This is a genomic window from Meiothermus sp. (genome assembly GCF_025060375.1).
GTDB lineage: Bacteria > Deinococcota > Deinococci > Deinococcales > Thermaceae > Meiothermus.
In genome coordinates this window covers 1-52,733 of sequence record NZ_JANXCG010000004.1, presented here as the reverse complement: position 1 = coordinate 52,733, position 52,733 = coordinate 1, and the positions used below count along the sequence as shown (strand labels likewise).

Genomic DNA, 52,733 nt, shown 5'->3' with positions numbered 1-52,733 from the left:
GTAGCCTGGAGGGGCCATGTACAAAAAAATCTTGATGCCGACCGATGGAAGTGCGGCCAGCCAAAAGGCCATTGGCGAGGGGCTCGAGCTGGCCAGGCTCAGCGGGGCCCAGGTGACCTTTTTGTACGTGCTGGAGAATATTAGCTACAGCCTCTGGATCAGCCCGGAGAGCCTTCCGTACGGGTTGGAGCTAATGGAGGATCTCAAGCGGGTGGGTCAGGAGGCCCTCAAAAAGGCCGCCGAACTGGCCCAAGCGGCGGGGGTGCCCTACGAAACCAAGCTTGTGGAGGGCCGCCCGGTGGAGTCCATCCTGGCTGAGGCCAAGCACCACGACCTGATTGTGATGGGGACCCACGGGCGCAGCGGCCTAGACCGGTTCATGCTCGGTTCTGTGACCGAAGCAGTGTTGCATCGTTCGGAGAAGCCCGTGCTGGTACTTCGGAGTAGATAGGGAAAGCCCTCAGCCCAGTCGCAGAAGCGGACGCCACCAGGGGATGGCCAGAAGCACCAGGGCCAGGCTTAGGCCGTACCACAGAAGGGCTCGGCGCTGCTTCAATTCTTCGCTGCTGGCCCTCTTTACCTGCGCGCCGCCCAGGTGGGCCAGGGCCACCGCCAGGAGCATCATCACCCAGTGTTCGGCCAGGAAGAACCGGCTCGAGGCGGCCTTCATCGCCGCGCCTGGATTTGCGTAGAGGCCAACCATAAATGGGCTGAAGACCATCAACAAGGCACCGACCAGGAGCTGAAGGTCCATCAAGGCGGTGTAGACCAGCCCCGCGCGTCGGTCAGCAGGGGTGTAGCTGCGGTTGCGCAAGCCTGTCCAGGCGCGGTAGAGCAGGTGGGCTGCGGCCAGCAAAACCAGCCAGCGGGCTAGGTTGTGAAGGGTAAGCAGAAGCTCGTACATGCACTTAGGTTACTACCCGGAGGGCCTGGTGTCCCTGTTGCAGCAGAGCCGGGCTTTGCCCTACACTTTGCCAAAACCGGGCTGCGTCCGAGCAGCGCTTTTGGGTGGAGGCTGTCAAAGGTCTCTGCCCTTTGTTATCTTGTGTAAGGCTTTTTTTCCGGAGTTGCGTATGGTTACTTCTGTGCTGGTTGCCTTCGCCGGGGCTTTGGGTGCTCCCTGGGTCTACCGCGGCTTGGGGAATCGGGCGGGCTGGGTGCTGGCCCTTCTGCCCCTAGGTCTTACCCTCTACTTCAGCAGTCTTCTGCCTGCGGTGCTCGCTGGTCAGACCCTGCGCCACGGGGTTGCCTGGGTACCCAGCCTTGGGGTGGGTCTGTCCTTTTACCTGGACGGGCTCTCCCTCCTGTTTGCCCTGCTCATCACGGGCATCGGCACCTTCATCGTGATCTACTCAGGGGGCTACCTAAAGGGCCACCCGGACCTGGGCCGCTTCTACCTGGTCATCCTCCTCTTTATGGCCTCCATGCTGGGGCTGGTGTTGGCCGACAACATCGTAACGCTGTTTGTAATGTGGGAGCTGACCAGCCTCACCTCCTATCTGCTGATTGGGTTCAACCACACCGAGTTCCGCTCCCGTCGGGCAGCCACCCAGGCCCTCTTCGTCACTGCAGGGGGTGGTCTGGCGCTTCTGGCCGGGCTCATCCTGCTGGCGGGGATGGGGGGTTCGTGGGAGATTTCCGAGCTGCTCACGAAGGGCGAGGTGCTGCGGGCGCATCCGTGGTACCTGGGGGCGCTTGTGCTGGTGCTGGTGGGGGCTTTTACCAAATCGGCCCAGTTTCCCTTCCACTTCTGGCTGCCCAACGCCATGGAGGCGCCTACTCCAGTCTCGGCCTACCTGCACTCGGCCACCATGGTCAAGGCCGGGGTGTACCTGCTGGCCCGGCTCCAGCCCGCCTTAGGCGGCACCGAGGTCTGGAGCAGTACCCTGATGGCCTTCGGGCTGGCCACCCTGCTCACCGGGGCCACCCTCACCTTCCGCCAAACCGACCTCAAGCGGCTTCTGGCCTACTCCACAGTGGCCGCGCTGGGGGCCTTGGTCTTTGCCATTGGGGCAGTGCCCCTCACCAGCTACTACGGGGCGGTAGGGTTTGCTGCCTTCCTGCTGGCCCACTCACTCTACAAGGGGGGCCTCTTCATGGCGGCGGGGGCGGTGGACCACGAGGTTGGGACCCGTGATGTCAGCCAGCTTTCGGGTCTCTTTCGGGCCATGCCCATCACGGGGGTAGCGGTGGGGCTCTCGGCCCTGTCGCTGGCTGGGTTGCCACCGGTGTTGGGGTTCATCGGCAAGGAGGCCCTCTATGCCGCTTTCCTAGAGGCGGCACCGGCCTGGATGACCGGGCTGGCGGTGCTGGGCTTTGCGGTGGGGGTGACCCTGGCCCTGATCCTCACGGTGCCCTTTTTCCGCGGCCAGCCCCCCGAAGGGGTGCATGAGGGGTCCCCAAGCCTCTGGCTGGGGCCTGTGGTGCTGGCGGGGCTGGGCCTTTTGGTGGGGTTGTTTCCGGGGCTTTACAACCCTCTGGCCGATGCTGTGGCCAGCGCGGTGAAAGGGGCGCCGGTTGCGTATCATCTGAAGCTCTGGCATGGCCTCAACCTGCCGCTGTTGCTGAGCCTGGTTACGGTGCTCTTGGGGGTGGGGCTCTACTTCCTCTACCCCCGGCTCCTGGCCTGGATGGCCCGGGAGCCGATCCCTGGTCCGGAAAGCGCCTATGTGGGCCTCATGCGGGGATTGATGCGGTTTTCGGGTAAGCTCGAGCGCCTCTTGCAAAGCGGTTCCCTCAGGGCCTACTTGGTCTGGACGTTTATGGGGCTAGTAGCCCTGGTGGGCCTGGCTTTGTTACGGGGGGATGGTCTCCTTTGGCCCCAGCTTCAAGGGCTGCACCCTGGCCAGGCGGTTTTGCTGGCGCTCATGTTGCTCTCTGCACTGGCCGCGCTCCGCTTGCGTTCTCACCTGGCGACGGTGGTGGTGGTGGGCATCGTGGGGGCTGGTGTGGCGATTGTTTTCCTGTTGCAGAACGCCCCCGACCTAGCCATCACGCAGTTTTTGGTGGAGACCCTGACCGCTGTGCTGATTGCGTTGGTGCTGTTGCAGATTCGCCGCATTGGGGCGGTGCCCCGGGGGCGCTTTCTGGACAAGCTGGTGGCGCTAAGCTTTGGTGGGATTTTGACCCTTCTGATGCTCGCCATGCTGGCCCAGCCCATGAGCCCCCACCTTGCTCAGTTTTTCGCTGAGAAAAGCCTGCCGGAAGGTTTCGGGCGCAACATCGTGAACGTTATCCTGGTGGACTTCCGCGGCCTTGATACCTTTGGGGAGATTACCGTGGTGGGGCTGGCTGGCTTAGGAGTCTATGCCCTGTTAAAGGGCCTTAGAAAGGAGGGAAAGCCGTGAATACCCTAATCCTGAGGACGACTTCGAGCTTCCTCTTCACCCTTCTGCTCCTGCTTTCCGTGTTCTTGCTGTTCCGGGGCCACAACGAGCCCGGCGGAGGTTTTATCGGGGCGCTGGTGGCGGTAGGGGCCTATGCGCTCTATGCCTTGGCCCACGGGCTCAAAGCGGCCCGCAAGCTGCTGCCCCTGCATCCCCTACGGCTGGTGGGGTGGGGCCTTCTGGTGGCCCTGTTGAGTGCTCTGGTGGCCCTCTTCCTGAACAAACCGCTCATGACCGGGGTTTGGTTCAGCCTGTTTGGGGTGAAGGTGGGTACCCCGGTCATCTTTGACATTGGGGTATATCTAACCGTGTTTGGGGCGCTCCTGTCGGCCTTGTTTGGGCTCGAGGAGACCGCCAGGACCGGCGGCCAGGAGGGAGGCTGATGGAGGTTCTGCTCGCTTTCCTGGTGGGGGGGCTTGCGGCGGTGGGGGTTTATCTGATGCTTAGGCCTCACCTGATCCAGTTTTTAGTGGGCTTTTTGGTCCTGGGCAACGCTGCCAACCTCCTTATCTTTACCGCAGGCCGCTTGGGAAGCCAGTTTCCTCCCCTTGTGCAGAGGGATGGCGGGTTGTTGGAGCCCATCGCCAACCCACTGCCACAAGCCCTAATCCTCACGGCCATCGTAATTGGCTTTGGTCTGGCCGCTTTCGGTATCGTGCTTTTCTACAGGGCTGAACAGGGCCTAGGTACGCTCAGCGCCGAGGCCATGCCCGAGGTGTTCGAACCGGCCCCTGCACCCTCCCCGGTGGACCAGGTGGAGGCCCCAAGGTCCGAGAAGGAGCGTGTACCGGCATGAGCGTTCTCGTTCTGCCCCTATTGGTCCCCCTCTCCACGGCTGTGCTCTGCTTGGTGGTGGCCCAGCCTAGGGTCCAGCGCACCTTGGGCTTGCTGGGGGCCTTGGCCCTGCTGGCCTCGGCGCTGGCCCTCCTCCTTGAGGTGCACCGGCGGGGCATCCAGGCCGTGCAAATTGGGAACTGGCCAGCCCCTTTCGGCATCACCTTTGTGGCCGACCACCTCTCGGCCCTGATGGTTTTCGCGAGCAGCGTGGTGGCCTTAGCGGTGGCCCTTTATGCTCTGGCTGAGCCCGATCCCCCCCGTGAACGGTTGGGCTACCACCCCCTCAGTTACTTCCTGCTCTTTGGGGTCAACGGGGCCTTCCTCACCGGCGATATTTTCAACATGTACGTCTGGTTTGAGGTTCTCCTGCTCTCCTCTTTCGTGCTGATGGTGCTGGGCAACGGCAGAGCCCAGCTCGCCGGGGGGGTCAAGTATTTTGCTGTCTCCCTCTTCTCCTCGGTCCTCTTCTTGGTGGCGGTGGGGCTCTTGTACGGTTCTACCGGGGCGTTGAACCTGGCGGATTTGGCTACCCGGGTGGGCGAGCTGCCCCTAGGCCTTCAAAACGCCTTGGCCATGCTCTTTTTGACCGCCTTTGGGCTCAAGGCAGCGGTTTTTCCCTTCTTCTTCTGGCTGCCCGCTTCCTATCCAGCCCCTCCAGTTGCCATATCCGCCCTGTTTGCCGGCCTTCTTACCAAGGTGGGGGTCTACGCTCTGCTAAGGGTTTTTACCTTGCTCTTTACTCAAGACCCGGCTTTCACCCATGGGGTGATCCTCTGGGTGGCTGGGCTTACCCTCCTCCTGGGGGTGCTTTTGGCCCTAGCCCAAGGGGAGCTGCGCCGTCTTCTGTCCTTCCAGCTTGTGAGCCACATCGGGTATATGCTCATGGGGCTGGGCCTCCTGACCCCGCTGGCCCTGGCCGGCTCGGTTTTCTACGCGCTCAACCACATGCTGGTCATCTCGGCCCTTTTCCTTCTGGCGGGCCTGCTTGACCGCCTGCAGGGTACCTCGGTGCTGGTGAGGATGGGTGGCCTCTACCGCAGCCATCCCGGGCTGGCCCTGCTTTTCCTGCTCCCAGCCTTTTCCCTGGCCGGCCTGCCGCCCTTTTCGGGGTTTTGGGCCAAGTTCACCCTGGCCGCTGCGGGGCTAGAGGCCGGGGCCTACGCGATTGTGGGGGTGGCGCTCTTGGTGGGCCTCCTGACCCTTCTCTCCATGGCGATGGTCTTTGCCGAGGTCTTTTGGAAGGCTTCCCCTGAGGGGAGGTCTGTCCCGGAGGGTTGGGGGAGGCTGGCCGTTCCAGTGGTTTTGCTCGCGGTTTTGACCCTGGGTATCGGGCTTTGGGCCGAGCCCCTGATGGCCCTCTCGCAGCAGGCGGCCCGGGAGTTGCTCGAGCCCACCCCTTACATCCAGGCCGTGCTGGGGGTGAGCCGATGAGGGCTTTTGTGCACAATGTCCTCCTCGCCATCTTTTGGATGCTGGTGACCGAAAGTTTCACCCTAGCCAACTTCCTGGTAGGGTTTGCCATTGGCTTTCTGCTCCTTTTTCTGGCCCGCTCCCTCTTTGACCCCACATCCAGGCGCTATTTCACCCTGGCTTGGCGGCTCCCCTGGTTTGTCGCCAAGATGCTTTGGGAGATTGTCCTCTCCAGCCTGCAGGTGGCTCGAGCGGTGCTCTCACCCCGGATGCGCATCAGGCCGGGGATTGTGGCTTACCCACTGGAGGCCCAAAGCGACCTCGAAATTACCCTGCTGGCCAACCTCATCACCCTCACCCCGGGCACCTTGAGCCTGGATGTTTCCTCCGACCGCAGGGTGCTCTATGTCCACGGGATGTTCGTGGAGGACCCTAAGGCGGTTGTGGAGTCCATTCGCGACAACTTAGAGAAAGCGGTGTTGGAGGTGACCCGATGAGTTTTCTGGAAGGGGCGCTGATTGCCCTCCTGCTCACCCTACCCTTTGCCGTCTACCGGCTTGTCCGCGGCCCCACCCTGCCCGACCGGGTGGTGGGGCTCGACCTCATCACCACAGTCTCGGTGGCCCTGGCTGCCCTGTACGCTTTGGTGAGCGGCCAGACCGCCTTCCTGGACGTGGCTACAGCCCTAGCGCTCTTCGCTTTTCTCGCCACGCTGGGGCTGGCCCGCTACATTGAGTACCGCGGCCACAGGGAGGATTAGGAGGTAAGCCCGATGCTCACGCTGGTCTATGTCCTGGTCTTGGGCGGCATTTTTTTCCTCTTCATTGCCGCTATAGGGGTGGTGCGGATGCCCGACCTTTACAACCGGATGCACGCCACCTCCAAGGCCGCCACCCTAGGGGTGGGCCTCATTCTGGTAGCAGTGGCAGTTTTTTACTGGGACCTTTCGGTGGCCGCGCGGGCCTTGGCCACGCTGGCCTTTATCGTCCTGACCGCACCTGTGGCGGCCCACGCTCTGGGGCGGGCCGCCTACCTATCGGGGGTCAAGCCTTGTGAGGATACCTACATAGACGAGCTGGCCGGGCACTACCAGAAAAACCACCGGCTCGAGTCGGTAGAGGTCAAACCCCCCGCGCCCGACCCCTCGGAGTGAGGTTTCAGACCCCCAGGCGCTCGAGGTAGTAGGGCAGCATCCTGCGCCACCACGGCCAGTCGTGGTCCACGTCGTGGCCCCAGTACTCCACCCAAGCGGGGATGCGCTTTTCGGCCAGCACCCGCTCCATGGCCCGTGTGTCGGCGATGCACTCCTCCTCCCAGCGGCCCTGCCCGACCACAAAGACGATTTTTTTGCCTTGCCGATAGCGCTCCAGAAGGGCTTCGTCGTGCATGTTGGCCAGGTACCAGAGGGGTGAGTTGAAGTAGGCGTCCATTCCCCCTTCGTCCCCCACAAAGCCTCCCACCTGGTAAAGCCCCGAAAGCGCAATGACCCCGTCAAAGGCCTCAGGGTGCTTGAAGAAGAAGTTGGCCGCGTGAAAGGCCCCCATGCTGCAGCCGGTGAGCCACATGGTGGCTAGGCCGGTGTTTCTCTGCACAAAGGGCACCACCTCCCCCATGATGTAGGCGTCGTAGTCGTTGTGGCGACGGGCCCGTTCCCAGGGGGGAATAGCGGTGTTGGTCCAGCTCTGCCAGTCGATCCCATCCACGCAGATAAACTTGATTCGCCCCGCCTCGAGCAGATGCCGGCAGGCCTCCACCATGCCCCCGTGCCCCTCCCAGTCATACCAGCGCCCGTTTTGGGCTGGGAAGACCACGATGGGCTGCCCGTAGTGGCCATACACCTTGAGCTCCATCTCCTGTCCCAGGGCTGGGCTGTACCACTTGTGGTGCTCGGTGTGCATGGCTAGGCCCGTTCCTGAATAGCCTGGGCTGCGGCCAGGAGGGTGTCTAGGTCGGGGTGGCGCAGGATGTAGCCGTAGTTGCCGATGGCCCCAGCAAAAATGCCGCTGATGGCTTCGTGGTGGGCGATGAGGGCTCCGAACTCGGCCAGAACCTGCTCGTGGGAGCGCCGGTAGGGGATATGGTCTTTGCGTCCGACGTAGGTGGCGAAGTAGGGGTAGGTGGGCTTCTGCCTTACCTCGCCGTGGGTGAGCAGGTTGGCCCACTCTCGGAAGATGTCCATATCGTTGGCATAGTTGAACATGTCCACGGTAAGCCCCCCAGGTGGGCGCGCATTCACCTCCAGCGCCACCAGCGAGCCATCCTCCAAGCGGAAGAACTCAAAGTGGAAGAAGCGCTCCCGTACGCCGAAAGCCTCCACCACCCGCCGCCCGGCCTCGCGCAGGTCTTCAGGAATTTCCCGGACCATATAGTAGTAGATGTCGCTGTCCTCGTTGACCACCTCCATCACGCCTTTGGAGTACTCCATTGAGCTGTCCAGCACCACCTGCCCCTTGGGGTCGGTAAGCCCGTCGTAGGTGACGATGCGGCCTGGGATGAACTCCTCCACAATGTAGTCCACCGGGGGTTTGGTGGCGATGTAGTTCCTCAGCTCCTCGTCGTTGGTCAGCTTGTAGGTCCTTGCTGCGCCCACCCCGACGTCGGGCTTAGCCACCACCGGGTAGCCCACCTCGTCTACGAAATCCTGCACCTCAGCGGCGCTTTTGCAGACCTTGCCCCGGGCTACCCGCAGCCCGGCCTTCTGGAAGAACTGCTTCATCACCGATTTGCGCTTGAACCGGTCCATGTCTGCGGGCCTCAGACCAAAGATGTTGAAGTCTTCCCGGAGCATGGCCTCGGTCTCCAGCCAGTATTCGTTGAGGGAGTCCAGGCGGTCTATCTTCCCGTAGCGGTGGGTGAAGTAGCCCAGGGCCCGCAGGAGCTCGTCGTAGCGGTGCAGGTCTCCCACCTTGTAGTACTCGGTAAGGGCTTGGCGTAGCTCTGGCCGAAGCTGGTGGTACTCGGCGTCGGCCAGGCCCAGCACGTTGTGCCCAGCTTCCCGCAGGCGAACGCAGAACGGCCAGAAGTTGGGGGGGAAGTGGGGGGACAGGAAGACTACGTTCATGCCATGCCTCCGGATTTTTTGCCCTCAGTATTCCCAAGGCTGGGCCGCAATGCAAGGGATTTTCCTTGCTAAAGGGCCTGGGGTTCGGTAGGGTATGGTCATGCGGCGGTTTTTGAAGGTATTTGTGGTAGCTTGGCCGTTCTGGGGGCTGGGTATGGCGGGTGGAGCCGACCTTGGCTTCTCGGTGCGCAACGGGCCCAACGGGAACTTCATGGGGCACCTGGGGGTTTATCTGGACGGCGTTCCGGTGGACTTTCGCTCCCAGCTGGTGCTGGGCTCTCCCGGTGGGCTTTACCTGAGCGTGGAGGCAGTCTATTTGCCGCCGCTTTACCTGTTGCTTCGGCCCTACCTGGCTGCTGGACTGGCCCTGGGCATCACCGGCTATACTTCCCAAAACGAGCTTCGGTTGCGCTTTGGCGAGCGCATTTACGCCGTTTTCTCGTTGGGCCTGCAGTTCCCAGAGCGGGGGTATCGGCCCTACCTCGAGCTCAGCCAGGTGGTGGGTTCGGAGAGTTTTCAGCGCTTCACGGTGGGCTTTGTGGTGGAGCTCCGGTAGAGTATGGTTGCTCCCAGGCACGCCGCCTTTCGTCCATTGGTGGTGCTTTACCGGGGGAAGAGCCAGTGGTACCCTCCCCTGCTGACGGTGGCCCTGCAGTTTGATCTGCCCCTCTTCGTGTACGCCCAAGAGCCCCAGGGCCCCTTCGAGGCTGCGCTGGAGGGGCTTTTTCCCTTGGGGTTGGGCGGGGCTGTGCTGGAGGACCCTGCCCTGCAAGCCCAGGCTGCGGCCTACCTTCCGCACCTCGAGCCGGAGGCGGCCCAGGCCCGGCAGGTGGACCTGGTGGTGCCGGAACCTGGGGGAAGCCGGGGTTTTTACCAGGGGGCCATCGCCCTGGCCCGGCTCATCGGGCGCTACGCCTTGGGTGATAAAGCCCTCTGGGTGGGCCCGCTGCGCCCCGAGCTGCTCCCAGGCCTGCGGGGGCTTAGCGTGGTTTCGGTGGTGAGCCCCAGCTTTCCCGAGGGTGAGGCCTTTTTGCGGCAACTGCCCTCGCCCCAGCGGGGGGTGGTGGCGGTGAGCGAGGCTCAGGCCCAGGCCGTGGCCCGCCAGGCTGACCTTCTCATCTACGCGGGTGGACCCCTGGCTTTGGGGTTGCTCCAGCCCTACCACCGGGTGCTGGCCCTCAGGCCCCTTGCCTCCGAAGCCCTCCTGCGGGTAGGGGAGTGTCTTTCCCCGGAGTTGTGGCAGAGGTTTTGGCTCTCGGCCCTTTTGGAGCCCCTGGGCTACGACCTGCCGCCGGAGGTCTTTGCGCTATAGCCCACCTCAGCGTTCTTCCAGCACCCCTTGCCGGAGGAGTGCAGGGAGTATGGGCTCTCCCACCCGCAACAGCGCGTAGCTTCCCAGCCGGCGGGCCGCGGTTCGGAGCCGAAGGAGGTGCCCTTCTAGGGTCTCCTGGTACCCCCGCACCTCGGCGGGGCCCACCTCGAGCTGCCCCCCAGTTTCCACATCGCGCAAAAGCGCCTCAGCGAAGCTGGGGGCCAGCTCCTCAGGGGCCATTACCTGAACCAGCACCACCCGTTTTAGCCTCTTTAGCAGCTCCAGCCAGTCCAGCTCGTCCAGGCCGTCGGTGATGAGGACCGTTACCCCCTTGGGCCGGGGAGTGCCCAGGAGGGCCCTGGGGCCTGCTGCCACCGGCGCTGGCTGTCCTCGGTAGCGCCCCCTGCCCCAAAGAAAGGCCCCCTCTGGGCGGGCGAGCCCCACCAGAAGCCGGAAGACCCGCTCGGCAAAGGCCTGCTTACCAAAAAGCCCCATGCTGGTTGAGCCATCCAAGAAAAAGGTGAAGTGGGCTGGGGCCTCGGCCTGGAAGAGGCGGGTGTAGAGCCGGCCGGTGCGGGCGAAGGCGCGCCAGTCTATGAACCGGGGCTCGTCGCCTTGCGCGTAGCCGCGGAGCTCATAAAACTCCAGCCCCCGGCCGGGCCTAACCTGGGCGCGCTCCCCAGCAAAGGGCTGGGTGGGCCGGGCGCGGATGCGGTAGCGGGTCACAGGGCTTATGCTAAGCCCCCTTCGGGCAGCGCCTCTAGAGCCTCCACGGGAAGAGCCGCCCGCGGGCGCTTCCCGTGGAGCACGGGGGTTAGTGGAACTGGGCTTCCTCGGTTGAGCCAGCCAACGCCGCGGTGGAGGCCTGCCCAGCGGTGATGGCCATCAGCACCTCGTCGAAGTAGCCTGCCCCCACCTCGCGCTGGTGCTTGACCGCGGTGAACCCGTCCTTTTCGGCGGCAAACTCGAGTTGCTGGAGCTCCACAAAGGCGCTCATGCCGCGCTCCTTGTAGGCTTTGGCCAGCTCGAAGGTGCGGTAGTTGAGGTTGTGCCAGCCGGCCAGGGTGATGAACTGGAACTTGTAACCCATGGCCCCCAGCTCCCGCTGAAAGCGGGCGATGGTTTCGTCGTCAAGGTTTCTCTTCCAGTTGAAGCTGGGCGAGCAGTTGTAGGCCAGCATCTTGCCGGGGAACTCCTTGTGGATGGCCTCGGCAAACCTGCGGGCCACCTCCAGATCAGGGGTGCTGGTCTCCATCCACAGGAGGTCCGCGTATGGGGCATAGGCCAGAGAGCGGGCAATGCAGGCCTCCAGACCGTTTTTGAAGCGGTAGAAGCCCTCCGGCGTGCGCTCCCCTTCCTTCACAAAGGGCCGGTCACGCTCGTCTATGTCGCTGGTGATGAGGGTTGCGGCCTCGGCATCGGTACGGGCGATGATGAGCGTGGGCACCCCCATCACATCGGCGGCCAGCCGGGCTGCGTTCAGGGTGCGGATGTGCTGGGAGGTGGGGATGAGCACTTTGCCCCCCAGATGACCGCACTTTTTCTCGCTGGAAAGCTGGTCCTCCCAGTGGACAGCTGCAGCCCCAGCCTCGATCATGGCCTTCATCAGTTCAAAGGCATTGAGGGGGCCGCCGAACCCGGCCTCGGCGTCGGCCACAATGGGGGCGTACCAGTAGCGGCCGCTTTTGCCCTCGGCTCGCTCAATCTGGTCGGCCCGCATCAGGGCGTTGTTGATGCGCCTCACGATGGCCGGCACCGAGTTGGCGGGGTAGAGGGACTGGTCGGGGTAGGTCTGGGCGGCCAGGTTGGCGTCGGCGGCCACCTGCCAGCCCGAGAGGTAGATGGCCTCCAGGCCGGCCTTCACCATCTGCACCGCCTGGGCCCCGGTGTAGGCGCCAAAGGTGTTGACGTAAGGGCGGGTGTGCAGGAGTTCCCAAAGGCGCTCGGCTCCAGCCCTGGCCAGGGTTTGCTCGGGCAGCAGGCTGGGTCGCAGGCGCACCACGTCCTCAGCGCTGTAGTCGCGCTTGATGCCTTTCCAGCGTGGGCTGGTTTCCCATTCTCTGCGCAGCTTCTCGGCCTCCAGCTTCATCTCAGGGGTCAGCTTGGACATACAACCTCCTGCCTTTGAGTATGGGGGTGGCTAGCTGTGTAGAATTTGTGTATATCGGTGTTGTAGACACCTACAAAATAGTGTAGACTTTTGCTGGGTACACCTACACTGGTTCGGCCTGTGTAGCCTTTTTGGAACGGCGGTGGCCGAAAGGTGCTCTGGCCTGGCGCTGAGCCCTCTTTGGGCGGGGAGGGCTCAGACCGAGGGGTGGGAGTGTGGCTCGAGCTGGACTGGTTTGAATAACCGCGCTGCGAGGGTTGCCCGATAATGGTAGCTGAGGAACTGCCGTGAAGGAGGTTCCAATGGGCTTGTTGGACTGGTTGCAGAACTGGCTCAGGGGCGGCAGTGCTGCAGGGTTGTCTGAGCAGGAGAGGCGCTTCCAGGGGCTGGATATCCCGGAGGTGCTGGAGGCCCACCGAGCCTGGCGCCGGCGGTTAGAGGAGGCGGTTGAGCGCTGCCAAATCGAAGAACTTGACCTCTCGGTAATCGTGCGCGACGACCAGTGCCGGCTTGGCCAGTGGATTTACCTCGAGGCGGCCAGAACCACCCTGGCCTTGCACCCGGAGTTTGCCCGGCTGCGCGAGGCCCACCGGCGCTTTCACCTGGCGGCGGCCCGGGTAGTGCAGGCCCTGCGCTTGCAGGGCCAGGCTGCGGCCTTGGCGCTCCTCGCGGGGGAGTTCGACCAGTGCTCCAAAGAGATTGTGCAAAGCCTGGCCGAGCTGGTGCAAAAGGAGCAAAGCCTGGGCTAGCCTCAGGCCCTAGCGGGGTATCGGGGCGGTGTGCCAGCCTTGCAACGACCGCACCGGCAGCCCGGAGGCCCTGGCCCGCCGGATGGCCTCGAGGCTCCACTTCGCGCCCTCCCGCGTGGTGATGAAGGGCCGGCCGGTCTCCACCGCCCGGCGCAGCTCGGGGTGGGGGGTGAGGGCAATCAGCAGGTCGTAATCGCCTTCGGAAGCCTCAAAACCGGCCGCGGTCCACTCGGCTTTCAGCTCGTCGGCTCCAATGAAGCGCACCTTTCCCGAGAGGGGAAGCCGCTGCCCTACCCCTAGCTGAGCCCGGTAGTAGGCCAGGTAGGGGTCGGTGTCCATACCCATGCTCTCGCCGGTAGAGCGCATCTCTGGCCCCAGCACCGGAATCACCCCGGGGAACTTAAGCCAGGGGATCAGCACTTCCTTCACCGAGTAGAAGGCCGGGGTAGGGTCTTGGGTGAAGCCCAAGTCGTCTAGGGTTTTGCCCACCGCGATTAGGGCGGCGTACTTGGCCAGCGGGTGCCCAATCGCCTTGGAGACGAAGGGCACCGTGCGGGAGGCGCGGGGGTTGGCCTCCAGGATGTGGACCACCCCGTCCTTGACGGCATACTGCACGTTGATGAGGCCTTTGACCCCCACCGCCAGGGCCAGCCTGCGGGTGTAGTCTTTGATGAGCTGGAGCTGCTCGGGAGAGAGCGAGATGGGGGGCAGGATGGTGGCTGAGTCGCCCGAGTGTACCCCGGCCCGCTCGATGTGCTCCATGATGCCCGCCACCACCACCCGCTGTCCGTCGCAGAGGGCGTCCACATCGAGCTCGAGCGCGTTTTCAAGGTACTGGTCAAGCAGGATGGAGGGCCGCTCAGCCAGAGCAGCGTAGATGCCGCTCAGGTACCAACGCAGTTCCTCGGGGCTTCGCACCACCTGCATGGCCCGCCCCCCCAGCACATAGCTGGGCCGGGCCATCAGGGGGTAGCCCAGCTGCTCGGCCAGCCGCAGGGCCTCCTCCGGGTCCTGGGCCACCGCGCCTTTGGGCTGGGGAATCCCGAGTTGGGCACATAGCCGGTTGAACTCAGCGCGGTCCTCAGCCTTGTGGATGGCCTCCCAGGGGGTGCCCAAAAGCCGCACCCCAGCCTCGGCCAGGGGGCGGGCCAGCTTGAGGGGGGTCTGGCCACCCAGGGTGGCAATGACCCCCAGGGGCCGTTCGTGCTCAACCAGATTGAGCACGTCCTCTAGGGTAAGGGGTTCAAAGTAGAGCCGGTCGGCGGTGTCGTAGTCGGTGGAGACCGTCTCGGGGTTGGAGTTGACCATGATGGTCTCGTAACCCGCCTCGCGCAGGGCCCAGACCGCATGCACGGTGGCGTAGTCGAACTCCACCCCCTGCCCGATGCGGATGGGCCCCGAGCCCAGGATCACCACCTTGGGTTTTTCAGTGGGGCGCACCTCGTCTTCCAGCTCGTAGGTGCTGTAGTGGTAGGGGGTGTAGGCTTCGAACTCGGCAGCGCAGGTGTCCACGGTCTTGTAAACCGGGCGCACCCCTAGGGCTTGGCGGGCCCGGCGCACCTCCCCTTCACCGGTCCTTAGCAGCTCCCCAAGGCGCTTGTCCGACAGGCCCAACCCCTTTAGGTAACGCCACTCTTCAGCATCCTTGGGCGCTGACCGGAGGAGGCCTGCCTCGGCCTCCGCAATTTCCTTGAACTGGTGCAGGAACCAGGGTTCAATGCGGGTCCTCTCGTGGAGGCGTTCTACAGGTTCTCCTCGCCGCAACAACTCCAGCACGGCGTGGATGCGGGTGGGGTTGGGGTAAAGCCTCTCGTAGAGTTCGGCAGTGGTGTAGCCGGAGAGCTCCGCCCGCACATCCGCCTCGAGGCTTCGCAGGGCCTTGCCGAAGGACTCCTTGAACGTGCGCCCGATGGCCATCACCTCGCCCACGCTCTTCATCTGGGTACCCAGCCGGTCGGAGAAGCCTTTGGGCTCGGTGTTGGGCAGGGTGTTGAACTTCTCGAAGGCGAAGCGGGGGATTTTGGTCACCACGTAGTCAATGGTGGGCTCAAAGGAGGCGGGGGTTTTCTGGGTGATGTCGTTGGGGATCTCGTCCAGGGTGTAGCCCACCGCCAGCAGGGCGGCGATTTTGGCGATGGGGAAGCCGGTGGCCTTGGAGGCCAGGGCGCTGGAGCGCGAGACCCGGGGGTTCATCTCAATCACCACCATCCGCCCGCTTTTGGGGTCTATGGCGAACTGAATGTTGGAGCCGCCGGTCTCCACCCCGATCTCGCGGATGATGGCGATGGCCGCGTCGCGCATCCGCTGGTACTCCACATCCGAGAGGGTCTGCGCGGGGGCCACGGTGATGGAGTCGCCGGTGTGAACGCCCATCGGGTCCAGGTTCTCGATGGAGGTGATGATGACCACGGTGTCGTTCCTGTCGCGCATGACCTCGAGCTCGTACTCCTTCCAACCCACAATGGACTCCTCCACGAGCGCGGTGTGGGTAGGGGAGAGGGAAAGCCCCCGGGAGAGGATCTCCACAAACTCGGCCTCGTTTTCGGCAATGCCACCGCCGGTACCCCCCAGGGTGAAGCTGGGCCGCACCACCACCGGGTAGCCGGTGACCTCTCGGACAAACGCCAGACCTTCCTCGAGGCTTCCCACCATCCTGCCGCGAGGCACGTCCAGCCCGATCCTGAGCATGGCCCGCTGGAATTCCTGCCGGTCTTCCCCCTTCTTTATGGCCTCCGCGTTAGCCCCAATGAGCTCTACCCCGTATTTTTCCAGGATGCCCTGCTCAAAGAGGGCCATGGCCAGGTTGAGCGCGGTCTGGCCTCCCAGGGTTGGCAGGAGGGCATCTGGGCGCTCCTTGGCGATGATTTTTTCCAGAAACTCCACCGTGAGGGGCTCGAGGTAGGTTCCCTCCGAAAGCTCAGGGTCGGTCATGATGGTAGCGGGGTTGGAGTTAACCAGCACCACCTCGTACCCCACGCCCTTTAGGGCCTTCAGGGCCTGGGTTCCGGAGTAGTCAAATTCGGCGGCCTGGCCGATGGTGATGGGGCCTGAGCCGATGATTAGTATTTTTTTTAGGTCGCTGCGAGCCGGCATACCAAAGGGAAAGCATAGCACCTCCCAGGCCTTCTGGCTACCCTAGAGCGCATAGAGTTGCGCCTAGCTCGTATAAACAAACAGACTGACGCTAACGCGAACTGGTGAGGCCACTTTGCGGAAAGCGCGGAAAGGGGAAACTGAGCCGACGCGGCTCAACCTGTACCAGCCGGCTGGCCTCATCGTAGACGGCCACGATTTGCTCGGCCACCCGCCTGGCGGTGCGCTGGTCGGCGAAGCGCTGGGCCCCTTTGCTAAACTGCTGCCGTAGGGCTTCATCCTGGAGCAGCTCTAGAGCCCGCGCGGCCATGGTGCGGTAATCCCCCGGCGGCACCAGGTAGCCGCTCTTGCCGTCGTCCACTCCCTGCAGGGTGCCGGCCGCCCCCACCGCCACCACCGGCAGGCCCACCGCCTGGGCTTCCCAGAGGACCAGCCCCTGCGTCTCGGTTTCGCTGGCGAAGAGGAAGAGCTCGGCCAAGCGGTAGTAGCCGCCGATTCTTTCATAGGGCACCGGCCCCACAAAAGTAAGGTGCTCCTCCACCCCCAGCTGACGGGCCAGCCGGGCCAGCTCCTGCTGGTCGGGGCCCATCCCTACCAGGGCCAGATGGGCGTCAACGTGGCGGCGTATCTCGGCCAGGGCCCGGATGACCACGTCCACGCTTTTCTCCTTGCCCAAGCGCCCTACATGCAGCAGGCGGCGCTTGCCCGAGGGCCAGGGGGGGACCGGGTCAGGGGCGGCTTCCAGAAGGTCGGTATCTATGCCGGTGGGGATTACCTTGATCTCCCGTTCTATCTCGTAGCTCTCGGCCAGACGCTTCACCGGCTCGGTGGGGGCGATGACCACATCCGCCCGGTTGTAGAAAGCCTGGCAGACTTTTTGCATGATGCCCACGTACTTGTTGAGCGTCGCTACCCCGGGAATGTAGTGGGCGTACTTTTCCAGGTGGGTGTGAAAGGTGGATACGTGGGGTAGGCGGTTTCGGTAGGCCAGCCGGGCTCCCCAGATGCCGATGAAGAGGGGGGTATGGGTGTGGAATATTTCAAACTCGGTGGGAAGGTAGCGGCTGCTGGGCATAGCCAGGCGCTGGTTTTCGAAAAATGGATAGGGAACGCTGGGCACCCGCACCACCCATTCCTCGTGGGGGTCGGCGTCGGGCATCTCTGGCGCCAGAACCCAGGCCTCGTGGCCCATGCGGCGCAGCTCACGTTTGAGCAGATACACGCTGGTGGCGACCCCGTTTGGCCCTGGTAAATAGGTGTCGGTAAAAAGGCCGATACGGTATAGGCGCACGGGTATATGTTAGCACACCCCCTTGATCTACCTGTTGGGCGGTCTTAGGCCGCCGGTGGCGGCCGCTCGAGGACCTTCTGCCCCTGGCTTGGTGTGGGCTGGCGGGGTCATGGTGGGTTATTCTGTGCCCATGGGCTTTGACCGGGGCGAAGGGTATGTGGTAGGGCAGCTTGTCCTGCTGGCCTTGCTGGCCCTGGCTTGGTGGTTCACGCCTTCGTTCAGCCCAGCCTGGCTAGCTGGGATGGGGTGGGCGGTGGCCTGGTTGGGCCTCCTGGTGCTGCTGCTAGCGGCTTGGCAGCTTGGGCGCAACCTGACCGCTTGGCCCAAACCGAGGGTGGGGGGGCATCTGGTGCAGGAGGGGTTGTACCAGGTGGTGCGCCATCCCATCTACTTCGGGCTACTGCTTTGGGCCGCAGGGGGTAGCCTGGCCCACCTCAATCCCTGGACGCTTCTGTTGAGTGCGCTGCTGTTTGGGCTGCTGGACCGAAAGGCGGGGCTCGAGGAGCAGTTCCTAGAGGAAATTTACCCTGAGTACCGAGCCTACAAGCGCCGGGTAAGAAAGTTGATTCCCTGGGTGTACTAGGGTGCTGCTGGGTCGTGGCTCCTTAGCCAGCTCCACAGCCGCGCATCGGTAAAGTCGGGGATGCAGAGGAAGGCCCCGGCCTGCTCTAGGTTGTAAGCCCTGTGGCCGGTGGTGAGGGCCACGGTGGGAATACCAGCGCCCACCGCCGACCGCACCCCTGAGGGCGAGTCCTCGAAGGCCAGCGCTGCCTCTGGGCCGAGGCCCAGTCGCTGTAGCGCGGTCCGGTAGGGCAGGGGGTCGGGTTTGCCGGTGGGGAGTTCTTCAGAGAGCACCACGAGGTCGAAGCAAAGGCCTAATTGCCCCAGAATGTGCTCGGCGTTTTCCCTGGGTGCATTGCTCACCAAGGCTCGCCTGAGGCCTCTTTCCTGGGCCCACTTCCAGAGCTTCAGCAGCCCCGGCAGCGGCGCCACTTGGGTGGCCAGTTCGCGAAAGCGGGCCTCCTTTTGCGCCAGGAAGCGATCACCTTCGGCCTGGGAGAGTTGGGGCAACACCCGCCGCACGATCTCAGGGTTCAGGCCCCCGCTAATCTGGGTTTGGTAGTAGTGGTGGTCGGCCTTTATGCCGTAGCGGGCCAGGGCCTCGAGCCAGGCCTGCTCATGCAGGCGATCGGTATCGGCCAGGGTGCCGTCAAGGTCGAAGAGCAGAGCTTGAAGCTTCATGCCGCCTCCTTAGGAAGTAGGTGGCCAGGGTCATCCAGCCCACTGCCCCTAGCATCCCCAAGCCCAGCGCCCCTTGGGGCATCCACGCGAAGGCCGCAGGGATTAGGTTGGCCCCCACCGCTCCGGCGTAGAAGAGGTAGGTGGCGCTGTGGGGGCCAATGGCCTCCCGGGCGAAGCTGTAGAGAGTGGGGAAGGTGGGGGCCAGCAGAAAGCCCAGCAGGGGAAAGGCCCAGGCCAAAGGGGGTATGGAGTAGACGAGCGCCACCCCCAAGGCCAGCAGGTGTAGCCCAAGGAGGCGCGCTAGGGGTTGCTCGGCTAAGAGGGGGGCCAGCCCGAGCCGGCCCAGGGTGAAGGCCACCCAAAACAGCGAGAGGAGCACCCCTACCAGGGGTGGGTCGTAGCCTAAGTGGCGCAGGTAGAGACCGGAGAAGCTCGAGACTACCAGCTCGGCCGAAACGTAAGCCATCGTTGCTCCCAGCACGTGAAGGAGCAGGCCCTGGGGGGCGCTGCTTTGGGGAGGGCTGGGGGCAGGGGGTGGAGGGGCCTTCCAGAGGAGCGCCGCGGCCACCAACGCCACCCCGGCCAGAAGCCCGTAGGCCAGCCGCCAGGGCAACCCCACCATCAGCAGGGGTGCCAAAACCGCCCCGATCCCGAAAGCGGCGCCAACGCGGTTCAGCACCACCGCATGCCCGGTGGGATAGAGGTCCAGGGGCAGCGCGTTGCAGTGGAAGTTGGCGATGGCCACCCCTATCCCCAGGAGAAAAGCGCCCCCAAAGATTCCCCAAACCTCCGGGGTTAGGGCGAGGATACCCAGCCCCACTCCTTCGCTCAACAGGGCCAGGGAGAGCCAAGGGTGGCGGCGCCGCATGCGGCTACTCAGCAGGATGCCAACGGCGGCCCCTGCGAAGAGCAGGTTGAAGTACCAAGAGAGTTCGCCCCTTACCCCGAAGTCCAGCTGCCACTGGGGGAGAACCGCCCCCACTGCAGCGCCGGTGGCCCCGGTCATGAAAAGGCCCAGCGTGCTGCCCAGGATCAGGCGTGACCGTGGAGGGTACGCGGCTTTGCTCAAGCTTTAGGCTCCAAAACGGGACGAATTCTGTCTGGAAAATCCGCAAAAGGCCCCCAGGATGGGCTGGGGGCCTTGTGGTGACCCCAAGGGGATTCGAACCCCTGCCGCCGCCTTGAAAGGGCGGTGACCTAACCGCTAGTCGATGGGGCCAGGAAAATGGTTATCTTGAACTCGGTTGCGCGGGGTTTGGCCCCACCGTACCGCGGTCCAAGATAATTCTGGCTGGGGCACGTGGATTCGAACCACGATTGACGGAGCCAGAATCCGTAGTCCTACCGTTAGACGATGCCCCAACGGCCAGGGCCTGCGCCTGCAGGCAACCGGTATGGTACAAGATGACCCGGATTTTGGCAAGGGCTTTTCTATAATCTCCTAGGGACCTGGGTCCTCACCCGGAGGAGGCTTTTTGAAGGAGATAGAGCAAAAGGTTGTTGAGGTCCTCAGCCAGTTGGTTTCTCCCACAGCGGCACGAAGCCTGCTCCAGCGGGCCTTACGGGGCCAGCCACCTCATCTGCTGGGCCCCAGGGCTTGGGCAGAGCTGATTGAGGGGCCCTTGCAGCGGGAGCTGGTGGGCATTCTTCCGGTCAGCGGGTTGTTGCCCGAGCTAGGTCGGTTGGCACGTGAGCTGCGGGCTCAGGATAGGGAGGCTTCAGACTCGGGGAAGGTTGCCCGGCCTACCCTGGAGCTTCCCGACACGACCGAGTATGTAGACCTAAGCCGCGAGGAGGAGCGTCAGGCCCTGGTGCAGAGCCTAGCCCGGGGTGAGGGGGTTTTGGCGGTGGTACTGGAGTCCACCTATGGTCGGGCGCTCCGGCTAGGGGGTTTTGGGCCGGGTTTGCTGGAGATGCTTAGGGCGGCCCATGGGTTGCTTGAACGCAGGGGAGGCTACCGGGTGTTTTACACTGTGCTGGGGGAGGTCCAGATGGTGCTACGGCCCTTGGGGCGTGGGTATCTGGCCCTGCTTGCGCAGAGCGGGGCCAATCTTGGGCAGTTCCTCTTCCGTATGCGGAAGATAGAGGCCATCCGGGTAGGCGCTGAGCGACTGGGAGGTTTGGAGTGATGAAGCAATGGTTCGCCCTTTTTGCCTTGCTGGGTCTGGGTTGGGCTACCCCGGCCCTCACCCTCTATGACCAGATTGCGCCCACGCTGGACCAAGTGCGTTCGTTGCAGAACAGCAATCCGGCGCGGGCTTTGGAGCTCCTGACCAAGGCTGAGGATGATTTCCGCAAGGGTGCAGCGGAGCTTCCCCCAGTGCTACGGGATGGCGTACTGCAGTCGCTGGCCGATGCCCGTCAGTCCCTAGCCCGCCGCAGTAGCGCTGACCTTGAAGCCAGGGTTCAAATCGTCAAGGCCATCCTAGGCAAGGCCCTTTACGACGACTACTTCAAGGCTCTAACGGAAGGCCGAGGTGCCGAAGCCGCCCGTCTTCTGCCCAAGCTTCTCTCGGCCAGCGGGCTGCCCGCGGGGCTTCAGGCCCAGGCCGAGGCCCTGGTTGCAGTCAACAACCTCGAGGGGTTGCGCCGCTTCTTCGAGCGCACCTACGCTCAGGGCATCGCCAATGCCCTGCAGCGAGCCCTGGCCCAGAACAGTCCGGTGCAAGCCTATCTTGAGGCCACCCGAGCCTATGCGCTCTACCTGATCGTGCAGGACTCCCCCCGAGCTCAGGGGCTGAGCGCCAGGGGTTTTGTGGATGCCATGGGCAAGCTTTCCAGCGGCAACCTCAGTGGGTTCAGGGGGGATGTGCAGGGTTTGCTGACCCAGGCCCAGAACTTTCTGAAGGCGGTCTCGAGCCCGCAGTCGCAAGGGCGAAGGACTCCTCCCCCTACTGCGCAGAACCCCCCCACCCCTGGGGGGGTTCGGCTAGAGGCCCCGCCTGCTCCACCCGCGCCCCAGGAGACTGCCCCTGCGCGGCCTGCTGTGGACCGTCCAACCGTTCAGGCCCTTTCTGCTCCCGTGGTTGACGATTACCAGCGCTTGCTGGCTGATTTGCGCTTCTTGATTCGGGACCACCAGCGGGCCGAGCGGGTGGCCGACAGCCTCTCGGGGGCTGGAATCTACAGCGTGGACGACTGGAGGAGGGCGCTTTTGGAGGTTCGGGGTCGCCTCTTGGAGGCCCAGGCTCAAGCCCAGGTCGGCCAAAGTGAGGCTGCCCGCCGGACCCTAGCCCAGGTGAACGCCCGCTACCGCCTGGCCATTGAGCCGCTGGTGGAGGCTCTGCGGCCCGAGTTGGCCCAGCGCACCCGCCGGGTCCTGGGATTGGCGGAGGGGGCGGTAGGCCTGCGTACCAGCGACTTTACGGTGCTCTCGGGGGAGCTTTTGGAAAACGCCTTGGCCATCGAAGGCCGCAGCCTGGGAGCCTTTCACACCCTGCAGGTGGGGCTTCTGCAGGCTACCTTGGGGATTCCCCGGGCTTTTCTCTTCATCCTTGCGGGGTTGCTGGCTTTTTTTCCCCTGTACCTGCTCAGGCTTACCTTTGGGGGGCGAAACGTGTACTGGCGCTTCCTAGGGCTGGCCTTCTTCTTCCTGCTGCTGCCGGCGGTGATGGAGGGTCTTTCATACGTGGGCTCCATCCTCGCTGATCCTCGCTACGGGGGCCTGCCCTTTCTGGGGATGCTGACCCATCTCTCTATTCAGCAGAACCTGTTGGCCCAACTCTTTTGGGGGCTCACGGTCTTCTTGGTCATCGTCTTCGCCACGGTTGGCCTTCGGGGTATTGCGGCCCAGTTTGGGCTTCTGCAAAACCAGCGCATCCCTCTGCGGCGTGGGCGGACCACCCAGCAGGCCGGTACCTCTAGGTCCCACCCTGGCTTGACCAGTGAGACGATTGTGGAGTGGGACGAGGAGTTTTGAGGCCGAGCCTGGGGGCCTGCCGGCCAGGGTTGCGCCGCTGCCGATGGACGGGCGGATTCCTATGACCCCCGCACCACCAGCACGGGTTTGGGGCTCCTCTGCAGAACCCGTTGGGCTACCGAACCCAGAAGGAGCCGGTCCAGCCCGGTGCGTCCGTGGGTGCCCATCACCACCAGATCGTGCCGTGCGGCTTCTTCGGCGATGACCTGGGCGGGGTTGCCCTCTTTGAGCTCGCTTCTGGCCGGGACGCCTAGGTATCGGGCAAACTCCTCTGCCCGCTCCAGGGCCTTTTGTCCAGCTGCCTCGAGGTCGCGGGCCAGCGCCGGGTAGTAGGGGATGGACTCGGGACCGATCAGGATTCGGGGTACCACCGGCTCCATCACGTAGAGCAGGGTCGCCTCAGCCCCCAAGCTTTTGGCCAGCTCGAGGCCTGCCTTGACCGCAGCCTCGCTGGGGCCGCTTCCGTCGGTGGGTATTAGGATGTGCCGGTACATGCCCTAAGAATACCCCACGTTTCTGAGGAGTTCGCCCTGGCTCAGGTCTATCTGCAAGCTTCCCCACGCCACCTGACCTGCTTCCGATGCGGGCCCGGCTTGCGGGGGTGGGCTAGGCAAGCCCGAGGAGATGCGGGCTGAGCGGATTGTGGTGGAGGGCAGAACCATAGTGCCGATGGGCCTGGACCGGGGGCTTCCGGTAGTCTGGCCCACCACCTGCTCCCGGTGGCCTGGGGTTTGCGCTGGCCACCCCCGGTGGTCTTCCCTCCTGATGCCCGGGGCCCCCAGCGTATGGGTTGTTTGTTTCGGCTAGCGGGAGTAGGACCAGAAGACCACGCGGCCGTCTTTATAGGGCATCACCCCGTGAAAGGGGCGGGGGTCGTCGTCGAAGACCAGGGGCAGAAAGTGGTGGTCGCCCGGCCACATGGGCAGTTCTTGCCGCAGGAGCAGCTCGGTGGGCACCCAGACCAGCTTTCCCTCGGGGCTGGCGGGCCGGGGCTGGCCCTGCCAGCGCGGCACCAGAAAGATGAAGCCAAACCAGTCCTCCCCCCCCTTCCCAAAGCCCGGCCAGGAGAGGGTGCCCCGCAGCACCAGCTCCTGAGCCTCGAGGCCGGCCTCCTCCTGGATTTCCCGGCGCATCCCGCTGGCCACGTCCTCGCCGGGCTCGAGCTTCCCTCCCAAGCCGTTGTACTTGCCGAAGGCCGGGTCTTCGGGGCGGGCGTCCCGGTACACCAGCAGCACCGAGCGGCGGTCAGGGGAGAGGACGAAGCCCAGGGTGGCCAGGATGGGGGTGTAGGGGCCTACTCGCCTTTCCACAGGATGCGTCCGCAAGAGGGGCAGCGCACAATCCTCTGCCCTAGATGGATCTGCTGGGCAACGTGGGTGGGGAGCTGGACGTTGCAGGCCGTACAGCGGTAACCGCCGCTGGCCTTGGCCACCCGGGCCAGCCCGGTGCCTCGGCGGGCTTTGCGGATGGACTCGTACTCCTTGATGATATGGGCTGGAATGGAGGCTGCCAGCTTATCGCGGTCGGCCTTCTTGGCCTGATAGTCGGCCTCCAGGCTGTCCACCCTTCTTCGGTTGGCCGCCTCAAGCTCTTCCCGCGAGGCCCGGGCCTTTTCCAGCTCTGCCTGGACGGCCTCAATCTCCTTCTCCAGGGCCTCTTTTCTCTCCAGTAGGGGCAGGATTTCGCCGGGAATGTTCTTCTTGTCGTTGCCCTCTATTTCCTCAATCCGGTCTTCAAGCTGGCGCATCTGCTCGCCGTACTGCATCTGCTCCTTGGCGCTACTGGCGCTCATCTGGGCCTGCTTGGCCCTGGCGTATTTTTCCTTTAGGTCTTGCAGCTCGAGGTCGGCCTGGTGGTAAGCCCGGCGTACCTCCTGCAGCTCTTCTCGTAGGGAATCGAGCCGGTCCTCCAGCGCCTTTTGCTGCGAGCGGGCTTGCTGGAGTTCTTGGGGAACCTGAGCCTGGTCCTCGCGGATTCGGTCTAGCTCGAGGTCTCGTTCCTGCAAGCGGTTCAACTCGGCCAGCGGGTCACTCACACGTATAGTCTAACACCCCTGCAGGGCCGTTTTTCCCGCCCCTAGCCCAGGTAAGGGTTGTGCGCCCTTTCCTCGCCCAGGGTAGTGAGGGGGCCGTGGCCCGGGTAGACCACCGTGTCTGGGGGTAGCTGGAGGAGCTTTTGCAGGGAGGAGAAAAGGGCCTGTGGGTCGGCGCCGGGAAGGTCGTAGCGGCCGATGCTCCCCCGGAACAGCACGTCCCCGCTCACCAGGTGGCCGGGTTTGTAGAAGCCCACGTGGCCTGGGGCATGGCCCGGCAGAAAGAGCACCTCCAGCCCTAGGCCCAAGTCCAGGTACTGCCCCTCGTAAAGCGGCTCAGTGGGTTCCGGAGGGCTGGGCACCCAAAGCCCCCAGCGGCCGGCAGCCTGGGGGGCGCTTTGGTACAGCGGCAGGTCGGCGGGGTGCAGGTAGACCGGAATCCCCAGGGCCTCCACCAGGGGCCCGACTGCCCCCACGTGGTCAAAGTGGGCGTGGGTCAGAAGGATGGCCTCAGGCCTCATCCCCACCCGTTGAACTTCGGCCAGGATGCGCTCGGGCTCATCGCCGGGGTCCACGATGGCCCCGCGCCCCTCCTCGCCCACCAGCAGGTAGGTGTTCTCCTGCAAGGGACCCACGGTGATAGGGTAGACCTTCATCGCTCCACCGGCAGGTCGGCCTCGGCCTCCCATTCAAGCATGCTGCCCAGGTAGTTGCGGGCCCGCACCCCTTGTTGTCGCAGTAGCCAGAAGGCGCTGGCGCTGCGGGCCCCGCTGCGGCAGTGGACGCCCACTTCCTGCCCCGGGCTGAGGCCCAGGCTTCCCGCATTGTCTGCTCTGAAAGCGCTCAGCGGTAGATTCCGCGCGCCAGGGATGTGGCCGCTGGCGAACTCGTGGGGTTCCCGCACATCCAGCAGCAGGAGGCCGGGCTGGGCCAGGATTTCATCTGCGGTGAGCAGGATGTCGCGGTCCAGTCGCGCCCAGGGTTTGCTTGGCGTAGGGGTGGTGGGGGCGGTTTGGGTGGCCTGGGGCTCCCAGCCTTGGGGCCAGAGGTGGACCTCGAGCCCCCCCAGGGCCAGCATGAAGGCAGTCTTGGTCAGCCGGGTGTTGAAGCCGGCGTCGTAGACCACCACCGGCCGCTCTGGAGCGGCCCCAATGCGCCCGTTGAGGTCGGCCAGGGCGCGCTCGAGCTGGCCCAGCTCCTCCTCGCTGCGCAGCCTTCCTCTGAAGCCCGATAGGTCGAGGTTGATGGCTCCCTCCAGGTGGCCCCGGGCGTAGTCTGCAGGTGGGCGGCTGTCCACGAAGAGGGCCCCGGGTGGTGGATCGGCGCTGATGATCACGCCTCCAATTCTATATTCCAAGCGGCAAGAACCGCTGAGTGCCAGGCCGCTTTTTTGGGTAAAATCACTTACCCATGAGGCCAGGCTTTAGAAAGGAGACGCGGCGGCTCTCCAACATACCCCGGGACGGCCTGGGGTTTGCAGGGGGGAGTCTTTTGCTGGTGGCCCTGCTCTTTGGGGCCACGCTTTGGGTGATGGGACGGGTCAAGCAGACCATGGCCGCCAACGGCTTTCAGGCCCTCTGGGCCGATGTGCTGTTGGTGGGGGTCACCCTTGCACCGCTGGCCCTTTTGTGGCCCTCCGCGCGCAGCCTGGGCCAGGCCCGCTTGGCCCGGCGGGCGCTGGGCCAAGGCGATCTCATCGCCGCTCGGGTGGCCAGCGCTGAGGCCCATACCTGGGCTTGGTTCACCCTGGGGTATGCCGGGGCGTGGGTTATCTTCTTGCTCCTGGTGCTTTTTTTTATCGCCAACAACGTGGCAGTGGGGCGCACCTTCTTTCAGCTCGAGCTCATCGCCGACTCCTTCGGGATGATTCTCAGGGCCTTCTGGGTCAACGTGGTCATCTTCTTCTTTGCAGGCCTGCTCTCGCTCGCCTGGGGTTTGGTCATCGCTGTCGCTAAGCTTTTGCCGGGCAGGCCAGCCCAGCCCATCCGCTTCCTGGCCACCTTTTACACCGACGCTTTCCTGAGCCTGCCCTCCATCATCGTGATTTACCTGGTGGGCTTTGGGCTTCCCCTTACGGGAATCGGCCTCTTCCGCAACATGCCCCTGGAAGCCCTGGCCGTGCTGGCCCTGACCCTGACCTACGGGGCCTACATGGCCGAGGTGTACCGGGCTGGGCTGGAGAGCATCCACCCCAGCCAGTGGGCTGCAGCCCGTAGCCTGGGCCTCTCCTATGGCCAGACCCTGCGCTTTGTGATCATCCCCCAGGCGGTGCGCCGGATTGTTCCGCCTCTGCTTAACAACTTCATCGGGATGCAGAAGGACACCGCCTTGGTGAATGTGGTGGGGGTGATCGATGCCTTCAACCAGGCCCGCATCATCGCTTCCAACGACTTCAACCTCTCCGCGGTGACCACGGTGGCGATTCTTTTCATCCTCATCACCATTCCCCAGACCCGTCTGGTCGACCAGCTGGTGGAGCGCGACCGGGCCCGGATGCGGCGGGGGTGATGGACCGGGCTAGCTTTGGGAGGCTTTGCATGGGCTTTTTGGAAGTGATAAACGTGGTCAAGCGCTTTGGCGCCAACGAGGTGCTCCGGGGCATCAGCCTCAGCGTGGAGGAGCACCAGGTGGTCTGCCTGATTGGGCCTTCAGGTTGCGGTAAGTCCACGCTGTTGCGTTGCATCAACGGTCTAGAGGAGATTCAGGGCGGGGAGATTCGCCTTCACGGCGACCGCATCAGCGGTCCGGGGGTGGACCTGAACGCCTTACGGCGGGAGGTGGGCATTGTCTTTCAGAGCTTCAACCTGTTCCCCCACATGACCGTCCTGCAAAACATCACCCTAGCGCCTACCCGGGTGCTCAGGATGCCGGAGGGGGAAGCCCAGGAGAAGGCCATGGCCCTCTTGCGCAGGATTGGGCTCGAGCACAAGGCCCAGGCCTACCCCGACCAGCTCTCCGGCGGGCAGCAGCAGCGGGTGGCCATTGCCCGGGCTTTGGCCATGGAACCCATGCTGCTCCTCCTGGACGAGATTACCTCGGCCCTTGACCCCGAGCTGGTCTCGGAGGTGCTGAACCTGTTGCGGGAGCTGGCCGAAGAGGGGATGACCATGGTCCTCGCCACCCATGAGATGGGCTTTGCCAGGGAGGTGGCCCACAAGGTCTGCTTTCTCTACGGCGGGGTGGTGCACGAGGAAGGCCCCCCAGAGGAGATTTTCAAAGACCCCAGAAGCGAGCGCACCCAGCAGTTTTTGCGGAGCATCATTGAGGCCGGAAGGCTGTAGGAAACCCCCGGGTTTCCCCGGGGGTGCTTGGCTCCGCGAGCAGGGCTCGAACCTGCGACCACTCGATTAACAGTCGAGCGCTCTACCAACTGAGCTATCGCGGAACGACCGCCAATAGCAGGATAGAATATAGCAAAAGCCGGCCCCTTTTGACAAGGGTTTTGAACCTGGGCTGGACCTTCGTACAATGGGCCTGTGATCCATGTCCTTGACCTGCAGGACCGGGCCCCTCGGGTTATCGCCGCCTTTTTGCTGGAGACCCGCGAGGGCCCGGTGCTCTTTGAGACCGGCCCCGAGTCGCGCTTTTCAGCCCTCCTGGATGGTCTAAACGGGCTGGGCTACGCGGCCTCGGACGTGCGCCACGTGTTCGTGACCCACATCCACCTGGACCACGCGGGCGCAGCTTGGCGTATGGCTGAGCGGGGGGCAACCATCTACGTCCACCCCAGGGGGGCCCCCCATCTTGTGGACCCCACCAAGCTTTGGGCCTCTGCCAAGCGCATCTACGGTGAGCAGATGGAGGCCTTGTGGGGCCAGATGGGTTCGGTTCCGGAAGGGCAGGTGAGGGTTTTGCAGGACGGCGAGGTGGTGCGCCTCGGGGAGGTAGAGGTCCGGGCCGTGGAGACCCCCGGCCACGCCGACCATCACCACGCCTACCTGGTTGGGGAGGCCTTGATCGGGGGAGATGTTACCGGGGTCAGGATTGGTCGTGGGCCGGTGCTGCCCCCCTGCCCACCCCCGGAGATTCACATTGAGCGCTGGTGTGGGTCGCTGGCCAAGGTTCGCGCACTGGCCCCAAGGAAGCTCTACCTGACCCATTTCGGCGGGTTTGAGGATGTGGAGGCTCACCTAGAGGCCCTGGAGGCCCGGCTGTTGGACTGGGCGGGTTGGATCAAGGAGCGGCTTAGGGCAGGCCAGGCTCGAGCCCAGATGGTGGCTGAGTTTGAGGCCTATGTGGCCGCCGCGTTGAGGGCGGCGGGGCTGGGTCCCTCTGAAATCGCGGAGTACGAGTACGCCGACCCGGCCTGGATGAGCGTAGATGGGCTGGTGCGTTACTGGAACAAGCACCACCCAGAGGAGATAGTGGCCTGAGGGCAGCTTTTTCGCCCTGGGCTGGGCTGGTATAGACTAGGCTGATGAGCACGACCGACTTGGACAAGGGAGTTGTGGAGAACATACTTAGGCGCCTGCGCCGCATAGAGGGGCAGGTTCGCGGCCTGCAGAAGATGATTGAGAATGGCCGTTCCTGCGAGGAGGTGCTGACCCAGATGACGGCCACCAGAAAGGCCATGGAGTCCACCTCCGCCCTGATCCTCCAGGAGTTCTTGACCCTTTGTGCGGCCGATATAGCTCGAGGCGATGAGAAAAAGCCCGCGCAAATTGCAACCGTGCTGCGCAGGTTCACCCTGTGAGCACCCGCCCGTAGAAGGGATTTTTATCTGAGCCTTGCTATACTTTAGAAATGGTGACTTCCCCCAAAACCCTCCCTCGCGACGAGCTGGTCTTTGAACTTATTCGGCAGGAAGAGGAACGGCAGCGTGGCGGCCTGGAGCTTATCGCCTCGGAGAACTTTGCCTCGGCCCAGGTGCGCGAGGCGGTGGGTAGCGTGCTCACCAACAAGTACGCTGAGGGGTACCCAGGTAGGCGCTGGTACGGGGGCTGCGAAGTGGTGGACCGGGTGGAAGCCTTGGCCATTGAGCGGGCGAAGCAGCTGTTTGGCGCGGCCTGGGCCAACGTGCAGCCCCACTCCGGTTCCAGCGCCAACATCGCGGTCTATACGGCCCTGCTGAAGCCGGGCGACACCGTGCTGGGTATGGACTTGTCCCATGGGGGCCACCTGACCCACGGCTCCCCGGTGAACTTCTCGGGCCTCAACTACCGCTTTATTGGCTACAAGGTGCGCCCTGAGGACGAGCGGCTCCACATGGAGGATGTGCGGGCCCTGGCCCTCGAGCACAGGCCCAAGATGATTGTCTGCGGGGCCAGCGCCTACAGCCGCATCCTGGATTTCAAGGCCTTTCGGGAGATTGCCGACGAGGTGGGGGCGTACCTGATGGCCGACATCGCCCACATCGCCGGGCTGGTAGCGGCAGGTCTGCACCCCTCTCCCCTGCCCTACGCCCATGTGGTCACCTCCACCACCCACAAGACCCTGCGCGGGCCCCGCTCAGGGCTTATCCTGAGCAATGACCTGGAAATTGGGGCCCTCATTGACCGCTCCATTTTTCCGGGCCTTCAGGGAGGCCCTCTGGAGCACGTGATTGCCGGGAAGGCGGTGGCCTTCTGGGAGGCCCTGCAGCCCTCCTTCAAGGTCTATGCGGCGCAGATCATCAAAAACGCCCAGACCCTGGCTGCCGAGCTGCAAAGGCGGGGCTACCGGATCGTTTCGGGCGGCACCGACAACCACCTCTTCGTGGTGGACCTGCGCCCGCAGGGGCTGAACGGCAGCAAGGCCACCAAGCTCCTCGATGCGGTGCACATCACCATATCCAAGAGCACCCTGCCCTACGACACCGAGAAGATCATCCACGGTGGGGGTATCCGCATCGGAACGCCTGCCATCACCACCCGGGGCATGACCGAGGAGCACATGCCCATCATCGCGGATTTCATTGACCGCGCGCTGAGGGGGGAGAGCCCAGAACGTCTGGCTCACGAGGTTAGGGCTTTTGCCTCCCAATTCCCGCTCCCCTGAGGTCCTGCTCGGGGCCTGCCGCCGAACTGGTGGGCTTTTTGGATTGAATCTCGGGATTTTGCAGCAATGGATGCTAGCATAAGGCGTGAACCTCATTGCCTTGACTCGTCTGCGGAGCTGGATGGCCGCCCGGGGGTTTGAGCGTTTTTTCGTTCAGCAGCCGGAGAACTTTGCCTGGCTCACCGGGGGTGGAGACAACACCGTGCTGGCGCTACGGCCGGTAGCGGCCTGGCTCGAGGTGACCCCTCAGACCGTGCGGCTCCACTCCTCCCGGATTGAGGCCAGAAGGCTGCGGGAGGAGGAGGTTGGGGGGCTCGAGGTGATCCTCTACCCCTGGTACGCGCCCCCCAGGGCTGAGGGCCCAAGCGACCAGGAACACGATCTGACCCCTTTGCGCCTGGTGCTCTCCCCCGAGGAGCAGGAGCGCTACCGCGCCCTTGGGCGTGATGCGGCCCAGGCTTTGGGGGAGAGCCTGCGTTTCGCTGACCCTGACTGGAGCGAGGGCGAGCTGGCCGGGGCCATTGCCGAGGAACTGTGGAGCCGGGGCATTCAGCCTGTGGTCCTTCTGGTGGCCGGGGAGGAGCGGCTGTTTCGCCACCGCCACCCTATTCCCAAGGGAGCCCGGCTGGGACGGCTGTGTATGGGGGTGGTCTGCGGCAGGCGGCACGGGCTTATTGCCAACCTGACCCGCTTGCGGAGCTTTGGGCATCCAGAGGCCCAGGCCCTAAACGCTCGAGTCTGCCGGGTAGAGGCTCGAGCCTTGGCAGCCTCCCGGCCTGGGGCCAGCCTGGGCGAGGTTTTGGCGGAGATACAGGCTGGCTACCGAGACCTGGGATGCCCCGAGGAGTTCGAAAACCACCACCAGGGGGGGCTTACCGGCTACCGCAGCCGCGAGGTGCTGGCAACCCCGGGTGAGGCCACCCGGCTTCAGGTGGGGATGGCTCTGGCCTGGAACCCAAGCCTTCCTGGGGCTAAGGTTGAGGATACCTTCCTCCTTGGGGAAGGTGGCCTGGAGAACCTGACCTTCGACCCCTCTTGGCCCATGGAGAGGGTCGAGGGGCGGCTTCGGCCCCGGGTTTACGAGGGGTAGCTCGCCGGCTTGGCCCTCCCTGAGGTAACTTGGGTGGGCTATGTACCGCGATGTCTTTGGCTCCGAACCCAGCGTGGTGGCCTCAGCCCCGGGCCGGGTCAACCTGCTGGGCGAGCATACCGACTACAACCAGGGCCTGGTCCTGCCCACCCCGCTTCCCTACCAGACCTTTGTGGAAGCCTCTGCTGCGGAGGGGCTGGAGGTCTACGCTGAAAACTTTGGCGAGCTTAAAAGGCGTGGCCTGGAGGAGCCCAGGCAGGGGGACTGGCTTGACTACCTGGCTGGCTGCTTGTGGGCGTTGCGCCGCCGCGGCTACCAGGTCCCTGGGTTGCGGGCCTGCGTGAGGAGCCAGGTGCCCATGGGGGGCGGTCTTTCGAGCTCCGCTGCGCTGGAGGTGGCTACCCTGCGGGCCTTGCGGGAGCTGTACGGGTTGCCCCTGGACGATCTGGACATAGCCCGGTTGGCCCAGGAGGCTGAGGTGGAGTATGTGGGGGTGCGATGCGGCATTATGGACCAGATGGCCTCCTCAGCAGGACGGCTGGGCTACGGCCTCCTGCTCGACACCCGCGACCTAAGCACCCGGCTGGTCCCGCTCCCCCCGGGCTACCGGGTGGCGGTGGTGGACTCCGGGGTGCCTCGCCGGCTGGCCGAATCCGGCTACAACACCCGCCGTAGGGAGTGTGAGGAAGCCTGCGCTTGGCTTGGCATCTCCTCCTTGCGGGAGCTCTCCCTGGCTGACCTGCCCCGTCTGGAAAGCTTGCCCGAGCCCCTGGGCCGTCGGGCTCGCCACGTGGTTACGGAGAACGCGCGGGTGCTGGAGGGGGCCAGGGCCCTTGAGGAGGGCGAGGTAGAGCGCTTTGGAGAGCTGATGGTGGCCTCCCACAACTCCCTGCGCTACGACTACGAGGTCTCCACCCCCGAGCTGGATAGGCTGGTGGAGGCCGAGCTGCGCCATGGGGCCGTGGGGGCTCGGCTGACCGGGGCTGGTTTTGGGGGGGCCACGGTGGCCCTAGTAGAGGAGGCCCATTACGAGGCCTTCTGCAAGGGGGTGCTTGAGGACTATCCCCAGGCCCGGTTCCTCTAGCCTGTTTGGGGGAGGGCGGACCGCCTAGGCTTTCGGGACTTCCCCTTGAGCTTGGGTTTCCCCATCAATCGAGCGGATTTCCTCCGGCGTGATTCGGTACCTGGTCCCGCACCAGTGGCACAGCACCTCGGCGCCGCCATCTTGGGCAATCATCTCCTCCCGCTCTTGGGAGGTGAAGTAGACCAGCGCCCGCAGGGCCCGCTCCCGGCTGCAGCGACAGCGGAAGGCCAAGGGGATGTGCCCCTCGGGATAGCCCACTGCCCGCAGGTCGGTGGGCTGGTAGGAAAGGCCCTGCAGGAGGGTTTCCACCGCGCCCTCAAGGCCCTGCTCCAGCAGCAGAGGGGTGAGGTTCTGCCCTTTGAGGTTTTGCTCGAGCCGGTCAATCACCTCCTCCGGGCAGCCAGGTAGGACCTGTATGACCACCCCGCCGGCCGCTGCCACCTCGCCGGTGGGCGCCACCCGCACCCCCAGCAGCAGGGCGGAGGGAATCTGCTCCGATTGCCAGAGGTAACGCACCAGATCTTCGGCCACCTCGCCGCTGACCAGCTCCACGCTGGATTGGTAGAGTTCCTCGTTGGCAAGGAGCCGGTCCACCTTTAGCTCGCCTCGGCCGATGGCCGCCCCCACGTCCAGCTTGCCATCGGGGCGCAGGGGGGGGTGCGCCGAGGGGTTTTTCACGTATCCCCGCACGGAACCGTCTGGCCCGGCCTCCACCACCGGCCCCCCCAGGGGGCCATCGCCCAGGAACTGGAGGCCAATGCGCTCCTTGGGGGTTTTGGAGAGCAGGAAGGCCAGCAGCAGCACCCCGCTCATCGCCCGCCCCAGGGCAGCGGTAGCGGTGGGAGAAAGACCGTGGCGCGAGCGGGCTTCCTCCACGATGTCGGTGGTCTCTGCAGCCAAAACCCGCAGGTTGCCCTCTGCGGCCAGCCCACGAATCAAACGACCCATAACCCTCCGATTTTAGCAGTGCCGCCGGGGAGAAAAGGGTTTTGGGGCAGGCTTTGGGAGGGCTTCAATGTGCTGCGCTCTAGAATCCCATGACGTTTTTCCGGTATTCTGGGAGCCGTGAACCTCGATGCCCCCCGCATTCTGGTGCTCAACGCTGGGTATGAGCCGCTTGGGCTGGCCAGCGTCAAACGGGCCGTTATTCTGGTCATGAACGGCACCGCCGAGGTAGTCGAGGAGAGCGGGGAGTTTTTGCGAACGCCAAGCAGGCCCTATCCCATTCCCAGCATCATCCGCCTCAAGCGCCTCGTTCGCCGCCCTCCGGGGCGGCTCGCTCTAAACCGACGCAATATCCTACGGCGCGATGGCTACACCTGTCAGTACTGCGGCAAGCGCGGGGGCGACCTTACGGTGGACCATGTGTTGCCCAAAAGCCGTGGGGGCCGCACCGTATGGGAAAACCTGGTTGCCGCCTGCCGGGCTTGCAACCTGAAGAAGAAGAACCGCACCCCCGAGGAGGCGGGGATGCGTCTGGCCCGTCGTCCGGTAGCCCCTCGCCACAGCCTCCTGCTGGTGGCCGACTTGCCGAGCCTCCCTGAGGCTTGGCGCCCCTACCTTCCGGAGGCCGAGCCCCACCCTTGAGGTCTTCAAGGCCCTCAGCGCAGAACCCACTGGAGATTCTCCATAACCCGCCGGGTGGCTGGGGACTTGTTGAGGGTATAGAGGTGAAGGCCCGGTACCCCTGCCTCCAGCAGCTCCTGGGCCTGGCGGGTGGTGTGTTCCACGCCGATTTCCAGAACCTCCTCGGGTGTCTGGGCCCGTTCCAAGCGGGAAAGCAGAGGGCCGGGGATGCTGGCGCCGCACATATCCATGAAGCGACGGATCTGGGCTAGGTCGGTGATGGGCATTAGGCCCGGTAGGATGGGCACCTCAATCCCCACACGGCGGGCCCGCTCGAGGAAGCCGAAATACAGGGCATTGTTGAAGAAGAGCTGGGTTACCAGGAAGTCCAGCCCCGCGTCCACCTTCCGCTTGAGGTGCAGCAGGTCGGCCTCGAGGCTCACCGCTTCGGGGTGTCCTTCGGGATAGGCCCCTCCAGCCAGGGTAAAGGTGTTGCCGAACTCCTCCCGGATAAAGGCCACCAGTTCCGAGGCGTAGCGGAAGCCTCCCTCCACCGGTTGGAAGTCCTTCGCTCCCCTGGGCGGGTCACCCCGCAGGGCCATTACGTTCTGTATACCTGCTTCTGCATAGCCCTGCAGGATGCTTCGAAGCTCCTCTCGGGTATGCCCCACGCAGGTCAGATGGGCCATGGCGGTAAGGCCCACCTCGCGCTGGATGCGGGCTGCCCACTCGGTGGTCTTGCGTCGCTCGCTGCCCCCAGCCCCGTAGGTTATGGAGACAAAGGCGGGTCTCAGCGGCTTGAGTTCGTGGAGGGTGCGGAACAGCGAAGCCTCGCCCTGAGGGGTCTTGGGAGGGAAGAACTCGAAGGAGAAGAGGGGCCGGTTTTGTCTGAAGAGGGCGCTAATCTTCATGGACCACCGGTTTTACCGAGGCGAGGGCCTCTGCGAGGAAGGCTTGGATATCCCTTGGGCTTTCCAGCCCCACTGAAAGCCGGACCATCTCAGGACCTACCCCTGCCGCACGCCGGGCCTCCTCACTGATGCGGGAGTGGGTGGTCGTCCAGGGGTGCACGGCCAGGGTACGGGCGTCGCCCACATTGGGAGCCTGGATAAGTTTCAGGTGAGCCATAAAACGGCTCACTGCCTCTATTCCGCCCCGCAGGCCAAAGGTCAGTATGCTGCCAAAGCCCCCCTGCAGGTAGCGGCAGGCCCTGGGATAGGCTGGGTCTTCGGGCAGCCCGGGGTAGCGAACCCAGGCCACCTGGGGTTGCTCCCGTAGCCAGCGGGCCACCTCGAGGGCGCTCTGGCTGGCCCGCTGCACCCGCAGCTCCACGGTTTCCAGTCCCTGAAAGAGCAGGTAGGCGTTGAAGGGCGAAAGGACCATGCCCCCGAGGGAGAGCCCAAGCTGGCGCACCCGCTCCAGGAAGCACCGGGGGCCAAACTGCTCTACGGGAATCCTGCCCTGGGCGTCGGGTGTCGTGAACTGTGGGTAGTGTTCCCACAAAGAGGTCTCGCGGGCCAGCACCGCCCCCCCCAGGATGGAGCCATGGCCGCTAGCCCATTTGGTCAGGCTGTGGGTAACCACATGGGCCCCGTGAGAGAGGGGCCTGGTCAGGGCGCCGGCTGCACCAAAGGTGTTGTCCACCACCAGGGCCACCCGTCGCGCCTCGCAGAGTTGGGCCAGCCCCTCCAGGTCGGGGAGCTCCAACGAGGGGTTCCCCAGCACCTCCACAAAGACCGCGCGGGTCTTTTCTGAGAGCACCCCTTGCACCGCCTCCACCTCGGGGGCCACAAAGTGCACCCTTACCCCCATCAACCCAAACACCTGGTTCAGAAGCCCCACCGTGCCCCCGAAGAGCCCCGGGCTGGCCACGACCTCGTCTCCTGCCCGCACCAGAGCCAGCAGGGCAGCAAAGCTGGCAGCCTGCCCTGAGGCCACCGCCACCGCCCCCAAAGCCCCTTCCAGGGCGGTCAGCCGGGCCTCAAGGGCCGCGGTGGTGGGGTTCTGCAGCCGGGCGTAGGTGTACCCCTGGCTGGTGGCGAACTTCTGGGCGCCGTCCTCTAGGTCCTCAAAGCTGTAGGCTGCGGTTGCGTAGATGGGGAGTCCCACAGCGCGGTGGGGGTCGTTTTCTGGAAGTCCGCTCAATACCGCCAAACTGGCAAACTCCATCACACCCTCCTTTGGAGAAGGGCTGAACTCCCTTCTTCCATCTTTCCCCAGGGCTTGTGCTGTGCCTAGCGGCCGCTGGGGACGGATTTGGCACCAAGCACGAGGCTACCCCGGTAATGGGCGGGGACCCCGCAGGTTGCCGCAGCTTCATCGGGCCGTTCCCTCCGCTGCTCTGGATAGAAGAACCGCTTGCCAGAAGGCAAGGTTCCCTGACATGGTAGGAGCTTGCCCGGGCGGTGTCAATAAAGGGCCTGGGTCAGAGGTATCCCGTGCGCTCCAACTCCTCCCGCACCGCCTCCTTTGCCCTGCGGTAGGCCTCCTCGAGGCTTACCCCGCGCAGGGTGGCCCCAGCGGCGGGGACGTGGCCCCCTCCGCCCAGCCGCACCGCCACCGCCTGGGCGGAGACCCCGCCCCGGCTACGGATGCTGAGCTTGACCCCTTCTTCACGCTCCCTTAGAAAAACCGCGATCTGGCTGCCCTCAGCGTAGCGGATAAAGCCGACGAAGTCGTCGGAGTCCTCCACGCTCAGCCCCGGCGGCAGGTGGGCTGTGACCAGGAGCCCGCCAAAGTGGAACTCCACGGTGGAGAGCACCGCCCCTAGGGCCTTGAAGTAGCCCGCCGGGCGCCACTGCAAGCGGTCGGTGAGCTCGGCCAGCCTGACCCCATATCCCACCAGTTCGGCCGCGGCGCGCAGCACCTCGGGGGTGGTGTTGGCAAAGCGGAAGTTTCCTGTGTCGGTGATGAGTCCGGTGAGCACCGGCGTGGCGATCTCAGGGCTCCACTGCACGCCCAGGGCGTCAATCAGGTCTTTGACGATTTGGGCAGTGGCGGCCTTGGAGGGGTCCACCACCGAGAGGTAGCCGAATCGGGGGTTGGTGCCATGGTGGTCAATGTTGATGACAAAACCCTCCACTGGAGCCCCGGCCACGCGGTTCGGTTCGGCGGCGTCCAGCACGACCAGGGTGGCCCCTTCAGGCAAGCGTTCCACCGGGTCGCTGTACTCCTCCTCTCGCGCCAAAAAGCGCAGGTAGCGTGGGGGGTCGGCAATCCAGAAGGCCCTCTTGCCCAGTGCCTTCAGGGCTCGGTAGAGGCCCAAGGACGAGCCGATGGCGTCGCCGTCTGGATCTACGTGAGAAACGATGAAGATGGGCCCCTCGAGCTCCCGCAGGGTGCCGGCCACGGTGTGCACCTTTTCCCGGTAGCGCGGCTCAGGGCCATTTAGCGAGGAATCCATAGCACCTTCCACTATAAGGGCGGAGGTGTTTGGCAATCTTGAAAGAGAGGTGTGAAAGCTGGGTAACCGGCTGAATGCTTTTGGAAAGGGCTTTTAGGGGCTATAATCCCGCTTGGTTATGGAGCTGCGAATTCCCCCCACCCGCTCCCTTCGGGGCCGGCTGCGGGTGCCTGGTGACAAGTCGGTAACCCACCGCGGCCTGATGCTGGGGTCGTTGGCCCAAGGCGAGAGCACCCTGTACCACCCCCTCAAGGCTGGGGACACCCTTTCCACCGCCCGGGCCATGCGCCAGCTCGGGGCCGAGATTACCGAGGTGGGCGAGCATTTCCGTATACGGGGAATTGGCTTGCGCCTGCAGGAGCCCTCCGATGTGCTGGACTGCGGCAACGCTGGGACCCTGATGCGCCTTTTGGCTGGGTTGCTGGCGGGGCAGGAGTTTTTTGCAGTGCTCAGCGGGGATGACTCGTTGCGGCGGCGGCCTATGGGCCGGGTTACTGCGCCCCTTCGACAGATGGGGGCACGGATAGAGGGGCGTGAAAACGGGCGGCTGGCCCCGCTTGCGGTTCGGGGCGGGGGGCTTAGGGGAATCCACTACGAGCTTCCCGTAGCCAGCGCCCAGGTCAAAAGTGCCGTTTTGCTGGCAGGGCTTTTTGCCGAGGAGGATACCGAGGTGGTAGAGCCGGCGCCCACCCGCGACCACACCGAGCGGCTCTTTCGGCACTACGGGCTGCCCCTCGAGGTAGAGGGCCGCCTGGTCCGCACCCGCCGGGCTGACCCCTTTGCTGCCAAGGACCTCACCGTTCCCGGTGACTTCAGCAGCGCGGCTTTTTTCCTGGTGGCGGCCCTGATTACCCCCGATTCGGAGGTGGTCTTGGAAGGGGTGGGTCTGAACCCTACCCGTACCGGATTGCTCACGGTGCTCAGGGAGATGGGGGCCGACCTCGCCTGGGAGGTGACCGAAGGGGAGGAGGGTGAGCCTGTGGGCTCCATACGGGCCCGCTCCTCGATGCTCAAAGGGGTCTCGGTGGACCCGGATCTCATTCCCCTGATGGTGGACGAGGTGCCTGTTCTGGCCGCAGCTGCGGCCTGGGCTGAGGGAGAGACCTACATCCCCAACCTTTCCGAGCTGCGGGTTAAGGAGTCCGACCGGCTCACCGCTATCGCTAAGAACCTAGAGCACCTGGGGGTAGGGGTGGAGGCGGGGCCAGACTGGCTGCGGATTCGCGGGGGTGGGGTGCGCTCGGAGGGTGTGGTGGAACCCTTCCACGACCACCGCATTGCCATGGCCTTTGCGGTCTGCGGTTTGCCCAAGGGGGTGGTGGTCCGGGAGGCTCAGTGGGCCAGCATCTCCTTCCCGAGCTTTTGGGAAGACCTAAGCCGGCTTCGCGGTGAAGCTCCTCGCGATGGATGCTAGGGCTCCGTTTATCATCACCATAGACGGCCCCTCTGCCTCGGGCAAGACCAGCGTAGCCCGGCGGGTGGCGGAGCGCCTTGGTATTCCCTATGTTTCCAGCGGCCTGCTGTACCGCGCGGTGGCCCTTCTGGGTTTGCGAAAAGGTGCTTCTCCAGAGGAGATTGAGGGGCATCTAGAGCAGCACCGCCTTGAGCTCAGGCCTACCCCTCAGGAGAACCGAATCTACTTGGATGGGGAGGAGGTCAGCGCAGCCCTACACAGCCTGGAGGTGGACCGCCAGGTTTCGGCGGTGGCCCAGCGCCCCGGTGTGCGGGCCTACGTCAACCAGGTGTTGCGGCGGATTGCTCCACCCTTTGTGGTGGACGGGCGGGACATGGGCAGCGTCGTCTTCCCCCAGGCCCGCCACAAGTTCTACCTGACCGCGCGCCCCGAGGTGCGGGCCCGCCGCCGGGTTTCCGAGCGGGAGGCGGATTTTGCGACCGTTCTGGGAGATATCCTGAGGCGTGACGCCGCCGACCAGAAGCAAAGCGTCCCTGCCCCCGACGCGGTGGTTCTGGACACCAGCGGAATTGGGCTGGAAGAGGTGGTGGAAGCTGTGCTGGAACACCTGCGCGACCCGTAGCCGCCTAGGTTGAAAGCTGCACCACCACCCGCCCCCGTACCTGGCCCTGCAGGATGGCCTGGGCCAGGGCGGGTACCTCTTCCAGCTCCACGGTTTGCACCATAGCCCCCAAGAGGGGCTTGGGCAGCTCCTGAGCCAGCCGTTGCCAGGCTAGAAGGCGTTTCTCCCTGGGGCACATCACCGAGTCTATCCCAAGCAGGTTGACCCCCCGCAGGATGAAGGGGAAGATGGTGGTCTCGAGCCTCGCCCCCCCGGCGTTGCCGCAGGCGGCCACGCTGCCCCCATAGGCCACCCGGGGTAGAACGCCTGCCAGCACCGCACCCCCCACCGTGTCCACCGCACCGGCGAACCGTTCGGACTCCAGGGGCCGGGCAGGCGCACTGAGCAGGCTCCGTTCAATGACCTCCCCGGCCCCCAGCGACCGCAGGTAGCCCTCCTCGCCCAGGCGGCCCGTGGAGGCCACCACCCGGTAGCCCAGCTGGGCCAGAAGGGCCACCGCCAGGCTGCCCACCCCGCCGGCCGCTCCGGTAACCAGCAGCTCCCGGGATTTGTCGACCCCGTGGGCCTCGAGGGCCATTACTGCCAGCATGGCGGTAAACCCCGCGGTCCCAATCCCCATCGCCTCTTTGAGCGTGAGCCCCTGGGGTAGGGGCACCAGCCACTCCGAGCGCACCCGGGCCAGCTCGGCCATTCCACCCCAGTGCCGCTCGCCGATGCCATAGCCGGTAAGCAGCACCGGGTCCCCTGGCTTGAAGTCGGGCGCATCCGACTCCAGCACCACCCCGGCCAGGTCGATGCCTGGCACCATGGGGAAGCTGCGGATCACCTTGCCTGCTCCCGTGATGGCCAGTCCGTCCTTGTAGTTGAGGCTGCTGTAGGCCACCCGCACCAGCACATCCCCTGGCGGCAACTCGTCCAGCCTGGCCTGCCGGATGCGCGCGCTTTGGGGGTCGCCCGATTCCACCACCAAGGCTCTGAAGGTCTGCATGGCAACAAAATACACGAAGGTGAGCAGCCTTGCCGGGGCCGACGTTATCGACCACGTTACCGCTGTGTTGCCCGGCCAAGAACCCTTGCTAGGGGCTGTAACGAGCGCAACAATGCATGTATGTGCCGCATCTTTGGGCGAATAACGCGCCCATAACGCCCACTGCCCTACCCTGGGTCTCGTATCCCAGATGGGGGCGTTCCCCCCGTGAGGAGCTTCCCATGGTCAGCAACCTTTCCAGCGCCCCACCCTTTGCCCCTTGGCCCCATTTCGAGGCGGATGAGATTGAAGCGGCGGTAAGGGTTCTCCGGTCGGGCAAGGTGAACTACTGGACTGGAGAAGAAGGCCGCCTGTTTGAGCGGGAGTTCGCCCAGTACGTGGGTACCAAGCACGCCGTTGCCCTGCACAACGGCACGGTTGCCCTCGAGCTGGCCCTCTACGCCATGGGGATAGGGGAGGGAGACGAGGTGATCACCACCCCCCGCACCTTCATCGCCTCGGCCAGCGCGGCGGTGATGCGAGGGGCGCGGCCGGTCTTCGCCGATGTCGACCGCAACAGCGGTCTGATTACCCCAGAGAGCATTGAGAAGGTCATCACCCCCCGCACCAAAGCCATCGTCGTGGTGCACCTGGCGGGATGGCCTGCGGATATGGACGGCATTATGGCCCTGGCGCGAAGGTACAACCTCTGGGTGATAGAGGACTGCGCCCAGGCCCACGGAGCCCGCTACAAGGGCCGAAGCGTGGGCTCCATCGGTCACGCTGGGGCCTGGAGCTTCTGCCAGGACAAGATCCTGACCACCGGCGGCGAGGGGGGCATGCTCACCTTGAACGACGATGCGCTGTGGGAGCGGGCTTGGAGCTTCAAGGACCACGGCAAAAGCTACGACGCGGTCTACCGCCGCCAGCACCCCCCGGGCTATCGCTGGCTGCACGAGGACTTTGGCACCAACTGGAGGATGCTCGAGGTACAAGCAGCCATAGGGCGGGTTGCCCTGCGCAAGCTGGACGCCTGGGTGGAAAAGCGCCGGGAAAACGCACACTACCTGAGCGAGCGCTTCCGTCAGATTCCTGCCCTGCGGGTTCCCGAGGTGCCAGCCGACTTGTACCACGCCTACTACAAGTACTACGTCTATGTGCGCCCGGAGATGCTCAAGCCGGGTTGGAACCGCGACCGGATTATGCTAGCCGTTTCAGAGGCGGGAATACCCTGCAGCACGGGTAGTTGCAGCGAGGTCTACCTAGAGAAAGCCTTCACCCGACGGGGATGGCAGCCCGCCGAGCGGTTGCCGGTGGCCAAGGAACTGGGGGAGACCGCGCTGATGTTCCTGGTGCACCCTACGCTGGGCCTGGAGCACATGCGGGCTGTTGCGGACGCGGTGGAGAGGGTTATGGAGGAGGCCACGCGCTGAGGAGGAGCGATGTTGCAGAACCTCAAGGGATTGCGCTTCAGTGCGGATGTAGTTCTGCGGGTCTTGGCCGATCAGGTGATGGTGGCCCTTAGCTTTGCTGCGGCCGCGGGCCTGTACCTCCTGCTGGCCTACGGTTCTGGGGCTGGCCCGGGCATACTCGGGCAGTACCTTCCGGCGTTTCTGCAGGGCCTTGCCTTGCTGATGCCGCTAAGCTTCGTGGTCTTTGCGGCCAGCGGCTTCTACACCCGCAGCCGGGCCTACCGGGGCCGCTACAAGATGCTGGTGGTGGCCCAGGCTGTGGTTTTGACCTACCTCCTCTACGGCTTTACGGTGTTCATGTTGCCCTTCATTGCCGACCCCCCCAGCGCGGTGGTCTTGCTGAGCCTCCTCTTCACCCTGGGGCTTGTCCTTGGTGCCCGGGCCTGGGTGCACTACTGGTACCTCCTGGAGCTCCAGCGCAAGGCCCGCTCCGAGGGTAAGGGCAACCCCGCTCCTTCCCCTAGCGGCAACGACCGCACCATCCTGGTCATAGGGGGGGCGGGCTACATCGGATCGGCCCTCCTGCCGCGCCTGCTCGAGCGCGGCTACCAGGTGCGCTTGCTGGACCTGCTGATGTTTGGCAAGGAGCCCATCGCCGACGTGCTGCACCACCCCAACCTGGAGATTATCCAGGCTGACTTCCGCCAGGTCGACAAGGTGGTGCAGGCCATGCGGGGGGTGGATACGGTGGTCCACCTGGGCGGTCTGGTGGGCGACCCGGCCTGCGCTCTGGACGAAAACCTCACCATCGAGATCAACCTGGTGGCTACCCGCACCATCGCCGAGATAGCCAAGGGGATGGGGGTGCGCCGCTTTATCTTCGCCAGTACCTGCTCGGTCTACGGGGCCAGCGACATGGTCCTCAACGAGCGCAGCAGCCTGAACCCGGTTTCCCTTTACGCCCGAAGCAAGATTGCCTCCGAACAGGTTTTGCACAAGTTGCAAAGCGATGATTTCTCAGTGGTGATCCTGCGCTTTGGCACCATCTACGGCCTTTCGGGCCGCACCCGGTTTGACCTGGTGGTCAACCTGCTTACCGCCAAGGCAGTGGTGGAGAAGAAGATCACCGTATTCGGAGGGGACCAGTGGCGGCCCTTCGTCCATGTGGACGACGCTGCCCGGGCGGTTCTCCTGGCCGTGGAGGCCCCCAAGGAGCTGGTGCACAACCAGACCTTCAACGTGGGCAGCAATGAGGGCAACATGACGCTGGGCATGGTGGGGGAGCTGGTTAAGAAGCTGGTGCCGGATGCTGAGCTGATTGACTCCGGTCGGGATGGGGACCGGCGCAACTACCGGGTGGACTTCTCCAAGATTCGCAACGTGCTGGGCTTTGAACCCCAGTGGACGGTGGAGCAGGGCATCCGGCAGGTGATTGAGGCGCTGCGGAGCGGTAGGGTGAAGGACTACAAGGCCCCCCTGTACTCTAACGTCAAGTACCTGACCGAAGATACCGCCTCTGAGGTTGTCAAGCAGTACTATCTGGGCTGGGAGAGGGAACTCATCGAGCGGGCCCACCTTCAGACTACCGACGAAAAAACGCCGATGATCACGCCCCAGGCCTGAAGGTTTGGCAGGAACCGCCGCCCCGGAGTCCGGGGTCCTTCCTTATTGTTTGGCGAAGTCCATCTCATCGAGGGATGCTAGAGTATCTGGTGCGTGGTTTTTGCGAAAGGAGTGGGGATGAGCGCGCTGTTCCTATGGATTTTGGGTGTTTTAGGGGTATTGTTCGTGCTCTTTGGCCTTACCCGCCTGTCCAGGGGTGGGCTGGCCTGGATGGGATTTGGCCTTCTGGTGGGTCTTTTTGGCCTGGGAGGGGCCTGGTTGCACCAGCAATACGGCCACCTGGTTTTCTGGGTACTGGGGGTGCTGGGGGTTTTGCTTCTGGTTTGGGCCCTGCTAAACCTCAGGAGCCGCCTGGCGGGCTGGGCGGCGGCCCTGGCCGTTCTGCTGGGGCTGGCGGGCTTTGGCAGCGTTGTGCTTCTGAACAGCGGCAGCCCCAACCTGCTCGCCTCGGGGACCATTCCCAATCCTTCGGAAGAGCCCCAGGCCGCCCCGCCTGCGGTGCCGACGCCCGAGCCCACTGCGCCAGCCTTCCCCTCGCCTGAGCCAGTCCCCCCGGCACCCGAGGCCCCTACCTCGGGCGCTGTGCGCGAGGTGGAGCCGGTCTGCCCCTGTCTTCTGAGCGTTCGCGTGAATGCGCCCAACCCTACGGTTCGCGTTTTTCGGGGCGAAGAGGAGGTGGCCAGTAGCCGGCTCGAGCGCTCCAGCTTTCTGCTCGAGGCGGGGGAGTACACCCTGCGGGTTGAGGCCCCTGGCTACCAGAGCCTGAGCGCCCCCATCCGGATACCGGAGAACAAGAACCTCGAGGTGGAGCTGGTCCAGTAGGGTGTTGCTTGCTACACTACACCGCAGTAGGGTGTATTTATTGTGGGAGAGGTGAGTACACTCTGGCAGGCCCACCTGGAGACCCTGCGCCCCCACCTTACCGGGCGCGACCACCGAGGAAAGAAGGGGAGCTTGCGCTGGCTCGAGGCTGCGGTGGCCGAGCGGGGTGGGCGGGCTGGAACGGTGCGCAACATCCTGTACAAGGACCTGGGAAGCCCAGAGGAGAAGCTGAGGCTGTTTGAGGTTCTCTGCGATTTGTACACCGAGGTGGGGCTGGAGCCACCGCCCCTTCCCTCAGAGCTGGCCCTGGAGTCGGCCCGGCGGGCCCTCGGGCGGGACAAGCGCAGGCTTTTCCGCCGCTTTTTGCGGGCCCTAGAGCAGGGCGATAAGCCGCAGATGGTGGTGGTGGGGGGGCCGGCCACTGGCAAGGGGGTGCTGCTCTCAGCGGTCCAGCGGGCGGTGCCTGACTGCCTGATGGTGAACCTGGGAGGGGAGCTGGCCCCCCACCTGCACCCTCTGGCTGAGCGGTTGGGGGTGGAACTGGAGGGCATCCTCTCCCAGCTTTCCCCCACCCAGCCCTACGCCCTGCAGGCTGCTTTGCAGGACGAGCTCAGAAACGAGCTGGCCCGGGCCCTCAACGCCTGCGGAAGGCCCCTTCTGCTTCGGGCTGAGAGGGAAGGGCAGCTTGGCGGTCTGAGCCTGCGCGATGCCCAGGGCAACCCGGTGGGTCTCTCGGCCTGGATCGAGCCGCTGCTCCGCCGGCTTACCATTCCCTTCTTGGCTGGGCTCTCCGAGCCTCCGCCCAACTTGGCCTGGCACCCCCTTTCGGCCCCTAGCCGGGCCGAGGCCCGCCGCTACGTGAAAGACCGGCTGCCCGACCTGCCCCCTGAGCGGGTGGAGGCGCTGGTCAACCAGGCTGGGCGCAACTTCGCCGAGCTTTCCCGGCTGGTGCTGCTGGAGGCAGCTCAGACCCAGGGCAGCGCGCCCAACCTGGCCCAGGACACCGCTCTGAGGCCCATCCTGCACGCGCTGGCGGTGCTCTCGCCGGAGGCTGACCCGGGGATTCCCGTACCCCTTCTGGAGAAGGCTTTAGGTAAAGGACTGGAGCACCTTTCCCAGGCTGAACGGGCCCTTTTGGCCCCCTTGGGCGAGGGCAAGGTCCGGCCTGCCCTGCGGACCCTCCTGCCCAGCGTGCCTGAGCGGGAGGCCCGCAAGCTTCACCTTCTGGCCCTGGACTACTTCAAGAACGACCTCTTCCGCCAGCTCCACCACGCCTGGGGGGCTGGTCGCTTGGATCGGCTGCTGGAGCTTCTTTCCGAAGACCCAAGCCGCCTGGCCCTTCTGCCCAACCTCTGGTCTGAGTCCAAGGGCTGGCCCTCTGCCGAGCGGGAGCGGCTGGCTATGGCGGTGGTGCGCTACCGGGCGGTGCTGGGCCAGTACGCCCACCCTGAGGCCCTGGAGGCCCTGGAGGTTCTCTTCCGCTCGGCCGACTCCAGCATCCAGGCCTGGGCCAGGGTCAAGGCCGCTGAGGCCCGGGTGGACGCGGGGAACTTCACCGCAGCCCTGGAGCTTTTGCCCCCTCCGGAGGCGCTCTCGGGCGAGATTGGGGCTGAGGGGCTTTTGGTCTGGGCCGCCGTGGAACGTTGGCAGGGCGACTACGCTCAGGCCGAGGCCTATGTGCAACAGGCCCTGGCCCTGCCTATTCCCCCCTTCCTGGCTGACCGGGTGCGGCTCTGGCAGGGGCTGGTGGCCAAGGACGCGGGCCGCTTTGAGGAGGCCTTGAGCGCGCTACGCCAGGTCAGCCACGACCCCCTTCTGGTGGGTCGGGCCCGCTACCAGTCGGGGGACCTGCTCCTGCGGATCGGGCGGGTCTACGAGGCTGAGGCCCATATGCGCCAGGGACTGGCCGCCTTGGAGTCTTCTGGGGCCCCGCCCGAGGAGGTGGCCCGGGTACGGGCCCGCTTCGGCAGCGTGCTGAGGCGCATCGGCAACTTTGCTGAGGCGGAGCGGTGCCTCTACCAGTCCATCCAGGAGGCCACCGACGAGTTTATCCGGGCTCGAGCCATGAGCGAGGCCAGCGTGCTCGAGCTGGCCCGGGGCCGGCCCCTGGAGGCCCTCGAGCTCCTGGCCCAGGCCGAGCGCTACCTGCGCGAGGTGAAGGAGCGTCCAGAAGAGGCCCATTACCGGCACCGCCGCACCCTCTACCGCATTGCGGTGGCCTACTGGGTGCGGGCCTGTGGGCTGCCCTACCTGCCGCCCTATGTGGGCGGACAGCAGGCCCCTGATGCCCTGCGCATTCTGCGGGAGCTCGAGCGCGAGCTTTCCACCAAGCAACTCCCCGGTGACCGCTACGTCGCCTTGGCGATAGACGTGGCCCTGAAGCTCTCCTTGTTGCTCCCCGCCGACCAGGCCGAGCAGATGATGCAGGGCTATCTGAAGCAAAACGATCCCTACTTCCAGGCTCAGGCCCGGCTGGGCTACGCCGAGACCCTGGCCAGGCAGGAGAAGTGGGCCGAGGCGTTGGCCCAGGTGGTCCAGATCGGGGAGCTGCAGGACCCCGGGGTGCAGGCCTGGAAGCTGGGGCTGGAGACCCAGGCCCTCCTGGGCCTGGGTCAGGAGGAGGCGGCGTGGAAGAAGCTGCAGAGCAGCGCCGGGCTGCCCACCCCTTACCGGGCCCAGCTCGGCCGCGTGCTGGGCCGGATATGGCCCCAGGAGGCCCTGCGGGAGCGGTTGCAGACCCAGTCCCCCCTGGCTCTGGAGGACTGCTTGTCCCTCCGGCTTAGCCAGACCGGCCCCTACACCTGAAGCTCGCGCAGAAAGCCGCGCAGGGCGGTGTTGAAGGCCTTGGGGTTCTCCCGGCTGGACAGGTGCCCGGCCTCGGGCAGGATGAGCATCCGGCTGTCCGGAATCCGTGCGGCCATGTTCCGGGCCTCACCGGGAGGGGTTAGGGTATCCTCCTCCCCCACCAGCACCAGGGTCGGTACCGAGATGCTGGGGAGCAGGGGGGTGGAGTCGGGGCGTTGGGCCAGCGCCTCCAGGCTTTTGGCCACGCGAAGGGGCTCGGCCTGGAGCTGGGCTTGGCGTGCCCATGCCACCACCTCAGGCCGCTGGGCGTGGCTGGTGGGGCCTAGGTGGCTCTTGAGGGTGGCTTCGGGGAAGAAGGACATCCCCTCCTTTCGCACCCGCTCGGCCTGTTCTAGCCGCAGCCGCTGTCCCTCGGGGGTATCTGGGGTGGCCCGGGTATCGGCCAGCACCATGCCCGAAAATCGCTCCGGCTCCAGGTTCCAGAGCCTGAAGATCACGTACCCCCCCATTGAAAGGCCCACGAAGACCGCCTTCTGCCAGCCCCGCTGGTCCATCTCCACCAGCACGTGGGCTGCGGCCCGTTCCAGGCTCTCAAAGCCCAGGATGTCCGGCAGCAGGACGGGGTGGCCCCGAACCGCCTCGAGCTGGGGCTCCCACATGGTTGGGCCGTAGGGGAAGGCGTGTAGGAAGACCACGGGTATGGACATACCTCGAGCATAGCTCGGGGAGCGCTTTGCGGCCATGGGCTTGTGGCCTACCCTTGCGAGCACCGCGCCAAGGCGGCCCGGTAGAGCTTTTCCACATCGGTTTCCCCAGTCTCGAGCTGATGCTCATAGGCGGCCTTCAGGATGGACCCAAACTCCTTTCCAGGGCGGTGGCCCCGTTCAATGAGGTGCCGCCCCATCAGGACGGGCTGGACCGGTACCGGCTGAGGCTCGAAGAAGGCCCAGGCCTCCTTGGGCCTGCGCCCGGCCCCGTCGGCCTCGAACAGGGCCTTGAGGGCCTGCAGGTAGGGTCCGGCCTGGGCCTGGAAGCGTCGGATGGCAGCGGGGGTGGGCTTGGTCAGAACCGGGACCATGTGCAAGCCGGTGGTGACCACCAGCTCATCGCGCAGCTGGTTAGGCAGGCGGAGGTCGCGGGCAATGCGGGGGATGAGGGCCGCGCCCACCCGCTCGTGGCCGGGAAAGCTGTACCAACCCTCCGGCCTCCAACGGGCGGTGTCCCGCTTGCCGATGTCGTGCAGGAGGGCGTGCCACCGGTAGGGCGGAGGGGCGCGGTCCACCACCTGCAGCACATGGGTGAGCACGTCGCCTTCTGGATGCCAGTGAGGGTTTTGCAGGAGGAGGTGGTTGTCCTCAAACTCCGGGATGAGCCGCTGGAGGATTCCCAGCTCGTAGAGGTAGCGGAGGAAGCGGCTGGGCTGGGCAGGTGGCGGTGCGGCGAAGGCCTTGTTAAACTCTGCGGTGACCCGCTCCACGGCCACATGGGCGAGCACCTCCGGTGCGGCCTCGCGGGCGGCCTTCAGGGTTTCTCCCTCTATCTGGAAGCCGTAGCGCGCGGCGAACCGCCCCGCCCGAATCACCCGCAGGTAGTCCTCCCGGAAGCGCTCGAGGGGGTTGCCCACTGCCCGGATCACCCCCATCTCCATGTCCCGTCTGCCACCATAGGGGTCAATAACCCGTCCCTGCGCGTCCATGGCGATGGCCCCTATGGTGAAGTCGCGGCGGGCCAGGTCCTCCTCTATGCTCTGACCCCAGGTCACTTTGGCCTTTCGCCCGTAGGTCTCCACGTCGCGCCGGAATGTGGTGACCTCGTAGGGGTGGTGATCGATTAGGATCGCGACTGTGCCGTGCTCAATACCTGTCGGCGCTACCCCCAGGCCGTGCTGCTGGGCAAGCTGAATGACCTCCTCGGGTGGGGCCGAGGTGGCGAAGTCCAGGTCTTCGGGCTCCAGCCCCAGGAGGATATCCCGGACCGCACCCCCCACCAGATGGAGGTCGGGCAGGAAGGAAAGCCGCTCCAGCACCCTGCGGTAGTCCATAGGGCCGGACTAGAGGGTAGCACAGGGTTTGTCCCTTGCCAATGGCCTCGAGCCTCCTACCGGCCAAGCGTCTGCCGGTGCTTCCACTCGGGTGCCGAGCCGACCGGGAAGCGGGGCTTCCCGCGTCTTAGAGAGCTGCAAATCCGTCCAGAATGCGGGCGATGTGCCGTGCGGCGTTGTGGAAGTCCTGGAGGCGGATGTTCTCGTTGGGGGCATGGGTGCGGTTGGTGATGCCGAAGCCCACCCCCGCGTCAATTACCGGGATGCCCAAGGGCCTGGAAAAGGCATACACGGGCGAGCTGCCGCCGGTGAGGGGGATGAGCTGGTAGGGCTTTCCGTAGACCTCCTCGCCCGTCCGGGCCGCGAGCTGCACCAGGGGGTGCTTGGGGTCGGAGCGGGCCGGGAACATGTGGTCGGCGTGGGTGATGCGGACATCGGTGAAGCCCTCGGCGTCTAGATGGGCCCGCAGTTTCTGCAGGATGTCGGTGGGGTCTTGGTCCGGCACCAGCCGGAAGTCCAGCTTGGCCGAGGCTCTGGCCGGGATAACGGTCTTGTTGCCGGGCCCCTGGTAGCCGGTGGTGATGCCCTGGATGTTGCAGGTGGGGTTGAAGACGGCCCTGCGCAACTCGAAGCCGCTCAGGTTGTTCACAAAGCCCCGCACCCCAAAGGTCTCGCGCAGGTGGGGCTCGAGGTCAGGTAGCCGGCGCAGCAGCTCGAGGTCTCCCTCCGAAACGGGGCGCACATGGTCGTAGAAGCCGGGAATCAGGATGCGCTCGTTCTCGTCTTTGAGGGAGGCCAGGGCCCGCACCATACGCCAAGCGGCGCTGGGCAGGATGTGGGCGTTGCCGGAGTGGGCGTCGCGGGAGAGGGTTTGGACCTCGAGCTCCACGGCCAGAATTCCCCGCCGCCCCAGCGAGGTGCCGGGTCGCCCTTCGAAGTCAACACCCCCCTCTTCCCAGATGGCCCCATCGCAACGGAGCAGCTCGAGGTGGTCCTGCACGAACCGGGCAATGCCGGGGCTGCCCACCTCTTCGTTGCCCTCTACCACGAAGAGCACCCCACAGGGCAACTCCCCCCCGTGGGCAGCCCGCACCGCGTCCACCGCGGCGAGGCGAGCCATGAACTCCCCCTTGTCGTCCTTGGCTCCGCGAGCGTAGAGCTTGCCCTCGCGGATTTGTGGCTCGAAGGGGGGCGAGTCCCAAAGCTCCAGGGGCTCGGGGGGCTGCACATCGTAGTGGTTGTAGAAGAGCAGGGTGCGCTCGGAGCGGCCCTTGGCCCGGCCCACCACCACTGGATTGCCGTAGCCCTCAAACTTCTGGGTCTCAAAGCCGTGTTTGCGCAGGATTTGCTCCACCAGCTCGGCGCATTCCCGCACCCCCTCCCCGGTGGCCGAGACGCTGGGCTGGGCACAAAGCTGGATGGTTTCCTGCAGGTAGACCTCGAGGTTTTGCTCCAGGAAGCGGTCTATGGCATTGGGCATAGCTAAACTATAGCCCTCAACCCCACCCCCGGGGGCCGGGTCAGCCCACCTCGAGCCGCCCGGCGAAAACCCGGCCAATCGGCCGTCCGCCCTCCCACAGGGTGAGGTCGGCGGGGGCCCCGGGGCGGATATGGCCGTGCTCGAGCCAGCCCGCGGCCAGGGCCGCCCCTCGGGTGTGGGCCCAGAGCACCTGCTGTGGGCTCAGGTTTTGCCTGGGGTTCAGAGGGTGCTGGGTGGCGGCCCGTAGGTTGAGCTCGAAAATTGGCGGCATCACCGGGGCATCCGAGCCGAAGGCTACCGGCAACCCGGTGTTCCACAGGTCGCGCAGGCGGAAGGCCTCGGCCTCCCGCCCTGGTTGGTGCCGCCGCACCAGCTCAGCGTCGTCTAGGAGGTGCATGGGTTGGAGGGAGAGGGCTAGGGGCAGGCCAGTGAAGCGTGGTAGTTCCGCGTCCCGCACGTGCTGAACGTGCTCCATGCGGAAAGGGCGCCGCGCCCAAGGCTTTAGGCGGTGAAAGACCTCCAGCACCTCCCGCACCGCCCGGGTCCCGATTGCGTGAACCGTCAGGCCAAGCCCGGCCTCCAGGACCCTCCGGCCCTCCTGCTCGATCTGCTCGGGCGCCTCTAGCATCATTCCTGTGGAGCCGTCTGGGTAGGGCTCGAGCATCCAAGCTGTGCGGCTGCCCAGGGCTCCGTCGGCGAAAAACTTGACCGCCGCAAACTCCAGCCTGTCCCCGTGCCAGCCGGCAGGGGCCTCGAGCCACTGGTCGCGGTCCAGAGCCCACCAGAGCCGCACGGGGAGCTCGTCGGCTAGGGCTAGGGCTAGCTCAAAACGGCACCAACCCATGTGGTGCACCGCGGTGTAGCCCCGCCGCGCCAGGTCCTCAAGGCCCCGCTTCAGCTCGGCCTTCCCTGGTGCGGGCAGCAACCGGCCCACCAAGGCCTGGGCGTTTTCCAGGAGGTAGCCGGTGGGCGCACCGTGCTCGTCGCGGAGCAGGGCTCCTCCGGGAGGGTCGGGGGTTTCTGCTCCAATCCCAGCCAGGGACAGGGCCAGGCTGTTGACCCAGGCCGAGTGCAGGTCGCGGCTTTGAAGGTAGACCGGGTGATGGGGGGCTGCCTCGTCCAGCAGACGGCGGGTGGGGTATGCCCGGAACAGGTAGCCTGCCCCCCGTATCCAGCGGCCCGGGGGTAGCTGGCGGGCCCTCTCGGCTACCTTTTGGGCCACCGCTTCTGGCTCGGTGAGGCCTTGCAGGTCAAGGCTCTCGAGCTGCTGTCCCCAGAGCTGGGGGTGGGCATGGGCCTCGTGCAGCCCTGGGGTGATCGCCTCGAAAGTGTACCGGGGGGCACCTGGGTACCGGGCGCCGAGCTCTTCCCGGCTCCCTAGGTCGGCAATCCGGCCATTTTGTACGAAAACCGCCTCGGCCTCTCCAAACTCGCTCAACGTGGTGACCTTTCCCAAAAGCAGCATAGCTGCATCCTATGCCAGCTCGGTGCGGACCAAAAGGCCATTGGGACCAGGAGCCGGAAAGCTCAGCGGGGCCCCTTCGGGGGTCGGCGAGGGCAGGGAAGAGGTGGAAGGGGTCTAGCCCAGCCAGCAGGCCTGCACGCCGGCCAGGGCGAGCAGGGGAAGGCTGGCCCCCACATCCAGGGAACCAGGGAAAGCCCCGCTCACCTGATTCCCGCCCAGAGATTCTGAACCGGGAAGCCGCTCATCCCCAAGGGCGCGGGCACCATAGGGCTAGCGCGCTGGTACCAAGTCCGGGACGCCTGCAGGAGGCAAAAAAGGAAAACCCACCCCATGCAGGGGTGGGTGGAAACCCGAAAAGCGCAGGTTGGGTAGCTTTTGAGTGCGCCTTTACGGCGCGTACTCCTTAGAAAGGAGGTGATCCAGCCGCACCTTCCGGTACAGCTACCTTGTTACGACTTAGCCCCAGTCATGGGCCTTACCCTAGGCGCCTGCCTGCGGCTCCCGGCGACTTCAGGCAAGAC

General features: G+C 65.0%; 51 protein-coding genes, 3 tRNA genes, 1 rRNA gene and 1 riboswitch. Of the genes, 28 read left to right on the top strand and 27 right to left on the bottom strand.

Translation table 11 applies throughout. From position 1 onward, the window contains the following. Positions 1-16 precede the first annotated feature (16 nt). A complete protein-coding gene (locus tag NZ849_RS00665) occupies positions 17-451 on the top strand; it encodes a universal stress protein (protein ID WP_295403033.1) in 435 nt (144 codons plus the stop codon). A gap of 9 nt (positions 452-460) precedes the next feature. Here the strand turns inward: NZ849_RS00665 and NZ849_RS00660 are convergent, their stop codons facing one another. Beyond that, positions 461-904: a hypothetical protein gene (locus tag NZ849_RS00660; protein WP_295403030.1), complete on the bottom strand. Its 444-nt coding sequence runs from the start codon at positions 902-904 to the stop codon at positions 461-463. A gap of 181 nt (positions 905-1,085) precedes the next feature. Between NZ849_RS00660 and mbhE the strand changes: the two genes are divergently transcribed. Genes mbhE through mnhG form a run of 7 tightly spaced genes read left to right on the top strand, consistent with a single transcriptional unit; the run spans position 1,086 to position 6,786 of the window. Then, positions 1,086-3,347, top strand: coding sequence for a hydrogen gas-evolving membrane-bound hydrogenase subunit E (mbhE, locus tag NZ849_RS00655; protein ID WP_295403027.1), 2,262 nt, complete (start codon positions 1,086-1,088; stop codon positions 3,345-3,347). Next, entirely contained in the window at positions 3,344-3,769 is a 426-nt protein-coding gene (locus tag NZ849_RS00650; protein WP_295403025.1) for a Na+/H+ antiporter subunit B, read from the top strand. Before mbhE ends, NZ849_RS00650 begins: the two co-directional genes overlap by 4 nt. Next, on the top strand, positions 3,769-4,182 hold the full coding sequence (locus NZ849_RS00645) for an NADH-quinone oxidoreductase subunit K (RefSeq protein WP_295403023.1): 414 nt from the start codon (positions 3,769-3,771) through the stop codon (positions 4,180-4,182). The genes NZ849_RS00650 and NZ849_RS00645 overlap by 1 nt, the downstream gene beginning before the upstream one ends. Continuing rightward, positions 4,179-5,654 carry a proton-conducting transporter membrane subunit gene (locus tag NZ849_RS00640; RefSeq protein WP_295403020.1) on the top strand — a complete coding sequence of 492 codons (1,476 nt, stop codon included), beginning with the start codon at positions 4,179-4,181 and terminating at the stop codon, positions 5,652-5,654. Before NZ849_RS00645 ends, NZ849_RS00640 begins: the two co-directional genes overlap by 4 nt. Next, entirely contained in the window at positions 5,651-6,130 is a 480-nt protein-coding gene (locus NZ849_RS00635) for a Na+/H+ antiporter subunit E (protein ID WP_295403018.1), read from the top strand. Before NZ849_RS00640 ends, NZ849_RS00635 begins: the two co-directional genes overlap by 4 nt. Beyond that, positions 6,127-6,393 (top strand): monovalent cation/H+ antiporter complex subunit F, encoded by a 267-nt coding sequence (locus tag NZ849_RS00630; protein ID WP_295403015.1) that lies wholly within the window; start codon positions 6,127-6,129, stop codon positions 6,391-6,393. Before NZ849_RS00635 ends, NZ849_RS00630 begins: the two co-directional genes overlap by 4 nt. Before the next feature lie 12 nt (positions 6,394-6,405). Continuing rightward, positions 6,406-6,786: a monovalent cation/H(+) antiporter subunit G gene (gene mnhG / locus NZ849_RS00625; protein WP_295403011.1), complete on the top strand. Its 381-nt coding sequence runs from the start codon at positions 6,406-6,408 to the stop codon at positions 6,784-6,786. A gap of 4 nt (positions 6,787-6,790) precedes the next feature. Here the strand turns inward: mnhG and NZ849_RS00620 are convergent, their stop codons facing one another. Both NZ849_RS00620 and NZ849_RS00615 read right to left on the bottom strand, forming a co-directional pair. Beyond that, a complete protein-coding gene (locus NZ849_RS00620; protein WP_295403007.1) occupies positions 6,791-7,531 on the bottom strand; it encodes an alpha/beta hydrolase-fold protein in 741 nt (246 codons plus the stop codon). A gap of 2 nt (positions 7,532-7,533) precedes the next feature. Then, a complete protein-coding gene (locus NZ849_RS00615) occupies positions 7,534-8,694 on the bottom strand; it encodes an ATP-grasp domain-containing protein (protein WP_295403004.1) in 1,161 nt (386 codons plus the stop codon). Positions 8,695-8,794: 100 nt separating this feature from the next. Between NZ849_RS00615 and NZ849_RS00610 the strand changes: the two genes are divergently transcribed. Both NZ849_RS00610 and NZ849_RS00605 read left to right on the top strand, forming a co-directional pair. Next, positions 8,795-9,250, top strand: coding sequence for a hypothetical protein (locus NZ849_RS00610; RefSeq protein WP_295403001.1), 456 nt, complete (start codon positions 8,795-8,797; stop codon positions 9,248-9,250). Between the two features lie 3 nt (positions 9,251-9,253). Then, complete coding sequence (locus tag NZ849_RS00605; RefSeq protein WP_295402998.1) at positions 9,254-10,006, top strand: hypothetical protein; 753 nt, start codon at positions 9,254-9,256, stop codon at positions 10,004-10,006. Between the two features lie 6 nt (positions 10,007-10,012). Here the strand turns inward: NZ849_RS00605 and NZ849_RS00600 are convergent, their stop codons facing one another. Together NZ849_RS00600 and aceA are read right to left on the bottom strand one after the other, a co-directional pair. After that, on the bottom strand, positions 10,013-10,732 hold the full coding sequence (locus NZ849_RS00600) for a DUF58 domain-containing protein (protein ID WP_295402994.1): 720 nt from the start codon (positions 10,730-10,732) through the stop codon (positions 10,013-10,015). An 88-nt stretch (positions 10,733-10,820) separates the two neighbouring features. Further along, on the bottom strand, positions 10,821-12,116 hold the full coding sequence (gene aceA / locus NZ849_RS00595) for an isocitrate lyase (RefSeq protein WP_295402991.1): 1,296 nt from the start codon (positions 12,114-12,116) through the stop codon (positions 10,821-10,823). 287 nt (positions 12,117-12,403) lie between these two features. Between aceA and NZ849_RS00590 the strand changes: the two genes are divergently transcribed. Beyond that, complete coding sequence (locus tag NZ849_RS00590; protein ID WP_295402988.1) at positions 12,404-12,865, top strand: CZB domain-containing protein; 462 nt, start codon at positions 12,404-12,406, stop codon at positions 12,863-12,865. Positions 12,866-12,874: 9 nt separating this feature from the next. Here NZ849_RS00590 and carB read toward each other — a convergent pair whose 3' ends face one another. Then, positions 12,875-15,958 carry a carbamoyl-phosphate synthase large subunit gene (gene carB, locus NZ849_RS00585; protein ID WP_295402985.1) on the bottom strand — a complete coding sequence of 1,028 codons (3,084 nt, stop codon included), beginning with the start codon at positions 15,956-15,958 and terminating at the stop codon, positions 12,875-12,877. A 91-nt stretch (positions 15,959-16,049) separates the two neighbouring features. Further along, positions 16,050-17,249, bottom strand: a complete 1,200-nt coding sequence (locus tag NZ849_RS00580) for a glycosyltransferase family 4 protein (protein WP_295402981.1) — start codon at positions 17,247-17,249, stop codon at positions 16,050-16,052. 22 nt (positions 17,250-17,271) lie between these two features. Between NZ849_RS00580 and NZ849_RS00575 the strand changes: the two genes are divergently transcribed. After that, positions 17,272-17,832: an isoprenylcysteine carboxylmethyltransferase family protein gene (locus NZ849_RS00575; RefSeq protein WP_295402978.1), complete on the top strand. Its 561-nt coding sequence runs from the start codon at positions 17,272-17,274 to the stop codon at positions 17,830-17,832. Here the strand turns inward: NZ849_RS00575 and NZ849_RS00570 are convergent. The 4 genes from NZ849_RS00570 to NZ849_RS00555 form a co-directional block, all read right to left on the bottom strand. Continuing rightward, positions 17,829-18,491 carry an HAD-IA family hydrolase gene (locus NZ849_RS00570; RefSeq protein WP_295402977.1) on the bottom strand — a complete coding sequence of 221 codons (663 nt, stop codon included), beginning with the start codon at positions 18,489-18,491 and terminating at the stop codon, positions 17,829-17,831. The genes NZ849_RS00575 and NZ849_RS00570 overlap by 4 nt on opposite strands. After that, on the bottom strand, positions 18,460-19,560 hold the full coding sequence (locus NZ849_RS00565) for a sugar MFS transporter (protein ID WP_295402975.1): 1,101 nt from the start codon (positions 19,558-19,560) through the stop codon (positions 18,460-18,462). The genes NZ849_RS00570 and NZ849_RS00565 overlap by 32 nt, the downstream gene beginning before the upstream one ends. Positions 19,561-19,635: 75 nt before the next feature. Beyond that, positions 19,636-19,710 (bottom strand) — tRNA-Glu (locus NZ849_RS00560). Between the two features lie 69 nt (positions 19,711-19,779). Continuing rightward, positions 19,780-19,853 (bottom strand) — tRNA-Gln (locus NZ849_RS00555). Between the two features lie 113 nt (positions 19,854-19,966). Here NZ849_RS00555 and NZ849_RS00550 point away from each other — a divergent pair. After that, positions 19,967-20,620 carry a hypothetical protein gene (locus NZ849_RS00550; protein ID WP_295402973.1) on the top strand — a complete coding sequence of 218 codons (654 nt, stop codon included), beginning with the start codon at positions 19,967-19,969 and terminating at the stop codon, positions 20,618-20,620. Then, positions 20,620-22,410, top strand: a complete 1,791-nt coding sequence (locus NZ849_RS00545; protein ID WP_295402970.1) for a hypothetical protein — start codon at positions 20,620-20,622, stop codon at positions 22,408-22,410. Before NZ849_RS00550 ends, NZ849_RS00545 begins: the two co-directional genes overlap by 1 nt. A gap of 59 nt (positions 22,411-22,469) precedes the next feature. On the opposite strand, the gene NZ849_RS00540 is transcribed toward NZ849_RS00545, so the two are convergent. The 5 genes from NZ849_RS00540 to NZ849_RS00520 form a co-directional block, all read right to left on the bottom strand. Further along, positions 22,470-22,904 (bottom strand): universal stress protein, encoded by a 435-nt coding sequence (locus NZ849_RS00540; protein ID WP_295402967.1) that lies wholly within the window; start codon positions 22,902-22,904, stop codon positions 22,470-22,472. 309 nt (positions 22,905-23,213) lie between these two features. Then, positions 23,214-23,720 carry an 8-oxo-dGTP diphosphatase gene (locus tag NZ849_RS00535; protein WP_295402964.1) on the bottom strand — a complete coding sequence of 169 codons (507 nt, stop codon included), beginning with the start codon at positions 23,718-23,720 and terminating at the stop codon, positions 23,214-23,216. Beyond that, positions 23,705-24,445 (bottom strand): C4-type zinc ribbon domain-containing protein, encoded by a 741-nt coding sequence (locus tag NZ849_RS00530; RefSeq protein WP_295402961.1) that lies wholly within the window; start codon positions 24,443-24,445, stop codon positions 23,705-23,707. The genes NZ849_RS00535 and NZ849_RS00530 overlap by 16 nt, the downstream gene beginning before the upstream one ends. Before the next feature lie 41 nt (positions 24,446-24,486). After that, positions 24,487-25,098: an MBL fold metallo-hydrolase gene (locus NZ849_RS00525; protein WP_295402959.1), complete on the bottom strand. Its 612-nt coding sequence runs from the start codon at positions 25,096-25,098 to the stop codon at positions 24,487-24,489. Next, the gene (locus NZ849_RS00520) at positions 25,095-25,778 is read right to left on the bottom strand and encodes a sulfurtransferase (RefSeq protein ID WP_295402956.1); all 684 of its coding nucleotides are present in this window, start codon (positions 25,776-25,778) and stop codon (positions 25,095-25,097) included. Before NZ849_RS00520 ends, NZ849_RS00525 begins: the two co-directional genes overlap by 4 nt. Positions 25,779-25,852: 74 nt before the next feature. On the opposite strand from NZ849_RS00520, the gene NZ849_RS00515 reads away from it, so the two are divergent. Both NZ849_RS00515 and NZ849_RS00510 read left to right on the top strand, forming a co-directional pair. Next, positions 25,853-26,950, top strand: coding sequence for an amino acid ABC transporter permease (locus tag NZ849_RS00515; RefSeq protein ID WP_295402953.1), 1,098 nt, complete (start codon positions 25,853-25,855; stop codon positions 26,948-26,950). A gap of 29 nt (positions 26,951-26,979) precedes the next feature. After that, positions 26,980-27,723 (top strand): amino acid ABC transporter ATP-binding protein, encoded by a 744-nt coding sequence (locus NZ849_RS00510; RefSeq protein ID WP_295402949.1) that lies wholly within the window; start codon positions 26,980-26,982, stop codon positions 27,721-27,723. Positions 27,724-27,751: 28 nt separating this feature from the next. Here the strand turns inward: NZ849_RS00510 and NZ849_RS00505 are convergent. Beyond that, positions 27,752-27,827, bottom strand: a tRNA-Asn gene (locus tag NZ849_RS00505). 91 nt (positions 27,828-27,918) lie between these two features. Between NZ849_RS00505 and NZ849_RS00500 the strand changes: the two genes are divergently transcribed. The 5 genes from NZ849_RS00500 to galK all read left to right on the top strand — a co-directional run bounded on the left by NZ849_RS00500 (position 27,919) and on the right by galK (position 32,592). Next, positions 27,919-28,815, top strand: coding sequence for an MBL fold metallo-hydrolase (locus tag NZ849_RS00500; RefSeq protein WP_295402945.1), 897 nt, complete (start codon positions 27,919-27,921; stop codon positions 28,813-28,815). Between the two features lie 44 nt (positions 28,816-28,859). Then, a complete protein-coding gene (locus NZ849_RS00495; protein ID WP_295402941.1) occupies positions 28,860-29,135 on the top strand; it encodes a metal-sensitive transcriptional regulator in 276 nt (91 codons plus the stop codon). Between the two features lie 50 nt (positions 29,136-29,185). Continuing rightward, the gene (glyA, locus tag NZ849_RS00490) at positions 29,186-30,418 is read left to right on the top strand and encodes a serine hydroxymethyltransferase (RefSeq protein WP_295402939.1); all 1,233 of its coding nucleotides are present in this window, start codon (positions 29,186-29,188) and stop codon (positions 30,416-30,418) included. An 85-nt stretch (positions 30,419-30,503) separates the two neighbouring features. After that, positions 30,504-31,508 (top strand): Xaa-Pro peptidase family protein, encoded by a 1,005-nt coding sequence (locus NZ849_RS00485; protein WP_295387498.1) that lies wholly within the window; start codon positions 30,504-30,506, stop codon positions 31,506-31,508. A gap of 40 nt (positions 31,509-31,548) precedes the next feature. Beyond that, the gene (gene galK, locus NZ849_RS00480; protein ID WP_295387496.1) at positions 31,549-32,592 is read left to right on the top strand and encodes a galactokinase; all 1,044 of its coding nucleotides are present in this window, start codon (positions 31,549-31,551) and stop codon (positions 32,590-32,592) included. Positions 32,593-32,616: 24 nt separating this feature from the next. Here galK and hslO read toward each other — a convergent pair whose 3' ends face one another. Beyond that, entirely contained in the window at positions 32,617-33,540 is a 924-nt protein-coding gene (gene hslO / locus NZ849_RS00475) for an Hsp33 family molecular chaperone HslO (RefSeq protein WP_295387494.1), read from the bottom strand. A gap of 117 nt (positions 33,541-33,657) precedes the next feature. Here hslO and NZ849_RS00470 point away from each other — a divergent pair, with 117 nt between their 5' ends. Further along, positions 33,658-34,179: an HNH endonuclease gene (locus tag NZ849_RS00470; protein ID WP_295387492.1), complete on the top strand. Its 522-nt coding sequence runs from the start codon at positions 33,658-33,660 to the stop codon at positions 34,177-34,179. A gap of 14 nt (positions 34,180-34,193) precedes the next feature. Here the strand turns inward: NZ849_RS00470 and metF are convergent, their stop codons facing one another. The 3 genes from metF to NZ849_RS00455 all read right to left on the bottom strand — a co-directional run bounded on the left by metF (position 34,194) and on the right by NZ849_RS00455 (position 37,561). Continuing rightward, positions 34,194-35,069 (bottom strand): methylenetetrahydrofolate reductase [NAD(P)H], encoded by an 876-nt coding sequence (gene metF, locus NZ849_RS00465; RefSeq protein ID WP_295387488.1) that lies wholly within the window; start codon positions 35,067-35,069, stop codon positions 34,194-34,196. After that, positions 35,059-36,327, bottom strand: coding sequence for an aminotransferase class I/II-fold pyridoxal phosphate-dependent enzyme (locus NZ849_RS00460; RefSeq protein ID WP_295387486.1), 1,269 nt, complete (start codon positions 36,325-36,327; stop codon positions 35,059-35,061). The genes metF and NZ849_RS00460 overlap by 11 nt, the downstream gene beginning before the upstream one ends. 34 nt (positions 36,328-36,361) lie before the next feature. Next, positions 36,362-36,510, bottom strand: a riboswitch (SAM riboswitch). 73 nt (positions 36,511-36,583) lie between these two features. Beyond that, complete coding sequence (locus NZ849_RS00455; RefSeq protein ID WP_295387483.1) at positions 36,584-37,561, bottom strand: bifunctional oligoribonuclease/PAP phosphatase NrnA; 978 nt, start codon at positions 37,559-37,561, stop codon at positions 36,584-36,586. Positions 37,562-37,679: 118 nt separating this feature from the next. Here NZ849_RS00455 and aroA point away from each other — a divergent pair, with 118 nt between their 5' ends. Together aroA and cmk are read left to right on the top strand one after the other, a co-directional pair. After that, positions 37,680-38,975, top strand: a complete 1,296-nt coding sequence (gene aroA, locus NZ849_RS00450) for a 3-phosphoshikimate 1-carboxyvinyltransferase (protein WP_295387481.1) — start codon at positions 37,680-37,682, stop codon at positions 38,973-38,975. After that, positions 38,965-39,597, top strand: coding sequence for a (d)CMP kinase (cmk, locus tag NZ849_RS00445; RefSeq protein WP_295387478.1), 633 nt, complete (start codon positions 38,965-38,967; stop codon positions 39,595-39,597). Before aroA ends, cmk begins: the two co-directional genes overlap by 11 nt. A gap of 4 nt (positions 39,598-39,601) precedes the next feature. Here the strand turns inward: cmk and NZ849_RS00440 are convergent, their stop codons facing one another. After that, positions 39,602-40,585: an MDR family oxidoreductase gene (locus tag NZ849_RS00440; protein WP_295387475.1), complete on the bottom strand. Its 984-nt coding sequence runs from the start codon at positions 40,583-40,585 to the stop codon at positions 39,602-39,604. 221 nt (positions 40,586-40,806) lie between these two features. Here NZ849_RS00440 and NZ849_RS00435 point away from each other — a divergent pair, with 221 nt between their 5' ends. The 4 genes from NZ849_RS00435 (at position 40,807) to NZ849_RS00420 (ending at position 47,226) form a co-directional block, all read left to right on the top strand. Next, the gene (locus NZ849_RS00435; RefSeq protein WP_295387472.1) at positions 40,807-41,997 is read left to right on the top strand and encodes a DegT/DnrJ/EryC1/StrS aminotransferase family protein; all 1,191 of its coding nucleotides are present in this window, start codon (positions 40,807-40,809) and stop codon (positions 41,995-41,997) included. A gap of 9 nt (positions 41,998-42,006) precedes the next feature. Continuing rightward, on the top strand, positions 42,007-43,599 hold the full coding sequence (locus tag NZ849_RS00430; protein ID WP_295402936.1) for an NAD(P)-dependent oxidoreductase: 1,593 nt from the start codon (positions 42,007-42,009) through the stop codon (positions 43,597-43,599). Positions 43,600-43,716: 117 nt separating this feature from the next. Further along, on the top strand, positions 43,717-44,421 hold the full coding sequence (locus NZ849_RS00425) for a PEGA domain-containing protein (protein ID WP_295387466.1): 705 nt from the start codon (positions 43,717-43,719) through the stop codon (positions 44,419-44,421). A gap of 42 nt (positions 44,422-44,463) precedes the next feature. Next, on the top strand, positions 44,464-47,226 hold the full coding sequence (locus NZ849_RS00420; RefSeq protein WP_295387462.1) for a tetratricopeptide repeat protein: 2,763 nt from the start codon (positions 44,464-44,466) through the stop codon (positions 47,224-47,226). Here NZ849_RS00420 and NZ849_RS00415 read toward each other — a convergent pair. The 5 genes from NZ849_RS00415 to NZ849_RS00395 all read right to left on the bottom strand — a co-directional run. Beyond that, positions 47,217-47,933: an alpha/beta fold hydrolase gene (locus NZ849_RS00415; protein WP_295387459.1), complete on the bottom strand. Its 717-nt coding sequence runs from the start codon at positions 47,931-47,933 to the stop codon at positions 47,217-47,219. The two genes, NZ849_RS00420 and NZ849_RS00415, sit on opposite strands and share 10 nt — an antisense overlap. Before the next feature lie 47 nt (positions 47,934-47,980). Further along, a complete protein-coding gene (locus NZ849_RS00410) occupies positions 47,981-49,267 on the bottom strand; it encodes a CCA tRNA nucleotidyltransferase (RefSeq protein ID WP_295387456.1) in 1,287 nt (428 codons plus the stop codon). Between the two features lie 127 nt (positions 49,268-49,394). Continuing rightward, positions 49,395-50,747: a M20/M25/M40 family metallo-hydrolase gene (locus NZ849_RS00405; RefSeq protein WP_295402934.1), complete on the bottom strand. Its 1,353-nt coding sequence runs from the start codon at positions 50,745-50,747 to the stop codon at positions 49,395-49,397. Positions 50,748-50,787: 40 nt separating this feature from the next. Then, complete coding sequence (locus NZ849_RS00400) at positions 50,788-52,212, bottom strand: amidohydrolase (protein WP_295387449.1); 1,425 nt, start codon at positions 52,210-52,212, stop codon at positions 50,788-50,790. Positions 52,213-52,619: 407 nt separating this feature from the next. Next, positions 52,620-52,733 (bottom strand): 16S ribosomal RNA (locus NZ849_RS00395); the annotation flags it as partial.

Coding starts and splice junctions, on each gene's coding strand:
- NZ849_RS00665 (WP_295403033.1), top strand. CDS start 17: ATGTACAAAAAAATCTTGATGCCGACCGATGGAAGTGCGGCCAGCCAA.
- NZ849_RS00660 (WP_295403030.1), bottom strand. CDS start 904: ATGTACGAGCTTCTGCTTACCCTTCACAACCTAGCCCGCTGGCTGGTT.
- NZ849_RS00645 (WP_295403023.1), top strand. CDS start 3,769: ATGGAGGTTCTGCTCGCTTTCCTGGTGGGGGGGCTTGCGGCGGTGGGG.
- NZ849_RS00640 (WP_295403020.1), top strand. CDS start 4,179: ATGAGCGTTCTCGTTCTGCCCCTATTGGTCCCCCTCTCCACGGCTGTG.
- NZ849_RS00635 (WP_295403018.1), top strand. CDS start 5,651: ATGAGGGCTTTTGTGCACAATGTCCTCCTCGCCATCTTTTGGATGCTG.
- NZ849_RS00630 (WP_295403015.1), top strand. CDS start 6,127: ATGAGTTTTCTGGAAGGGGCGCTGATTGCCCTCCTGCTCACCCTACCC.
- mnhG (WP_295403011.1), top strand. CDS start 6,406: ATGCTCACGCTGGTCTATGTCCTGGTCTTGGGCGGCATTTTTTTCCTC.
- NZ849_RS00620 (WP_295403007.1), bottom strand. CDS start 7,531: ATGCACACCGAGCACCACAAGTGGTACAGCCCAGCCCTGGGACAGGAG.
- NZ849_RS00615 (WP_295403004.1), bottom strand. CDS start 8,694: ATGAACGTAGTCTTCCTGTCCCCCCACTTCCCCCCCAACTTCTGGCCG.
- NZ849_RS00610 (WP_295403001.1), top strand. CDS start 8,795: ATGCGGCGGTTTTTGAAGGTATTTGTGGTAGCTTGGCCGTTCTGGGGG.
- NZ849_RS00605 (WP_295402998.1), top strand. CDS start 9,254: ATGGTTGCTCCCAGGCACGCCGCCTTTCGTCCATTGGTGGTGCTTTAC.
- aceA (WP_295402991.1), bottom strand. CDS start 12,116: ATGTCCAAGCTGACCCCTGAGATGAAGCTGGAGGCCGAGAAGCTGCGC.
- carB (WP_295402985.1), bottom strand. CDS start 15,958: ATGCCGGCTCGCAGCGACCTAAAAAAAATACTAATCATCGGCTCAGGC.
- NZ849_RS00570 (WP_295402977.1), bottom strand. CDS start 18,491: ATGAAGCTTCAAGCTCTGCTCTTCGACCTTGACGGCACCCTGGCCGAT.
- NZ849_RS00545 (WP_295402970.1), top strand. CDS start 20,620: ATGAAGCAATGGTTCGCCCTTTTTGCCTTGCTGGGTCTGGGTTGGGCT.
- NZ849_RS00540 (WP_295402967.1), bottom strand. CDS start 22,904: ATGTACCGGCACATCCTAATACCCACCGACGGAAGCGGCCCCAGCGAG.
- NZ849_RS00525 (WP_295402959.1), bottom strand. CDS start 25,098: ATGAAGGTCTACCCTATCACCGTGGGTCCCTTGCAGGAGAACACCTAC.
- NZ849_RS00515 (WP_295402953.1), top strand. CDS start 25,853: ATGAGGCCAGGCTTTAGAAAGGAGACGCGGCGGCTCTCCAACATACCC.
- NZ849_RS00510 (WP_295402949.1), top strand. CDS start 26,980: ATGGGCTTTTTGGAAGTGATAAACGTGGTCAAGCGCTTTGGCGCCAAC.
- NZ849_RS00495 (WP_295402941.1), top strand. CDS start 28,860: ATGAGCACGACCGACTTGGACAAGGGAGTTGTGGAGAACATACTTAGG.
- glyA (WP_295402939.1), top strand. CDS start 29,186: ATGGTGACTTCCCCCAAAACCCTCCCTCGCGACGAGCTGGTCTTTGAA.
- galK (WP_295387496.1), top strand. CDS start 31,549: ATGTACCGCGATGTCTTTGGCTCCGAACCCAGCGTGGTGGCCTCAGCC.
- hslO (WP_295387494.1), bottom strand. CDS start 33,540: ATGGGTCGTTTGATTCGTGGGCTGGCCGCAGAGGGCAACCTGCGGGTT.
- metF (WP_295387488.1), bottom strand. CDS start 35,069: ATGAAGATTAGCGCCCTCTTCAGACAAAACCGGCCCCTCTTCTCCTTC.
- NZ849_RS00460 (WP_295387486.1), bottom strand. CDS start 36,327: ATGGAGTTTGCCAGTTTGGCGGTATTGAGCGGACTTCCAGAAAACGAC.
- NZ849_RS00455 (WP_295387483.1), bottom strand. CDS start 37,561: ATGGATTCCTCGCTAAATGGCCCTGAGCCGCGCTACCGGGAAAAGGTG.
- aroA (WP_295387481.1), top strand. CDS start 37,680: ATGGAGCTGCGAATTCCCCCCACCCGCTCCCTTCGGGGCCGGCTGCGG.
- cmk (WP_295387478.1), top strand. CDS start 38,965: ATGGATGCTAGGGCTCCGTTTATCATCACCATAGACGGCCCCTCTGCC.
- NZ849_RS00440 (WP_295387475.1), bottom strand. CDS start 40,585: ATGCAGACCTTCAGAGCCTTGGTGGTGGAATCGGGCGACCCCCAAAGC.
- NZ849_RS00435 (WP_295387472.1), top strand. CDS start 40,807: ATGGTCAGCAACCTTTCCAGCGCCCCACCCTTTGCCCCTTGGCCCCAT.
- NZ849_RS00430 (WP_295402936.1), top strand. CDS start 42,007: ATGTTGCAGAACCTCAAGGGATTGCGCTTCAGTGCGGATGTAGTTCTG.
- NZ849_RS00425 (WP_295387466.1), top strand. CDS start 43,717: ATGAGCGCGCTGTTCCTATGGATTTTGGGTGTTTTAGGGGTATTGTTC.
- NZ849_RS00415 (WP_295387459.1), bottom strand. CDS start 47,933: ATGTCCATACCCGTGGTCTTCCTACACGCCTTCCCCTACGGCCCAACC.
- NZ849_RS00410 (WP_295387456.1), bottom strand. CDS start 49,267: ATGGACTACCGCAGGGTGCTGGAGCGGCTTTCCTTCCTGCCCGACCTC.
- NZ849_RS00405 (WP_295402934.1), bottom strand. CDS start 50,747: ATGCCCAATGCCATAGACCGCTTCCTGGAGCAAAACCTCGAGGTCTAC.
- NZ849_RS00400 (WP_295387449.1), bottom strand. CDS start 52,212: ATGCTGCTTTTGGGAAAGGTCACCACGTTGAGCGAGTTTGGAGAGGCC.